The 56994-nt window shown below is 39.1% G+C and carries 73 protein-coding genes and 2 other annotated features (1 of these 75 only partly in view); of the genes, 2 read left to right on the forward strand and 71 right to left on the reverse strand.

Features of this window, described 5'->3' with window-relative positions; translation table 11 throughout:
• Positions 1-223: 223 nt before the first annotated feature.
• Positions 224-442, reverse strand: a complete 219-nt coding sequence (locus BAU28_RS04540; RefSeq protein ID WP_025149617.1) for a hypothetical protein — start codon at positions 440-442, stop codon at positions 224-226.
• A gap of 192 nt (positions 443-634) precedes the next feature.
• On the opposite strand from BAU28_RS04540, the gene pdaB reads away from it, so the two are divergent.
• Positions 635-1399, forward strand: coding sequence for a polysaccharide deacetylase family sporulation protein PdaB (gene pdaB, locus BAU28_RS04545; protein WP_071717879.1), 765 nt, complete (start codon positions 635-637; stop codon positions 1397-1399).
• A 105-nt stretch (positions 1400-1504) separates the two neighbouring features.
• Here the strand turns inward: pdaB and kbaA are convergent, their stop codons facing one another.
• Positions 1505-2116 (reverse strand): KinB signaling pathway activation protein KbaA, encoded by a 612-nt coding sequence (gene kbaA / locus BAU28_RS04550; protein ID WP_071717880.1) that lies wholly within the window; start codon positions 2114-2116, stop codon positions 1505-1507.
• 139 nt (positions 2117-2255) lie between these two features.
• Between kbaA and gerD the strand changes: the two genes are divergently transcribed.
• Complete coding sequence (gene gerD / locus BAU28_RS04555) at positions 2256-2867, forward strand: spore germination lipoprotein GerD (RefSeq protein ID WP_071717881.1); 612 nt, start codon at positions 2256-2258, stop codon at positions 2865-2867.
• A 56-nt stretch (positions 2868-2923) separates the two neighbouring features.
• On the opposite strand, the gene BAU28_RS04560 is transcribed toward gerD, so the two are convergent.
• The 69 genes from BAU28_RS04560 to BAU28_RS04905 all read right to left on the reverse strand — a co-directional run.
• On the reverse strand, positions 2924-3991 hold the full coding sequence (locus BAU28_RS04560; protein ID WP_002175423.1) for an Mrp/NBP35 family ATP-binding protein: 1068 nt from the start codon (positions 3989-3991) through the stop codon (positions 2924-2926).
• Between the two features lie 144 nt (positions 3992-4135).
• A complete protein-coding gene (gene cwlD, locus BAU28_RS04565; protein WP_002175424.1) occupies positions 4136-4849 on the reverse strand; it encodes an N-acetylmuramoyl-L-alanine amidase CwlD in 714 nt (237 codons plus the stop codon).
• A 66-nt stretch (positions 4850-4915) separates the two neighbouring features.
• A complete protein-coding gene (locus tag BAU28_RS04570; RefSeq protein WP_002175425.1) occupies positions 4916-5344 on the reverse strand; it encodes a DUF2521 family protein in 429 nt (142 codons plus the stop codon).
• 160 nt (positions 5345-5504) lie between these two features.
• Positions 5505-5897, reverse strand: a complete 393-nt coding sequence (gene rpsI, locus BAU28_RS04575; RefSeq protein WP_000079986.1) for a 30S ribosomal protein S9 — start codon at positions 5895-5897, stop codon at positions 5505-5507.
• Positions 5898-5918: 21 nt separating this feature from the next.
• Positions 5919-6356, reverse strand: a complete 438-nt coding sequence (gene rplM, locus BAU28_RS04580) for a 50S ribosomal protein L13 (protein WP_001260793.1) — start codon at positions 6354-6356, stop codon at positions 5919-5921.
• 152 nt (positions 6357-6508) lie between these two features.
• On the reverse strand, positions 6509-7252 hold the full coding sequence (gene truA / locus BAU28_RS04585) for a tRNA pseudouridine(38-40) synthase TruA (protein ID WP_071717894.1): 744 nt from the start codon (positions 7250-7252) through the stop codon (positions 6509-6511).
• 14 nt (positions 7253-7266) lie between these two features.
• Positions 7267-8061 carry an energy-coupling factor transporter transmembrane component T family protein gene (locus BAU28_RS04590; RefSeq protein ID WP_071717882.1) on the reverse strand — a complete coding sequence of 265 codons (795 nt, stop codon included), beginning with the start codon at positions 8059-8061 and terminating at the stop codon, positions 7267-7269.
• A complete protein-coding gene (locus tag BAU28_RS04595; protein ID WP_071717883.1) occupies positions 8049-8930 on the reverse strand; it encodes an energy-coupling factor ABC transporter ATP-binding protein in 882 nt (293 codons plus the stop codon). The genes BAU28_RS04590 and BAU28_RS04595 overlap by 13 nt, the downstream gene beginning before the upstream one ends.
• Positions 8906-9748 (reverse strand): energy-coupling factor ABC transporter ATP-binding protein, encoded by an 843-nt coding sequence (locus BAU28_RS04600; protein ID WP_071717884.1) that lies wholly within the window; start codon positions 9746-9748, stop codon positions 8906-8908. The genes BAU28_RS04595 and BAU28_RS04600 overlap by 25 nt, the downstream gene beginning before the upstream one ends.
• A 105-nt stretch (positions 9749-9853) precedes the next feature.
• Positions 9854-10216: a 50S ribosomal protein L17 gene (rplQ, locus tag BAU28_RS04605; RefSeq protein ID WP_000331490.1), complete on the reverse strand. Its 363-nt coding sequence runs from the start codon at positions 10214-10216 to the stop codon at positions 9854-9856.
• Between the two features lie 35 nt (positions 10217-10251).
• Complete coding sequence (locus BAU28_RS04610; RefSeq protein WP_000569644.1) at positions 10252-11196, reverse strand: DNA-directed RNA polymerase subunit alpha; 945 nt, start codon at positions 11194-11196, stop codon at positions 10252-10254.
• A 180-nt stretch (positions 11197-11376) separates the two neighbouring features.
• Positions 11377-11766 carry a 30S ribosomal protein S11 gene (rpsK, locus tag BAU28_RS04615; protein ID WP_000101797.1) on the reverse strand — a complete coding sequence of 130 codons (390 nt, stop codon included), beginning with the start codon at positions 11764-11766 and terminating at the stop codon, positions 11377-11379.
• Positions 11767-11790: 24 nt separating this feature from the next.
• Positions 11791-12156: a 30S ribosomal protein S13 gene (gene rpsM / locus BAU28_RS04620; RefSeq protein ID WP_000090790.1), complete on the reverse strand. Its 366-nt coding sequence runs from the start codon at positions 12154-12156 to the stop codon at positions 11791-11793.
• Between the two features lie 21 nt (positions 12157-12177).
• Positions 12178-12291 carry a 50S ribosomal protein L36 gene (rpmJ, locus tag BAU28_RS04625; RefSeq protein ID WP_000868344.1) on the reverse strand — a complete coding sequence of 38 codons (114 nt, stop codon included), beginning with the start codon at positions 12289-12291 and terminating at the stop codon, positions 12178-12180.
• Positions 12292-12326: 35 nt separating this feature from the next.
• Positions 12327-12545, reverse strand: a complete 219-nt coding sequence (infA, locus tag BAU28_RS04630; protein WP_001029884.1) for a translation initiation factor IF-1 — start codon at positions 12543-12545, stop codon at positions 12327-12329.
• A gap of 68 nt (positions 12546-12613) precedes the next feature.
• On the reverse strand, positions 12614-13360 hold the full coding sequence (gene map, locus BAU28_RS04635; protein WP_071717885.1) for a type I methionyl aminopeptidase: 747 nt from the start codon (positions 13358-13360) through the stop codon (positions 12614-12616).
• Positions 13360-14010 carry an adenylate kinase gene (locus BAU28_RS04640; protein ID WP_025149623.1) on the reverse strand — a complete coding sequence of 217 codons (651 nt, stop codon included), beginning with the start codon at positions 14008-14010 and terminating at the stop codon, positions 13360-13362. The genes map and BAU28_RS04640 overlap by 1 nt, the downstream gene beginning before the upstream one ends.
• A 54-nt stretch (positions 14011-14064) precedes the next feature.
• Positions 14065-15366, reverse strand: coding sequence for a preprotein translocase subunit SecY (secY, locus tag BAU28_RS04645; protein ID WP_000490118.1), 1302 nt, complete (start codon positions 15364-15366; stop codon positions 14065-14067).
• Positions 15366-15806 (reverse strand): 50S ribosomal protein L15, encoded by a 441-nt coding sequence (gene rplO / locus BAU28_RS04650; RefSeq protein WP_000766083.1) that lies wholly within the window; start codon positions 15804-15806, stop codon positions 15366-15368. The genes secY and rplO overlap by 1 nt, the downstream gene beginning before the upstream one ends.
• A gap of 33 nt (positions 15807-15839) precedes the next feature.
• Complete coding sequence (gene rpmD, locus BAU28_RS04655) at positions 15840-16022, reverse strand: 50S ribosomal protein L30 (RefSeq protein WP_001085231.1); 183 nt, start codon at positions 16020-16022, stop codon at positions 15840-15842.
• 13 nt (positions 16023-16035) lie between these two features.
• Entirely contained in the window at positions 16036-16536 is a 501-nt protein-coding gene (rpsE, locus tag BAU28_RS04660) for a 30S ribosomal protein S5 (protein WP_000554646.1), read from the reverse strand.
• Positions 16537-16557: 21 nt separating this feature from the next.
• Positions 16558-16920: a 50S ribosomal protein L18 gene (gene rplR / locus BAU28_RS04665; RefSeq protein WP_000628818.1), complete on the reverse strand. Its 363-nt coding sequence runs from the start codon at positions 16918-16920 to the stop codon at positions 16558-16560.
• Between the two features lie 31 nt (positions 16921-16951).
• Positions 16952-17491: a 50S ribosomal protein L6 gene (gene rplF / locus BAU28_RS04670; RefSeq protein ID WP_002115328.1), complete on the reverse strand. Its 540-nt coding sequence runs from the start codon at positions 17489-17491 to the stop codon at positions 16952-16954.
• Positions 17492-17523: 32 nt separating this feature from the next.
• A complete protein-coding gene (gene rpsH / locus BAU28_RS04675; protein WP_000245511.1) occupies positions 17524-17922 on the reverse strand; it encodes a 30S ribosomal protein S8 in 399 nt (132 codons plus the stop codon).
• A 29-nt stretch (positions 17923-17951) separates the two neighbouring features.
• A complete protein-coding gene (gene rpsN, locus BAU28_RS04680) occupies positions 17952-18137 on the reverse strand; it encodes a 30S ribosomal protein S14 (protein ID WP_001085700.1) in 186 nt (61 codons plus the stop codon).
• 33 nt (positions 18138-18170) lie between these two features.
• On the reverse strand, positions 18171-18710 hold the full coding sequence (gene rplE / locus BAU28_RS04685) for a 50S ribosomal protein L5 (protein WP_002091528.1): 540 nt from the start codon (positions 18708-18710) through the stop codon (positions 18171-18173).
• A gap of 26 nt (positions 18711-18736) precedes the next feature.
• On the reverse strand, positions 18737-19048 hold the full coding sequence (gene rplX, locus BAU28_RS04690) for a 50S ribosomal protein L24 (RefSeq protein ID WP_000558200.1): 312 nt from the start codon (positions 19046-19048) through the stop codon (positions 18737-18739).
• Between the two features lie 38 nt (positions 19049-19086).
• Positions 19087-19455: a 50S ribosomal protein L14 gene (gene rplN, locus BAU28_RS04695; protein WP_000615912.1), complete on the reverse strand. Its 369-nt coding sequence runs from the start codon at positions 19453-19455 to the stop codon at positions 19087-19089.
• Between the two features lie 43 nt (positions 19456-19498).
• On the reverse strand, positions 19499-19762 hold the full coding sequence (rpsQ, locus tag BAU28_RS04700; RefSeq protein WP_000004106.1) for a 30S ribosomal protein S17: 264 nt from the start codon (positions 19760-19762) through the stop codon (positions 19499-19501).
• Between the two features lie 20 nt (positions 19763-19782).
• Positions 19783-19983, reverse strand: a complete 201-nt coding sequence (rpmC, locus tag BAU28_RS04705) for a 50S ribosomal protein L29 (RefSeq protein WP_000855718.1) — start codon at positions 19981-19983, stop codon at positions 19783-19785.
• Positions 19973-20407, reverse strand: coding sequence for a 50S ribosomal protein L16 (rplP, locus tag BAU28_RS04710; RefSeq protein ID WP_000928969.1), 435 nt, complete (start codon positions 20405-20407; stop codon positions 19973-19975). Before rplP ends, rpmC begins: the two co-directional genes overlap by 11 nt.
• A gap of 1 nt (position 20408) precedes the next feature.
• Positions 20409-21068 carry a 30S ribosomal protein S3 gene (rpsC, locus tag BAU28_RS04715; protein WP_000529958.1) on the reverse strand — a complete coding sequence of 220 codons (660 nt, stop codon included), beginning with the start codon at positions 21066-21068 and terminating at the stop codon, positions 20409-20411.
• Between the two features lie 3 nt (positions 21069-21071).
• Positions 21072-21413, reverse strand: coding sequence for a 50S ribosomal protein L22 (rplV, locus tag BAU28_RS04720; RefSeq protein ID WP_001148024.1), 342 nt, complete (start codon positions 21411-21413; stop codon positions 21072-21074).
• Between the two features lie 17 nt (positions 21414-21430).
• Positions 21431-21709, reverse strand: a complete 279-nt coding sequence (gene rpsS, locus BAU28_RS04725; RefSeq protein WP_000124452.1) for a 30S ribosomal protein S19 — start codon at positions 21707-21709, stop codon at positions 21431-21433.
• Positions 21710-21769: 60 nt separating this feature from the next.
• Positions 21770-22600, reverse strand: a complete 831-nt coding sequence (rplB, locus tag BAU28_RS04730) for a 50S ribosomal protein L2 (RefSeq protein ID WP_000511585.1) — start codon at positions 22598-22600, stop codon at positions 21770-21772.
• Positions 22601-22628: 28 nt separating this feature from the next.
• Complete coding sequence (gene rplW, locus BAU28_RS04735) at positions 22629-22919, reverse strand: 50S ribosomal protein L23 (RefSeq protein ID WP_001205559.1); 291 nt, start codon at positions 22917-22919, stop codon at positions 22629-22631.
• Positions 22919-23542, reverse strand: coding sequence for a 50S ribosomal protein L4 (rplD, locus tag BAU28_RS04740; RefSeq protein ID WP_001127261.1), 624 nt, complete (start codon positions 23540-23542; stop codon positions 22919-22921). Before rplD ends, rplW begins: the two co-directional genes overlap by 1 nt.
• Before the next feature lie 25 nt (positions 23543-23567).
• Positions 23568-24200: a 50S ribosomal protein L3 gene (gene rplC, locus BAU28_RS04745; protein ID WP_000160209.1), complete on the reverse strand. Its 633-nt coding sequence runs from the start codon at positions 24198-24200 to the stop codon at positions 23568-23570.
• A 34-nt stretch (positions 24201-24234) separates the two neighbouring features.
• On the reverse strand, positions 24235-24543 hold the full coding sequence (gene rpsJ, locus BAU28_RS04750; protein ID WP_001040595.1) for a 30S ribosomal protein S10: 309 nt from the start codon (positions 24541-24543) through the stop codon (positions 24235-24237).
• Positions 24544-24943: 400 nt separating this feature from the next.
• Positions 24944-26131, reverse strand: coding sequence for an elongation factor Tu (gene tuf, locus BAU28_RS04760; RefSeq protein ID WP_001029617.1), 1188 nt, complete (start codon positions 26129-26131; stop codon positions 24944-24946).
• A 117-nt stretch (positions 26132-26248) separates the two neighbouring features.
• The gene (gene fusA, locus BAU28_RS04765; RefSeq protein ID WP_000196385.1) at positions 26249-28327 is read right to left on the reverse strand and encodes an elongation factor G; all 2079 of its coding nucleotides are present in this window, start codon (positions 28325-28327) and stop codon (positions 26249-26251) included.
• Positions 28328-28533: 206 nt separating this feature from the next.
• A complete protein-coding gene (gene rpsG, locus BAU28_RS04770; protein ID WP_001137492.1) occupies positions 28534-29004 on the reverse strand; it encodes a 30S ribosomal protein S7 in 471 nt (156 codons plus the stop codon).
• 29 nt (positions 29005-29033) lie between these two features.
• On the reverse strand, positions 29034-29456 hold the full coding sequence (gene rpsL / locus BAU28_RS04775; RefSeq protein ID WP_001142341.1) for a 30S ribosomal protein S12: 423 nt from the start codon (positions 29454-29456) through the stop codon (positions 29034-29036).
• Between the two features lie 114 nt (positions 29457-29570).
• Positions 29571-29819, reverse strand: a complete 249-nt coding sequence (locus tag BAU28_RS04780; protein WP_000121833.1) for a 50S ribosomal protein L7ae-like protein — start codon at positions 29817-29819, stop codon at positions 29571-29573.
• 113 nt (positions 29820-29932) lie between these two features.
• The gene (gene rpoC, locus BAU28_RS04785) at positions 29933-33544 is read right to left on the reverse strand and encodes a DNA-directed RNA polymerase subunit beta' (RefSeq protein WP_048374301.1); all 3612 of its coding nucleotides are present in this window, start codon (positions 33542-33544) and stop codon (positions 29933-29935) included.
• Between the two features lie 37 nt (positions 33545-33581).
• A complete protein-coding gene (gene rpoB, locus BAU28_RS04790; protein WP_025149628.1) occupies positions 33582-37115 on the reverse strand; it encodes a DNA-directed RNA polymerase subunit beta in 3534 nt (1177 codons plus the stop codon).
• 289 nt (positions 37116-37404) lie between these two features.
• Positions 37405-38004, reverse strand: coding sequence for a class I SAM-dependent methyltransferase (locus BAU28_RS04795; RefSeq protein ID WP_025149629.1), 600 nt, complete (start codon positions 38002-38004; stop codon positions 37405-37407).
• A gap of 75 nt (positions 38005-38079) precedes the next feature.
• Positions 38080-38439 (reverse strand): 50S ribosomal protein L7/L12, encoded by a 360-nt coding sequence (rplL, locus tag BAU28_RS04800; RefSeq protein WP_000159737.1) that lies wholly within the window; start codon positions 38437-38439, stop codon positions 38080-38082.
• A 67-nt stretch (positions 38440-38506) separates the two neighbouring features.
• Entirely contained in the window at positions 38507-39007 is a 501-nt protein-coding gene (rplJ, locus tag BAU28_RS04805; protein ID WP_048374302.1) for a 50S ribosomal protein L10, read from the reverse strand.
• A gap of 39 nt (positions 39008-39046) precedes the next feature.
• Positions 39047-39192: a sequence feature (ribosomal protein L10 leader region), on the reverse strand.
• Between the two features lie 49 nt (positions 39193-39241).
• The gene (gene rplA, locus BAU28_RS04810; protein WP_002175435.1) at positions 39242-39934 is read right to left on the reverse strand and encodes a 50S ribosomal protein L1; all 693 of its coding nucleotides are present in this window, start codon (positions 39932-39934) and stop codon (positions 39242-39244) included.
• Between the two features lie 179 nt (positions 39935-40113).
• Positions 40114-40539: a 50S ribosomal protein L11 gene (rplK, locus tag BAU28_RS04815; RefSeq protein ID WP_001085872.1), complete on the reverse strand. Its 426-nt coding sequence runs from the start codon at positions 40537-40539 to the stop codon at positions 40114-40116.
• A 167-nt stretch (positions 40540-40706) separates the two neighbouring features.
• Positions 40707-41240: a transcription termination/antitermination protein NusG gene (nusG, locus tag BAU28_RS04820; protein ID WP_000415794.1), complete on the reverse strand. Its 534-nt coding sequence runs from the start codon at positions 41238-41240 to the stop codon at positions 40707-40709.
• A gap of 131 nt (positions 41241-41371) precedes the next feature.
• A complete protein-coding gene (gene secE, locus BAU28_RS04825; RefSeq protein WP_001241321.1) occupies positions 41372-41551 on the reverse strand; it encodes a preprotein translocase subunit SecE in 180 nt (59 codons plus the stop codon).
• Positions 41552-41583: 32 nt separating this feature from the next.
• The gene (rpmG, locus tag BAU28_RS04830) at positions 41584-41730 is read right to left on the reverse strand and encodes a 50S ribosomal protein L33 (RefSeq protein ID WP_012260172.1); all 147 of its coding nucleotides are present in this window, start codon (positions 41728-41730) and stop codon (positions 41584-41586) included.
• A 130-nt stretch (positions 41731-41860) separates the two neighbouring features.
• Positions 41861-42520 (reverse strand): RNA polymerase factor sigma-70, encoded by a 660-nt coding sequence (locus BAU28_RS04835; protein WP_000387198.1) that lies wholly within the window; start codon positions 42518-42520, stop codon positions 41861-41863.
• A gap of 67 nt (positions 42521-42587) precedes the next feature.
• Positions 42588-43100 carry an NYN domain-containing protein gene (locus tag BAU28_RS04840; protein ID WP_071717886.1) on the reverse strand — a complete coding sequence of 171 codons (513 nt, stop codon included), beginning with the start codon at positions 43098-43100 and terminating at the stop codon, positions 42588-42590.
• Between the two features lie 3 nt (positions 43101-43103).
• The gene (gene rlmB, locus BAU28_RS04845; RefSeq protein WP_071717887.1) at positions 43104-43847 is read right to left on the reverse strand and encodes a 23S rRNA (guanosine(2251)-2'-O)-methyltransferase RlmB; all 744 of its coding nucleotides are present in this window, start codon (positions 43845-43847) and stop codon (positions 43104-43106) included.
• Positions 43844-44251, reverse strand: a complete 408-nt coding sequence (locus tag BAU28_RS04850; RefSeq protein ID WP_000564261.1) for a Mini-ribonuclease 3 — start codon at positions 44249-44251, stop codon at positions 43844-43846. The genes rlmB and BAU28_RS04850 overlap by 4 nt, the downstream gene beginning before the upstream one ends.
• 2 nt (positions 44252-44253) lie before the next feature.
• Positions 44254-45651 carry a cysteine--tRNA ligase gene (gene cysS / locus BAU28_RS04855; RefSeq protein WP_002175439.1) on the reverse strand — a complete coding sequence of 466 codons (1398 nt, stop codon included), beginning with the start codon at positions 45649-45651 and terminating at the stop codon, positions 44254-44256.
• Positions 45632-46297 (reverse strand): serine O-acetyltransferase, encoded by a 666-nt coding sequence (gene cysE / locus BAU28_RS04860; protein WP_071717888.1) that lies wholly within the window; start codon positions 46295-46297, stop codon positions 45632-45634. The genes cysS and cysE overlap by 20 nt, the downstream gene beginning before the upstream one ends.
• 149 nt (positions 46298-46446) lie before the next feature.
• Positions 46447-46693: a binding site (T-box leader), on the reverse strand.
• A 47-nt stretch (positions 46694-46740) separates the two neighbouring features.
• Positions 46741-48198, reverse strand: coding sequence for a glutamate--tRNA ligase (gene gltX, locus BAU28_RS04865; protein ID WP_071717889.1), 1458 nt, complete (start codon positions 48196-48198; stop codon positions 46741-46743).
• A gap of 89 nt (positions 48199-48287) precedes the next feature.
• Entirely contained in the window at positions 48288-48764 is a 477-nt protein-coding gene (ispF, locus tag BAU28_RS04870) for a 2-C-methyl-D-erythritol 2,4-cyclodiphosphate synthase (protein ID WP_000488386.1), read from the reverse strand.
• A 117-nt stretch (positions 48765-48881) separates the two neighbouring features.
• On the reverse strand, positions 48882-49562 hold the full coding sequence (ispD, locus tag BAU28_RS04875; RefSeq protein WP_071717890.1) for a 2-C-methyl-D-erythritol 4-phosphate cytidylyltransferase: 681 nt from the start codon (positions 49560-49562) through the stop codon (positions 48882-48884).
• 16 nt (positions 49563-49578) lie between these two features.
• A complete protein-coding gene (locus BAU28_RS04880; protein ID WP_071717891.1) occupies positions 49579-50682 on the reverse strand; it encodes a PIN/TRAM domain-containing protein in 1104 nt (367 codons plus the stop codon).
• Between the two features lie 160 nt (positions 50683-50842).
• Positions 50843-51916 carry a DNA integrity scanning diadenylate cyclase DisA gene (gene disA, locus BAU28_RS04885; protein WP_025149635.1) on the reverse strand — a complete coding sequence of 358 codons (1074 nt, stop codon included), beginning with the start codon at positions 51914-51916 and terminating at the stop codon, positions 50843-50845.
• Between the two features lie 3 nt (positions 51917-51919).
• Positions 51920-53296 (reverse strand): DNA repair protein RadA, encoded by a 1377-nt coding sequence (gene radA, locus BAU28_RS04890; protein ID WP_071717892.1) that lies wholly within the window; start codon positions 53294-53296, stop codon positions 51920-51922.
• Between the two features lie 95 nt (positions 53297-53391).
• Entirely contained in the window at positions 53392-55827 is a 2436-nt protein-coding gene (gene clpC, locus BAU28_RS04895) for an ATP-dependent protease ATP-binding subunit ClpC (protein WP_025149637.1), read from the reverse strand.
• A gap of 22 nt (positions 55828-55849) precedes the next feature.
• Positions 55850-56914 (reverse strand): protein-arginine kinase McsB, encoded by a 1065-nt coding sequence (locus tag BAU28_RS04900; protein WP_048374310.1) that lies wholly within the window; start codon positions 56912-56914, stop codon positions 55850-55852.
• Between the two features lie 4 nt (positions 56915-56918).
• Positions 56919-56994 carry the 3' portion of a protein-arginine kinase activator protein McsA gene (locus tag BAU28_RS04905; protein ID WP_071717893.1) on the reverse strand. 473 nt of this gene lie beyond the right edge of the window, so the window shows 76 of its 549 coding nt (coding positions 474-549); its start codon lies off the right edge, out of view; the stop codon is at positions 56919-56921.

The following is a 56994-nucleotide window of genomic DNA, read 5'->3' on the forward strand; positions in this document are numbered from 1 at the left end:
GTTAGTTTGTCTAGCATCTAAAATAAAAATTGACGTTTCACGTTGTTTGTTTCGTTCAGTTTTCAAAGAACTACTTCGTCGCTCATTTGCGACTTCCTTATGTTAACATCTTCGTTTTTCGATGTCAACTAAGTTTTTCAATTTCTTTTTTGTCGTTTTCTGCGTTTCCGCATCAGCGACGTTTATTAATTTATCATATACTTATCCTTAACGTCAACACTTTTTAATAAAAAATTCTTTTTCTTACATAACGAATACATTCTTCTGTATTAGCAACTCTCCGAAATAAACAAAAAATGATTTTATATCTTTCTTCCATCGCCTTTTTTACAACGCTATGTATATGCTCATCTTCAAAATCAAATAAAAGTTCCTCTAGCTCTCTCTTCAATATGTATTCCATTTCTTTTTTCTCTTCTTTCGTCAACATAAGCCCAAGCAAATCATCACCCCAATAGTTCCTTACGTAATAATAAAAATTCCGCTCGTTTTCACTTATCAATAACACATCACTGAAAAACCAAAATACTATCATTCATTATATCCATCACTTACGATATTAATCCCTTGTTCTCTTTTTTTAATTTAAAGCATATATGTAACTGAAAAGGATTGGACAAAGGGGCGTAATATTATGTTTTTCTTTTTTATTACGAGTAAAAGAACATTTAAACACATTAGCTTAATAGTCGTACTTTCCTTATTTACAGCATGGCTACTCTTTTTAAAAACATATTCACATGAATCTGCTTTTTCAACTGCTACTGGCCCTAAAGTAATTTACAAAGGGGACACCGCTAAAAAACAAGTTGCATTCACGTTCGACATTAGTTGGGGAGACAAAAAAGCTATTCCAATCCTTGATACACTCAAAGAAAGAGAAATTAAGAATGCAACCTTCTTTCTCTCTGCTGCATGGGCTGAAAGACACCCTGATATTGTCGAACGCATCATGAAAGATGGACATGAGATTGGTAGTATGGGCTATAATTACACGTCCTACACTTCACTAGAAGCAACTGAAATACGAAGAGATCTTTTGCGGGCACAAGATGTTTTTACGAAGCTTGGTGTAAAACAAGTCAAGCTATTGCGTCCACCTAGTGGAGACTTTAACAAAACAACCCTTAAAATAGCAGAATCACTCGGATACACTATCGTCCATTGGAGTAACGATTCAAATGACTGGAAAAATCCCGGCGTAAATAACATCGTTTCCACCGTCTCTAGCAATTTGAAGGGCGGAGATATCGTCTTATTACACGCTTCCGATTCTGCCCTTCAAACAAATAAAGCTTTACCACTACTCTTACAAAAATTAAAGAGTGACGGTTATGAACAAACATCTGTATCACAACTTATATCAAACACTAGTACGAAAAGCGAAGATATAAAGTAGTTCACTTCCAAACAGTTCTTCACGCATAAAAAGCTCTACTATCTTACGTTAAGATAGTAGAGCTTTTTTATTCAGCCAATTAAAACTCTTCGTCCGCTCTTTGAATTAAACGGATTTACTCGTCTGTCCTATTAAACGATGTAATACAAGCAACTGATATGCATTACATAATAGAAGTGGTATAACCATTAAATATAACCAATCTGTATCATTAATCCGAAGCGCTGGTACCCACTCAAGAATTGTTACAACAACCATAAAAAACAGAGCGGGCACAAAAGCTTTTTTGTTTGTTTCTTTACTCTTTACGTAAGCAACAATCGCTCCAAATACAAATAACACGCCAGCAACAAGTATGTTATTCCCCAATGAAACTTCTCCATTTGCAATAAGTACTGACCTTAAATAAACAAAATCAAACAATACGAACGCAATAAAGAAAAGCTGTACTGCATTCCATAAAGAAGATGACCGGAACATCCCTAGTCCAAAACGATGGATTGTTAAATACGCAAAGAATCCCATTTGACTTATAACACTAAAAATAAATCCTATGCCCATCAACCAAAAAGAAATCGCTAAAATTTCTTTACCGTCGAAATTTTGAAAAAATTTAGCGTACTTGTCCCACTCCAAAACAAACCCAATAAAGACTGTGCTAATCCCACCAAGAAACAACGTCGTTAAAAATAGTCGTACCCACTTGCGGCTATTCACAACACATCCCCCATTATTCTTATATTTCTAATTAAATTGTATCAATGACAATTTCAAAAAGCTAGCCATGTTCATGTATAAATTCCTTAAAGATATTTATATTAAAAAAAGAGAACTGTGCTGAAAGGAGCTCCAACTTATGAAACGGATGCTGCTCGTTTCGATTTCTTCTCTTTTACTTTTCGCACTAGTAGCATGTGCACAAGGAAAAGACACGAAATCTGAACTAGATTACGATCAAACAAAGAAAATGATTGTTGATATTTTAAAAACCGATCAAGGAAAAAAAGCAATCCAAGATGTATTAAAGGATGAAAAAATGAAACAAGCACTCATACTAGATGAAACGGTAGTAAAGAAAACGATTGAAGATGCGATGGTATCCGACAAAGGACAACAATTCTGGGAAAAACTCTTTAAAGACCCTGAGTTCTCATCGAAATTTGCTAAAAGTATGGGAAAAGAACAAACAAACTTGATGAAAACTTTACTTAAAGATCCTGAATACCAATCAGGTGTTATAGAGATTATGAAGAATCCTGAAGTAGAAAAAATCATGTTACAAACAATGAAGAGTAAAGAATATCGTCAATATTTACAACAAGTACTAACCGAAACCGCCGAAAGTCCACTCTTCCAAGCTAAAATGATCGATATCATTAGTAAAGGTGTGCAAAAAGCCGAAAAAGGCGGATCTGCTAAAAAAGGCGGTGAAGGTGGTTCTCAAAGTGGGAGTAAAGAGCAAAAGTAAAAATAATAATTATAATAATGAGTGGACAATGTATGTATTGCCCACTCATTATTACTTTACTTTTGTGTAACGGCCGTTTTATCAATAACTGTCTCAGCTATCGCACGATAAATGAGACCCGTTGTATGTGTATCTTCATATACTGACGGCGCAAAGTCTTCTTTATTCCAATCAGGTTGCTGAAGTGGAATTCGGCCAAGTACATCCGTTTGGAGTTCCGTAGCTAGTTTGTCTCCTCCGCCTCTTCCAAACACATACTCTTTCTCACCAGTTGCTTTACTTTCAAAGTATGCCATATTTTCAACGACACCAAGAATGCTATGTTCTGTACGTAAAGCCATCGCTCCAGCGCGCGCTGCTACAAACGCTGCTGTTGGATGCGGCGTTGTTACAATAATCTCTTTACAAGACGGCAACATCGAATGCACATCTAACGCAACGTCACCCGTGCCTGGCGGTAGGTCTAATACTAAGTAATCTAAATCACCCCATTCTACTTCTGTGAAGAAGTGATTTAACATTTTTCCAAGCATAGGTCCTCTCCAAATAACAGGCGCATTATCTTCTACAAAGAATCCCATTGAGATTACTTTCACACCTAGACGCTCCACTGGAATTATCTTATCGCCTCTTACGATTGGACGTTTTTCTATACCCATCATATCCGGTACACTAAAACCGTAAATATCTGCATCAATGATACCGACTTTTTTCCCTAAACGAGCTAAAGCAATTGCAAGGTTAACGGAAACAGTCGATTTTCCTACCCCGCCTTTTCCACTTGCCACTGCTAAAAATGTTGTTTTTGAGTTTGGTGATAATAAAGATTCACTTTTCTCTTCTTCTTGCGGTGGTGCAAACTGAGCTAATTCCTCTTCTGTAAATTCTGCGAAACGAAGTCCAACTGTTGCTGCTCCAAGTTCTTTTACTAACTTTACAATTCCAGACTGCAACTGCATTTGTTCCGCTGTACCTGTTTTTACAATTGCAATTTTAACACTTACATGTTCCTTCTCAGGCTTGACTGTTACCTCTTTAATTGCATTTGTTTCTTTTAACGTTTTATGTAAAAACGGATCTACAATCCCCTCCAACGCTTCCACTACTTGCTCTTTTGTTACCATAATTAGCCCAGCCCCCTGTATGAAAAATAACGTAATGTTAATTGAATTTATCTCTCTTTATTTTTGAAATAAATGCGTTTACATTTCCAGTATAACATATTTTCGGAAAACTTCGTTAACGAGAGAAACTCGAAAAAATCCTCCTTATTCTGGAGGATTTCCCTTTTCCGTAAAATAACGTAATATACCACGATATATTGCAGCTGCTACTTTTTGCTGATATTTCTCCGAATTTAACATATATCTTTCATTCACATTCGATAAAAAGCCAGCCTCAATTAAAGCACCCGGTGTTTTAGCATACTTCAATAAGTACACGTGAGGAATTGTTTTAGCGGAACGATTCGTATTTTCTAAGCTTGTTCTCAATTCAGCTTGTATAAATTTCGCAGCCCGTTCATTTTCAATTAAAGAACGGTAATAGAACGTTTGTGCGCCTTTGGATCCACCACTAGTTAGAGCATTTAAATGGATACTTGCAAAAAAGTCTACATCAGGCTTATTAATGATCTCTACACGCCTTTTTAAATCCTCTGCTTTACGTCTACTATATGACTTTGTATCTTTGTTAGCTAAATCATAATCTCCCTCACGTGTTAAAATAACTAAAGCACCTTGTTCTTGTAAATAATCTTGTACCTTTTTTGTAATCTCAAGTGTAATATCTTTTTCTACAATATCCTTTCCACCAACAGCCCCTCCGTCTGGTCCACCATGTCCAGCATCCAATACAATTACTTTCCCTGATAAGGGTAAATTCCAAGCTCGCCACGATTTTGTAATTTGAAATTCTTGTTTGACTAAAAAAAACAAAACAACCGCAGCGAGCGCAAAAGAGATAATTCGAATTCTCTTCATACCTTTCCTCCTCCAGCTAGTCCCTCTAATTACTTATATGGGACAAGAGGAAAGTTTATGCTTGTCTTAGTGTAGCTTTAATCGATATCTTCTTTCACCTTTTTCATATCCTTCCTGCCACCACAAGCCGATAAACTGCTGGCAAGATTCATAAAGTAATTCCTCATCATTTAATTTAATTTCTCGTATAGTCATACTTGTTAAAAATTGAAATAGTGTTTCAGTTAATTGTTGTTCTTCCTCTAATGCTCTATATTTCACATCAAAGAATGATTCACCATAATAACCAAATTTACTGTATCTCGCTCCTAACAAATAAGATTCTATCCCTAATTCAATACAATAATCTTCATACTGACGATGAAGCTCTTGCATATGAAAAGCATCACGAATATTTGAACGTAATGTTTTTAATGATAATTCTCGCAGCATCTTCCGCTCGTATTTTAACTGCTTTTCTTTTTGTTTTTCTTGTAAGTTGACAATGACATTCATAGTACTTATAAACCTCCCTAATACGTATTAGTCTAAACCTCTAAAGAAGAAGCATACGTAGGACGATAGCACTAAAATATTCCAAACTACAAAAATACAGAAGAGGAATTAAACATAAAAAACCCCAACCAAAATGGTTGGGGTTTGAAGTTCGCAAAAATTAACGTTTTGAGAACTGAGGTGCACGACGTGCGCCTTTAAGACCGTATTTTTTACGCTCTTTCATACGTGCGTCACGAGTTAATAGACCTGCACGTTTTAGTGTTAGACGGTATTCTGGATCAGCTTTTAATAAAGCGCGAGAAATACCGTGACGAATAGCACCAGCTTGACCAGTGTATCCACCACCATTTACGTTTACAAGTACATCGTAGTTACCTAAAGTTTCTGTTGCAACTAGAGGTTGTTTCACTACTTCACGTAATGCAGCAAATGGGATATAGTTTTCAAAATCACGACCGTTAATGATAACGCGTCCTTCGCCTGGAACTAGGCGTACGCGCGCTACTGAACTCTTACGACGTCCAGTGCCATAGTATTGAACCTGTGCCAAAGTAAGCCCTCCTTTAATTAATTATCCGCGAAGTTCGTAAACTTCTGGTTTTTGTGCTTGGTGTGGATGCTCTGCTCCAGCATACACGTTTAGTTTCTTAGAAACTTGACGTCCTAAACGTCCTTTTGGAAGCATGCCTTTAATTGCAAGCTCTAACATTTGTACAGGGTAGTTTGTACGCATTTCTAGAGCTGTTCTTTGCTTAAGTCCACCTGGGTGGTTAGTGTGACGGTAGTAAATTTTATCGTTTAATTTATTACCTGTTAAATGAATTTTCTCAGCGTTAATAATAATTACATGATCACCCGTGTCAACGTGTGGTGTAAATGTAGGTTTGTTTTTACCACGTAAAATGGATGCTACTTCACTAGCTAGGCGACCTAAAGTTTGACCTTCAGCGTCAACCACATACCATTTACGCTCAACTTCGTTAGCTTTTGCCATAAAAGTCGTACGCATGTGTTTCCCTCCTCGTTATCTTTTCCATAGAAAAAATCTATTGTTTATCTTAAACACGATTTCCTTCCGGGGCTAATCGTGGTTTTAGAAACAATACCATATGTTATGATATACTTTTGAGTTTCTAATGTCAAGCAAATGTTACACCAGGATTAGTTGTTATAGTTTACCTGCCATAAGTAAAGTCCATGACCTGGAGCCATCTTTCCAGCAAACTGGCGATTTTGTTTCGCTAAAATCTCTGGAATGCTATCAGGATCAAGCTTTCCTTGCCCTACGCTAAGTAACGTACCAACAATAATTCTGACCATATTATATAAAAATCCATTACCTACAAAACGAAAAATTAATTCATCGTCTTGCTCAATTAACTCGATTTCATAAATTGTTCGCACTTTATCTATTTTGTCAGTTTTTGCCGAACAAAAAGAAGTAAAATCATGAGTCCCGATAAAATAAGGAATTGCTTTTCTTATCGATTCTATTTCAAGTGGATATGGATATTGATATACGTAATTTCTACGGAATACATCCGCAGTCTTTGATAATAATACACGATAGCGATATTCTTTTTTCTCGACACCGTAACGTGCATGAAATTCTTCTGTTTTCTTCTCTACCTGCCTGATAACAATATCATCTGGCAACATTGTATTTAAAGCATTACTCCATTGCCACTCTTCAAGAGACAAAGGTGTATCAAAGTGTATAACTTGTCCTTTCGCGTGAACGGTAGAATCCGTTCTGCCTGATGCCTGAACACGAACAAGCTCTCCTTTATGCAACTTCTGCAATGCCTTCTCTATTTCTTGTTGAACAGTACGATGCTGTGGCTGAATTTGGTAACCACAAAAGTGAATGCCATCATATGCAACTGTACATTTTATTCTTTCCATTTCTCTATTCTCCATTACGATCGCACCCATGCCAAAATACAAGCTAAACAAATTAAGCTTATAATCGTTACTGTATCGCTTGTTTTCCAGCGTAGTTGCCTAAATTTAGTGCGTCCTTCGCCATTTTGATATCCACGAGCTTCCATCGCAATCGCTAAGTCCTCAGCACGCTTAAAAGCACTAATAAAAAGTGGAACGAGTAATGAGATAATTGCTTTCATCCTATCTTTTATCGGACCTCCGGCAAAATCAATACCACGTGACGCTTGTGCTTTCATAATTTTACTCGTTTCATCCATTAATGTCGGGATAAAACGAAGAGAAATAGACATCATTAATGCGATTTCATGAACAGGAACCTTTATACGCTTCAATGGTTTTAATAACGTCTCCAAACCATCTGTAATCTCAATTGGTGTCGTTGTTAACGTTAATAATGTCGTCATTAAAATAATAACGAAGAATCGTATAGAAATGTATATCCCTTGCTCTAATCCTTTTTCATGTATTGAAAACCAACCAAGCTGGAATAGTACATCCCCTTCCTTATTTGTAAAAATATGCAGGAAAAATGTAAAAAGAAAAATCCATAAAATTGGTTTTAAGCCCGAAAGTACATAACGAATCGGCACTTTTGCAAAAAATAAAGCAATGAGTGCATATAAAAATAAAAATCCATATGAAATCGCATTATTTGCTAAGAAAACAACAAATACATATAAAAAGACAATCAACAGCTTCGTACGAGGATCAAGTTGATGAATGAGTGACTGACCTGGAATGTATCTCCCAATAATCAACTGCTGCATGATTCATGACCACCTTTTCGTAACACCTGTACAACTTCATGAGTAAGATCCTCTAAAGATAAGGTAGCCTTCGAAATTGAAATACCAAACTTCTCTTCAATTGCACGTTTATACTTTAAAGACATCGGAAGATCCACACCAATTTGTTCTAATTCATCAGCATGTGAAAATACTTCCTCCGCTCTTCCTTGCAAAAAGACCGTTCCTTTATGCATAACCACAATTTGATCTGCATACTTAGCGGCATCCTCCATATTATGGGTAACAAGAATGACTGTAAGCCCTTGTTCCTTATGCAAATTATAAAACATCTCCATAAGCTCGTGCTGTCCTTTCGGATCAAGCCCTGCTGTAGGTTCATCTAATACAAGCACTTCGGGTTCCATTGCAAGTACACCTGCTATTGCAACACGTCTCATTTGCCCACCGCTTAACTCAAATGGAGAACGTGCTAATAACTCTGTGTCCAATCCAACAAGCTGGATTGCATCTTTCGCCTTTTGTTTTGCCATTTCTTCAGACACACCGAAATTAGTGGGTCCAAAACAAATATCCTTCTCAACTGTCTCTTCAAATAGTTGATGTTCTGGGAACTGAAAGACCACCCCTACTTTTTTTCGTAGTGGCTTAAGCTTCTTCTCTTTCTTCCCTGCTGAGATTAAATGTTCACCAATTTGAACCGTACCATTTGTCGGCTGCAATAAACCATTTAAATGTTGAATCATCGTCGACTTACCTGAACCAGTATGACCGATAATGGCATAATAGCCCCCACTTGGAAACGACACGTCTACATCATAAAGTGCGCGTCTTTCAAATGGAGTTTTATATTGATAACGATGTTCTACTTTTTGGAATGTAATCTCCAAAGTTCGTTCACCAAGCTTTCCATTGTAAGATGCGTATTTTGCAAGAGAATTTCATTTCTTTTTAATAATTCTGCTATTTTTACTGAAAACGGTACATCTAATCCAATTTCTTGGAGCATATGAGAGGACCTGAAAATTTGTTCTGGAGTTCCTTCCTCTAATATTTCTCCCTTGTTTAAAATAATGACACGGTCTGACTGTGCCGCTTCTTCTAAATCGTGTGTAATTGATAACACAGTAATACCTTTTTGATTAACAAGTTGTCTAACCGTTTCTACTACTTCACGTCTCCCTTGAGGGTCTAGCATTGACGTTGCTTCATCTAATATTAAAATAGATGGCTGAAGTGCTAAAACGCCTGCTATTGCGACTCGTTGCTTTTGCCCACCAGATAACGAATGAGGTTCATCATTAAGAAAATCTTCCATACGGACAAGTTGCAGAGCCTGTTCTAATCTTTCTACCATCTGCTCTCTTGGCATTCCAATATTCTCTAAGCCAAATACAACATCATCTTGTACTGTCGTTCCAACAAATTGATTATCAGGATTTTGAAATACCATCCCAATTTGTTTTCGAACATCCCATACCGTGTCCTCCGATAAAACCATTGTATCATTTACAGTAATTGTCCCTGATTCCGGCAAAAACAAACCATTCAATAATTTTGCAAGTGTAGACTTCCCTGAACCGTTCTGTCCAATAACAGATACCCATTCTCCTTCATATAAGGAAAATGAAACATCTTTTAATGCATAAGAGGCTGCCCCAGGATATTGAAATGATATATTTTCTGTCCGAAGTTTCTCTTTTTTCAATACAAGGCACCCTTTCCTTCGCCAAGTTAGCCTATTTTTTTTATTTAAAAAAAAAGGGCCATGACCAGTTACTTGAAAAGAACTGTCCTGCCCTTTTAATCATCATTATACTAACTCGATAATTACCATTGGTGCTGCGTCTCCGCGACGTGGACCAATTTTTGCAATACGAGTGTATCCGCCTTGGCGCTCAGCATAGCGTGGAGCTACATCAGCGAATAATTTTTGAAGTGCATCTTGACCAGTCTCAGCGTTAGCAACTTCATTACGGATGAAAGCTGCTGCTTGACGACGAGCATGAAGATCTCCGCGTTTACCTAAAGTGATCATTTTTTCCACTACAGAACGAAGTTCTTTTGCACGAGTTTCTGTCGTTTGGATGCGCTCGTTGATAATTAAATCAGTAGCTAAGTCACGTAACATAGCTTTACGTTGCGCACTTGTACGGCCTAATTTTCTGTATGCCATTCGTAGTTCCCTCCTTTGTTGATGGGTTTAAATCCTCAGTCGTCTTTACGTAAACCTAAACCTAATTCCTCAAGTTTATGTTTAACTTCTTCTAAGGATTTACGTCCTAAGTTACGAACTTTCATCATATCTTCTTCTGTTTTGTTCGCAAGCTCTTGTACAGTATTAATTCCTGCACGTTTTAGGCAATTATAAGAACGAACAGAAAGATCTAGTTCTTCGATAGTCATCTCAAGAACTTTCTCTTTTTGATCTTCTTCCTTCTCGACCATAATCTCAGCATTTTGTGCTTCATCAGTTAAACCAACAAAGATATTTAAATGCTCAGTTAAGATTTTGGCACCTAAAGAGATAGCTTCTTTTGGCCCGATGCTTCCATCCGTCCATACATCAAGCGTAAGCTTATCATAATTAGCCACTTGTCCGACACGTGTCTTTTCCACTTGGTAAGTTACACGTGATACTGGAGTATAAATAGAATCAATAGGAATTACTCCTATTGGTTGATCTTCGCTTTTATTTGCATCAGCTGGCGTATACCCACGGCCACGCTTTGCAGTTAAACGCATGCGGAAATGCGCATTTTTTGCTAACGTCGCAATGTGTAAATCTGGATTTAAGATTTCTACATCACTATCGTGAGTAATATCAGCAGCTGTGACAATACCTTCGCCCTGTACATCGATTTCCAACGTCTTCTCTTCTTCAGAGTAGATTTTAAGAGCTAACTTTTTCAAGTTTAAGATGATCGTCGTAACGTCCTCTACTACGCCCTCAACTGTTGAAAATTCGTGTAAAACGCCATCGATTTGGATGGCAGTTACAGCGGCACCAGGGAGTGAGGATAAAAGAATACGACGTAAGGAGTTACCCAAAGTAGTACCATATCCACGCTCAAGCGGTTCAATCACGAATTTGCCATACTTAGCATCTTCGTTAAGTTCAACCGTTTCGATTTTCGGTTTTTCGATTTCAATCATTAACTAAACCCTCCTTCAAAACGTCGAAACCCCGGTTAAACAAAGGACAAACCCCTGTTTAACCGAAAGTCCCCCTTAGGCAGTTCCCGATTGTGCACAACAAGCGATGTTTCTGTACGAAATTTCTCGATAATGCATCATATCCATTATAGACAAAAGGGAAAATTCTATACAGAAAAATTACACACGACGACGTTTTGGTGGACGACATCCATTATGAGGAACTGGAGTAACATCTCTAATTGCTGTTACTTCTAGACCTGCAGCTTGAAGAGCACGAATTGCAGCTTCACGACCAGCACCAGGACCTTTAACAGTAACCTCTAAAGTTTTTAAACCGTGCTCCATTGCAACTTTAGCAGCAGCTTCAGCAGCCATTTGCGCAGCGAATGGAGTAGATTTACGAGATCCACGGAAACCAAGTGCACCAGCACTAGACCAAGAAAGTGCGTTACCGTGAGTATCTGTAAGTGTTACGATTGTGTTGTTGAAAGTAGAACGAATATGAGCTATACCAGCTTCAATATTCTTTTTCACACGTTTTTTACGAGTGTTTGTTTTACGTGCCATTGTTAGTTCAACCTCCTTTACTTATTATTTCTTTTTATTTGCTACTGTACGACGTGGACCTTTACGTGTACGAGCATTGTTTTTAGAGTTTTGACCACGAACTGGTAAGCCACGACGGTGACGAAGACCACGGTAAGAACCGATCTCCATTAGACGTTTAATGTTAAGAGATACTTCACGACGAAGGTCTCCCTCAACTTTAATACGATCGATGATATCACGGATACGTCCTAATTCGTCTTCCGTTAAGTCACGAACTCGTGTTTCTGAAGAAATACCAGCTTCAGTAAGAATTTTTTCAGCAGTTGTGCGACCAATGCCGAATACGTAAGTTAAAGAAATAACAACGCGCTTGTCACGAGGAATATCTACACCTGCGATACGTGCCATTCCGAATGCACCTCCTTCTGATTAACCTTGTTTTTGTTTATGTTTAGGGTTTTCACAAATAACCATTACTTTTCCACGTCTACGAATAACTTTACATTTTTCGCAGATTGGTTTAACTGACGGTCTTACTTTCATGTCTCGAACCTCCTTAAAGATTACGGAGTGCTATATTATTTAAAACGGTACGTAATACGACCACGATTTAAATCGTACGGAGATAATTCTACCGTAACTTTGTCTCCTGGTAAAATACGAATGAAGTTCATACGGATTTTACCAGAAACGTGAGCCAATACGACATGCCCATTCTCTAATTCTACTTTGAACATAGCATTTGGCAACGTTTCAAGAACGGTACCTTCGACTTCAATTACATCATCTTTAGCCATTCAATAGTTCTCCCTTCTTCAAATCAGTAACATTTTACACTGCTCTGAAATACCGGAGAGCCAGCTACTTATAAAGTGGTAAGGATTTCGTATCCTGCTTCTGTAAGAGCAATCGTGTGCTCAAAGTGGGCACACCATTTACCATCTACCGTTACCACTGTCCAGTCATCAGATAGTGTTTTTACATATCGTCTTCCTTGATTCACCATCGGCTCGACACAGATGACCATTCCCGGCTTTAATCTAGGGCCTCTATTTGGTGGACCATAGTGCGGGATTTGAGGGGCCTCATGTAAGTCTTGCCCGATTCCGTGACCAACATACTCCCTAACGATCGAGAATCCATTCTCTTCAGCATGGGTTTGAACCGCATGTGAGATATTTGATAATCTTTCGCCTGGTTTTACTTGTTCTAGACCAAGATACAACGATTTTTCTGTGACATCAAGTAGCTTTTGAACAGATTCAGAAATGTTTCCAACTGGATACGTCCATGCAGAATCTCCATGGTACCCATTGTATTTTGCACCAATATCGATACTGATGATATCGCCCTCTTCGAGCTTACGCTTCCCTGGAATTCCGTGTACAAGCTCTTCATTTACAGAAGCACATATGCTCCCCGGAAATCCGTTGTATCCTTTAAAAGATGGCGTAGCACCATATTTTCGAATCGTCTTTTCCGCTATTTGATCGAGCTCTTTCGTTGTAATTCCTGGAGTAATATGCTGTTTCAACTCTTGATGAGTTAAAGCAACGATCCTGCCAGCTTCTCGCATGATTTCTATCTCGCGAGGAGTTTTGCAGATGATCATTACGCTAAGCCTCCGATGAGAACATCGATATCAGCAAATACTTTATTGATATCTTGCTCACCATTAATGCTTTGTAAGTAACCAAGCTCCTCGTAGAAATCAAGCAAAGGTTTTGTTTGCTTAATATTTACATCTAGACGATTTGCTACAGTTTCTTCATTGTCATCAGAGCGTTGATATAATTCGCCACCACATTTATCGCACACGTCAGCTTTTGCTGGCGGATTGAATTCTAAGTGGTAAGTCGCACCGCACTCTTTACAAATGCGACGGCCTGTAAGGCGTTTTAATAACAACCCTGAATCCACATTAATGTTTAAAACATAGTCGATTTTTTTGCCAAGATCTTTCATAATCTCTTCAAGAGCTGATGCTTGTGCAACAGTTCGTGGGAAACCATCTAGTAAGAATCCTTTAATACAGTCTTCTTGACTTAAACGTTCACGAACAATTCCGATTGTAACTTCATCTGGAACAAGCGCACCTTTATCAATAAAAGATTTCGCTTGTAAACCAAGTTCAGTTTCAGCCTTCATAGCTGCACGGAACATATCTCCTGTTGAGATGTGAGGGATGTTATACTTGGCAACAATCTGTTCGGCTTGTGTACCTTTACCAGCACCAGGAAGCCCCATTAAAATTAAGTTCATCCTTGTTCCCCCTCAGTACATGAGCATGTAGGGAAGATAATTCTTCCCACTTACTCACTGCTTGATAAACCCTTTGTAATGGCGTTTTACTAATTGGCTTTCTAGCTGCTTCATTGTTTCTAAAGCAACGCCGACAACGATTAACATACTCGTTCCGCCAATCTGTGCAGATGGAGGAAGATTTCCCAATTTCGTAAAGATAACTGGTAGAATTGCAATCGCTGCTAGGAAAATTGATCCTACAAAGGTCAAACGATACAAGATTTTTGTTAGATATTGTTCCGTATTCTTACCCGGACGAATACCTGGAACATATCCACCTTGCTTATTTAGATTCTCTGACATTTGCTCTGGATTAACCTGAACAAATGCATAGAAATATGTGAAGGCTACAATGAGCGCAACATATATGATCATTCCCACTGGGTGAGAATAGTTAAAGTTTGCAATAATCCACTGCGATACATCATGTTTCGGGAAGAACTGTGCAATAGTTGGAGGCGTAATTAAGAATGAAACAGCAAAAATGACTGGAATAACACCCGCACTATTTACCTTAAGCGGTAAATGTGTGTTTTGTGCTCCAGCATGATTCCCATTCCCTCCTGTTACACGCTTCGCATATTGAATTGGGATCTTTCTAACAGCCTGTTGAATGAAAATAACACCAACAATAACCGCTAGCACAGCTAGTAAAATCAATGCAACTTTAACGATACTCATGAACAATTGATCTCCGATATTTTGAAACTGTTGTTGATACACTTGAGATATAACACTTGGGATCGCTGCGGCAATACCACCAAAGATAAGGATGGAAATACCATTACCTACACCTTTAGCTGTAATCTGTTCACCTAACCACATTAAAAATGCAGTACCAGCAGTCAGTACCGTAGCAATGTATAAATAAGTGCTCCAACCTGGATTCAAAATTAATTGTCCACCTACCATACCGTTAAAACCGATTGACATACCAAACCCCTGAATAAACGCAAGAACAATTGTAAAGTAACGCGTGAATTGCGTTAGTTTACGACGGCCCATTTCACCTTGCTTCGACCATTCCGAAAATTTAGGAACAACATCCATCTGCAATAATTGCACGATGATGGATGCTGTAATATACGGCATGATTCCCATCGCGAAGATGGAGAAGTTTTTCAAGGCGCCACCGCCAAATGTATTTAGGATACCTAAAGCATTTAATTGGTCTTGTGCTTTCAGTACGTCTCCATTTGTAAATGGCACTGGGATAAACGTGCCAATCCTGAATACGATTAACATCGCTAAAGTGAATAATATTTTACGTCTTATCTCAGCAACGCGCATAAAGTTGGAGATTGTACGAAACATTAGATCACCTCAACTGATCCGCCAGCTGCTTCAATTGCTTCTTTAGCACTTGAAGAGAACTTGTGCGCTTTAACAGTTAATTTTTTCTCTACTGCTCCGCTTGCAAGAATTTTAACACCGTCGTTTAACTTGCTGATAACGCCAGTTTCCAGCAATAATTCAGGTGTTACTTCTGTACCATCTTCAAAACGATTTAACGTTGATAAGTTTACAATAGTAAACTCTTTACGGTTAATGTTTGTGAAGCCGCGTTTTGGTAAACGACGGAATAATGGAGTTTGACCACCTTCGAAGCCAAGACGAACACCGCCGCCAGAACGTGCGTTTTGTCCTTTATGACCTTTACCAGCAGTTTTACCGTTACCAGAACCGATACCACGACCGACACGGTTACGTACTTTACGAGAACCTTCTGCAGGTTTTAATTCATGAAGTTTCATTCCCAGGCACCTCCTTATATTAATGAGTTATCCTTAAGCTTCTTTTACAGTTATAAGGTGAGAAACTTTGTTGATCATACCAAGAATAGCAGGAGTTTCTTCCTTAACTACAGTTGAATTCAACTTTTTAAGACCTAAAGCTTCTACCGTCGCACGTTGATCTTGTGGACGACCAATTACACTACGAGTGAGGGTAATTTCTAACTTTTTCGCCATTTGTTTTCCCTCCTTAACCTAGTAGCTCTTCTACAGATTTACCGCGTAATTTTGCAACATCTTCAGCGCGCTTAAGTTCGCTTAATCCGTTCACAGTAGCGCGAATCATGTTGATTGGTGTGTTAGAACCAAGAGATTTCGAAAGAATATCTTGTACACCAGCTAATTCAAGTACCGCACGAACAGGTCCACCAGCAATAACACCAGTACCTTCAGCAGCAGGTTTTAAGAATACTTCACCAGCTCCAAAATGACCGTTGATTGTGTGTGGAATTGTTGTACCAACTAATGGTACAGCGATTAAGTTTTTCTTAGCGTCTTCGATAGCTTTGCGAATTGCGTCTGGTACCTCTTGTGCTTTACCAGTACCGAATCCAACATGACCGTTTTTATCGCCAACTACAACTAGTGCAGCAAAGCGGAAACGACGACCACCCTTAACAACTTTCGCGACACGATTTATCGTAACTACACGTTCTTCAAGTTCTAATTTACTTGGGTCAATGCGATGCATCAATTTTCCCTCCTTTGACCATTAAAATTGTAATCCAGCCTCACGAGCAGCTTCAGCTAGAGCTTTAACACGGCCATGGTATAAGTAACCACCGCGATCAAATACTACTTCTTTAACGCCTTTCTCTACAGCACGCTTAGCAACTGATTCTCCAACTTTCGTAGCAGCTTCAGTATTGCTAGTACCGTTAAGAGCAAGGTCTTTATCAAGAGTAGATGCACTTACTAACGTTACACCATTTACATCATCAATAACTTGAGCGTAAATATGTTGGTTAGAACGGAACACGTTTAAACGTGGACGTTCTGCAGTACCAGTAAGTTTAGCACGTACACGCGCATGTCTTTTCTTACGAGTCGCATTTTTATCAGCTTTAGTGATCATTCTTGTCACTCCTTTCTCTCACCTAACGGGTTTACTTAGCAGTTTTACCTTCTTTACGACGAACAACTTCGCCTTCGTAACGAATACCTTTACCTTTATATGGCTCAGGGGCACGTACAGCACGGATGTTAGCAGCAAATTCGCCAACACGTTGCTTGTCGATACCTTTAATTACGATTTTAGTTGGTGCAGGTACTTCAACTTCAAGACCTGCTTCCGGAGTCATTTCTACTGGATGAGAATAACCTACGCTTAATACAAGTTTATCTCCTTGTTTTTGAGCACGGTAACCAACACCGACTAATTCAAGTCCGCGTGCGAAACCTGCAGTTACACCTTCAACCATGTTTCCGATTAAAGCACGAGTTGTACCGTGTAATGCACGGTGTTCCTTCTGTTCAGATGGACGCTCAACTGTTAGTGTATTTTCTTCAATTTTGATAGACATATCAGCATTGAATGTACGAGTTAATTCACCTTTAGGGCCTTTTACTGTTACAGTATTGTCTTCTGCAATTGTAATAGTAACACCTGCAGGGATTTCAAGAATCTTTTTACCAATACGAGACATGTGGTCACACCTCCGTTCGTTTTAAATATATATTACCAAACGTATGCTACTACTTCTCCACCAGTTTGTAATTGACGAGCGTCTTTGTCTGTCATTACTCCCTTAGATGTAGAAACAAGAGCGATACCTAATCCGTTAAGTACACGTGGTACTTCATCAGCTTTAGCGTAAACGCGTAAGCCAGGTTTACTGATACGTTTTAATCCAGTGATTACACGTTCATTGTTTGCACCATATTTCAGGAAAATACGAAGGATACCTTGTTTGTTATCCTCGATGTATTCTACATCACGAATGAAACCTTCACGTTTTAAAAGTTCAGCGATCTCTTTTTTGATTTTAGAAGCAGGAACCTCTAATTTCTCATGACGTACCATGTTCGCATTACGGATGCGAGTAAGCATGTCTGCAATTGGATCTGTCATCACCATGTGTTTTACCTCCTTCCCATTTGTGGGTTTTACCAACTAGCTTTTTTAACACCAGGAATTTGACCTTTATATGCAAGTTCACGGAAACAAATACGGCAAAGTTTAAATTTGCGGTATACAGAATGCGGACGACCGCAGCGTTCGCAACGTGTATACTCTTGTACTTTAAACTTAGGAGTACGCTTTTGTTTCGCTATCATAGATTTTTTAGCCACGTTTTCGCCTCCTCTACTTAGCGTTGGCTTCCATTATTTTTGGAATGGCATACCGAATTGTGTTAAAAGTTCACGAGCTTCTTCATCAGTTTTCGCTGTAGTAACGATTACGATGTCCATACCGCGGACTTTGCTTACTTTATCATAATCGATCTCAGGGAAAATAAGTTGCTCTTTAACACCTAATGTGTAGTTCCCACGACCATCGAATGATTTCTTAGAAACACCACGGAAATCACGTACACGTGGTAAAGAAACTGATACTAATTTGTCGAAGAACTCATACATTTGTTGTCCGCGTAAAGTTACTTTCGCACCGATTGGCATACCTTCACGAAGACGGAAACCAGCGATTGATTTTTTAGCGCGAGTTACAACAGGTTTTTGACCTGCGATTTGAGTTAATTCTTCTACTGCATTGTCTAAAGCTTTTGAGTTAGATACCGCGTCACCAACACCAGTGTTGATTACGATCTTTTCGATTTTCGGTACTTCCATCACAGATTTATAGTTAAACTTGCTCATTAGAGCAGGAGTAATTTCCTTTTGGAACTTCTCTTTAAGGCGATTCAATGAAGTGACCTCCTTTCTTAAGAAAATTATTTATCTAATAATTCACCAGATTTTTTTGCAATACGAACTTTTTTACCATCTTCTACTTTGAAGCCTACGCGAGTAGGTTCGCCTGTTTTCGGATCTAATATCATAACATTAGAAACGTGAATAGGTGCTTCTTTCGTAATAATTCCACCTTGTGGATTTAATTGAGATGGCTTAGAGTGTTTTTTAACGATGTTAACACCCTCAACGATAACACGGTTTTGCTTTGGGAAAGCCACAAGGATAACACCTTGTTTTCCTTTGTCTTTACCAGTGATTACCTGTACTTTATCACCTTTTTTTACATGCATCTTAATTCTGCACCTCCTTAGCAAGGCAATACCTTAAATTATAGAACTTCTGGAGCTAAAGAAACGATCTTCATGAAGTTGCTATCACGTAATTCACGAGCTACTGGTCCGAAGATACGAGTACCACGTGGGCTCTTATCGTCTTTAATGATAACCGCTGCGTTTTCATCAAATTTGATATAAGAACCGTCCGGACGACGAGCTCCGCTCTTCGTACGTACCACTACTGCCTTAACAACGTCACCTTTTTTAACAACGCCACCTGGTGTTGCTTGTTTTACCGTAGCAACGATAATATCACCAATGTTAGCATATTTACGACCAGAGCCGCCTAATACTTTAATTGTTAAAAGTTCACGTGCACCAGAGTTGTCAGCAACTTTCAAACGAGATTCTTGTTGGATCATGTTATGAAACCTCCCTTCGGACTAAAAATTCCGATTCGTCTATTTAGATAATAACCGCTTCTTCAACGATTTCAACTAAACGGAAACGCTTAGTAGCAGAAAGCGGGCGAGTTTCCATGATTTTAACGATATCGCCAAGTTTCGCTTGGTTTTGCTCATCATGGGCTTTGTACTTTTTAGAATACTTAACACGTTTTCCGTACAAGGAATGAGTTTTGTAAGTTTCAACTAAAACTGTAATCGTTTTGTCCATTTTATCAGACACAACACGACCAGTATAAACTTTGCGTTGGTTACGTTCGCTCACTATGCAAACCTCCCCTCAATTTATCGATTAATTCCGATCTCTCTTTCACGAACTACAGTTTTCATGCGAGCAATCGCTTTACGCACTTCACGGATGCGAGTTGGATTCTCTAATTGTCCTGTAGCAAGTTGGAAGCGAAGATTGAACAATTCTTCCTTTAAAGCTTTAACTTTTGTTTCGATTTCGGCAGTGGTTAATTCACGAATATCATTAGTTTTCATTAGATTCACCACCATTTTCTTCACGTTTTACGAATTTACATTTCACAGGTAACTTGTGAGCTGCAAGACGTAATGCTTCGCGTGCTACCTCTTCAGATACACCCGCGATTTCGAACATAATTTTCCCAGGTTTTACTACTGCTACCCAGCCTTCTGGTGCCCCTTTACCGGAACCCATACGTACTTCTAGAGGTTTTGCAGTGTAAGGCTTAGAAGGGAAAATTTTAATCCATACTTTACCGCCACGTTTCATGTAACGAGTCATTGCACGACGAGCAGCTTCGATTTGACGGTTTGTAATCCATGAAGCAGCTTGTGCTTGTAAACCGAATTCACCGAAAGCAATTTCAGTTCCACCTTTTGCACGACCACGCATTTTACCACGATGCTCTCTACGATATTTTACGCGTTTTGGCATTAACATATTATTTTCCTCCTTCCTCAGAAGCTTTCTTTTTTGTAGGAAGGACTTCTCCACGGTAGATCCATACTTTTACGCCTAATTTACCGTATGTTGTATCAGCTTCAACTGCTGCATAGTCAATATCAGCGCGAAGTGTATGAAGTGGAACAGTTCCTTCACTGTAAGATTCTGCACGAGCGATATCAGCTCCGCCAAGACGACCAGAAACCTGTGTTTTAATACCTTTAGCACCTGCACGCATAGCACGTTGAATAACTTGCTTTTGTGCACGACGGAATGATACACGGTTTTCTAATTGACGAGCGATGTTTTCGCCTACTAATTTAGCGTTAAGATCAGCTCTCTTAACTTCTAAAATGTTGATGTGTACACGCTTGCCTGTTAATTGGTTAAGAGCTTTACGAAGTGCTTCAACTTCAGTACCACCTTTACCAATTACCATACCAGGTTTTGCAGTGTGAATTGTAACATTTACACGATTTGCTGCACGTTCGATTTCTACTTTAGCAACAGCAGAATCTTTTAAGCGTACAGTAATGTACTCACGGATTTTGATGTCTTCATGTAATAATGTAGCGTAATCTTTCTCAGCGAACCAACGAGATTCCCAGTCACGGATAACGCCGACACGAAGACCAATTGGATTAACCTTTTGACCCATCGATTATCCCTCCTTCTTTTCTGATACCACAACTGTGATGTGGCTTGTGCGTTTGTTAATTTGGCTTGCACGACCCATTGCACGTGGACGGAAACGTTTCAACGTTGGACCTTCGTCAACGAAAACTTTTTCAACAACTAGGTTGTTAATGTCCATCTCATAATTGTGCTCTGCATTTGCGATTGCAGATTTTAAAACTTTTTCTACAACTGGAGAAGCAGTTTTTGGTGTGTGGTTAAGGATAGCAATCGCTTCACCCACTTGCTTACCTCGGATTAAGTCTACTACTAAACGAACTTTACGAGGAGCAATACGAACTGTTCTCGCTACTGCTTTAGCTTGCATTGAAGTGCCTCCTCTCATTATCTTCTAGTTTTCTTATCGTCAGCAAGGTGACCTTTATACGTACGAGTTGGTGCAAATTCACCTAACTTATGGCCAACCATATCCTCAGTGATGTACACAGGTACGTGTTTACGACCATCATATACAGCGATTGTGTGCCCGATGAACTGAGGGAAGATTGTTGAACGGCGAGACCAAGTTTTAACAACTTGTTTTTGCTCAGATGCAACTAATTTTTCCATTTTGTTCATTAAGTGATCATCGACAAATGGTCCTTTTTTTAAGCTACGAGCCATTTTGGTGCCTCCCTTCGTGATTGGCGTACGGTTCTAGAAATGAACCGTACTACAATCCCATTATTTTTTACGACGACGAACGATAAATTTATCAGACGCTTTGTTTTTCTTACGAGTCTTGAATCCAAGAGTTGGTTTACCCCATGGAGACATTGGAGACTTACGTCCGATTGGAGAACGTCCTTCACCACCACCGTGTGGGTGATCAACCGGGTTCATTACAGAACCACGAACTGTTGGGCGTTTACCTAACCAGCGAGAGCGACCAGCTTTACCGATTTTGATAAGCTCGTGTTGTTCGTTACCTACTTGACCGATTGAAGCGCGACAAGCAGATAATACAAGACGTACTTCACCAGAAGTTAAACGTACAAGTACGTATTTACCTTCTTTACCAAGTACTTGAGCAGATGTACCAGCAGAACGAACTAATTGTCCGCCACGACCAGGCTTAAGCTCGATGTTATGAACAACAGTACCTACTGGAATGTTGATTAATGGTAATGCGTTACCGACTTTGATGTCAGCCTCTGGGCCAGACATAACTTCCATACCTACTTCTAAAGTTTTAGGAGCAAGAATGTAACGTTTTTCACCGTCAACGTAGTTAATTAATGCGATATTCGCAGAGCGGTTTGGATCGTATTCGATCGTAGCAACGCGTCCTGGAATTCCATCTTTGTTACGCTTAAAGTCGATGATACGGTATTGACGCTTATGTCCGCCACCTTGATGACGTACAGTAATTTTACCTTGGTTATTACGACCAGCCTTTTTGCTTAAAGGAGCAAGTAAAGACTTTTCCGGTCTGTCAGTCGTGATTTCAGCGAAATCATTCGTAGTCATGTTACGACGACCGTTAGTAGTTGGATTATACTTTTTAATTCCCATCTCAATTTCCCTCCTTCTTTAGTAAGAATTAAACGCCTTGGAAGATTTCGATTTCTTTGCTGTCAGCAGTTAGCTTAACGATTGCTTTACGACGACGGCTAGTAAAACCAGCGTGACGACCAACGCGTTTTGCTTTCGGCTTGTAGTTCATGATGTTTACTTTGTCTACATTAACACCAAAGATCGCTTCTACAGCGTCTTTAACTTCTGTTTTATTAGATTTAACGTCCACGTCGAACGTGTATTTTTTTTCAGCCATCATTTCCATAGAACGTTCAGTGATAACTGGGCGCTTAATGATATCACGAGGATCTCTCATTATGCAAGCACCTCCTCTACTTTTTCCACTGCCGCTTTTGTCATGATTAGCTTATCATGATGAAGCACATCTAGCACGTTTACGCCATCAGCAGTGATTACTGTTACTCCAGGGATATTGCGAGCAGATAACTCTACAGATTCGTTTGCATCAGCAGTTACGATAAGAGCTTTCTTCTCAACAGTTAATCCTTTAAGTACTGCTACCATGTCTTTTGTTTTTGGTGCATTTAACACTAGGTCTTCAAGAACTACAATGTTGTTCTCAACTACTTTAGTAGCTAATGCAGATTTGATTGCTAAACGACGAACTTTCTTAGGAAGTTTGTACGCATAGCTTCTTGGTGTAGGTCCGAATACCGTACCACCACCACGCCATTGAGGAGAGCGGATAGAACCTTGACGAGCACGTCCAGTTCCTTTTTGACGCCATGGTTTACGACCACCACCGCGAACTTCAGAGCGAGTTTTTACTTTGTGTGTACCTTGACGTAAAGACGCACGTTGCATCATTACAGCTTCGAAAAGTACAGCTTCATTTGGTTCGATACCGAAAATAGCTTCAGCTAATTCGATTTCACCAACCTGTGAACCAGTTTGGTTATATACAGTAACTTTTGGCATTGGAATTCCTCCTTCCTATTGTGAATTATTTGCTAACCTTCACAGCGCCTTGAACAACTACAAGAGATTTCTTAGCACCTGGAACGTTACCTTTTACTAGTAATAAGTTGCGCTCAGTGTCAACTTGAACGATTTCTAAGTTTTGGATAGTAACTTGGTCTCCACCCATACGTCCAGCAAGTTTTTTGCCTTTGAATACACGGTTCGGAGCAACTGGGCCCATTGAACCTGGACGACGGTGATAGCGAGAACCATGAGACATAGGTCCGCGAGATTGTCCGTGGCGTTTAATTACACCTTGGAAACCTTTACCTTTAGAAATTCCTGTTACGTCAACGATTTCACCTGCAGCGAAAACTTCAACTTTTACCTCTTGACCAACCTCTAATCCGTCCACGTCTGCATCGCGGATTTCGCGAATGAAGCGCTTAGGAGTTGTAGATGCTTTAGCAGTGTGGCCTTGTTCAGGTTTGTTAGTTAACTTTTCACGTTTGTCTTCAAATCCTAACTGGATTGCATTGTAGCCATCAGTTTCAGTTGTTTTCTTTTGAAGAACAACGTTTGGATTAGCAGCGATTACCGTTACTGGGATTAACTCACCGTTCTCAGCAAATACTTGAGTCATACCGATCTTTCTTCCTAAGATTCCTTTGGTCATGAGTTACACCTCCTACATTTTTAAGTTATATAAATTATAGTTTGATTTCGATATCTACACCAGATGGTAAGTCTAAACGCATTAATGAATCTACTGTTTGTGGAGTAGGACTCACGATATCGATTAAACGTTTGTGTGTGCGCATTTCGAATTGCTCACGAGAATCTTTGTACTTATGAACAGCACGAAGAATTGTGTAAATAGTCTTCTCAGTTGGTAATGGGATCGGACCAGAAACTGTTGCCCCAGAACGCTTAGCTGTTTCTACAATTTTCTCAGCTGATTGATCAAGAATACGGTGATCATAAGCTTTTAAACGGATACGAATTTTTTCTTTTGCCATTATTTTCCCTCCTTCGTTCGCCTATTTCTAAAATAGACCTTCTCCATGGAAATTTCCCCACACCATGCCATGGCAAAGCGGCCGGGTGTGTCAGCAACCTTCCACTTCATCGCAGTCAAAGACCAACATTGTCTATTATACAATGTTATTCGTCTAGATGCAAGCATCTTTTTGTTTGCATCTGCTTTTCTCTACTTTTGCTATTATACATGGCACTTTAAAGAATATCAAGTTTTCATCTAACAGAATTCATTTTACAGTTTTTGGGTTTTGAGTTTGTTGAATTTATATTATTATAGAAGAAACTCGTCAAAACATAAATAAAATGATCTCATTCATTATATAAACACAAACAAAAAACCCAAGGGAAGATCCCTTGGGTTTTATATATCAGTTAAGATTACTCAACGATAGTTGCAACTACACCGTAACCTACTGTACGTCCACCTTCACGAATAGAGAATTTAGTTCCCTCTTCGATAGCGATTGGAGCGATAAGTTCGATAGTCATTTCGATGTTGTCACCAGGCATTACCATTTCAGTACCTTCTGGTAATTGGATGATACCAGTTACGTCAGTTGTACGGAAGTAGAACTGAGGACGGTAGTTAGCGAAGAATGGAGTGTGACGTCCACCTTCTTCTTTAGATAATACGAAAACTTCAGCTTTGAATTTAGCGTGTGCTTTTACAGAGCCAGTTTTAGCAAGAACTTGTCCACGTTGGATGTCTTCACGAGCAACCCCACGAAGAAGAGCACCGATGTTGTCTCCAGCTTGAGCTTGGTCAAGAAGTTTACGGAACATTTCTACACCAGTTACAGTTGTAGAAGCATTCTCTTCAGCAAGACCGATGATTTCTACTACGTCACCAACTTTAACGATTCCGCGCTCTACACGACCAGTTGCAACTGTACCACGACCTGTGATAGAGAATACATCCTCGATAGGCATTAAGAATGGTTTGTCAGTTTCACGTTCTGGAGTTGGGATGTAAGCATCAACTTCAGTCATTAATTCAATGATTTTTGCTTCCCAATCAGCTTCTCCTTGAAGAGCTTTAAGAGCAGAACCTTTGATTACAGGAATGTCGTCGCCTGGGAATCCGTATTCAGATAATAGGTCACGAACTTCCATTTCTACTAATTCTAATAATTCTTCGTCATCTACCATGTCGCATTTGTTTAAGAATACAACGATGTAAGGAACACCTACTTGACGAGAAAGAAGGATGTGCTCACGTGTTTGAGGCATTGGGCCATCAGCAGCAGATACTACTAAGATACCGCCGTCCATTTGAGCAGCACCAGTGATCATGTTTTTAACATAGTCAGCGTGACCTGGGCAGTCAACGTGTGCATAGTGACGAGTTTCAGTTTCGTACTCAACGTGTGCAGTTGAGATTGTGATTCCGCGCTCTCTTTCTTCTGGAGCAGCGTCGATTTGATCGTATCCGCGTGCTTCAGCACCACCAGCTTTTGCAAGAACTGTAGTGATCGCAGCAGTTAATGTAGTTTTACCATGGTCAACGTGGCCGATTGTACCGATGTTAACATGGGGTTTAGAACGTTCGAATTTAGCTTTAGCCATTCTAAATTCCTCCTTAGTTTATATAGGTTATTTTATATTTAGACTAGAAAGCGAAACTTACGTCCCACTTTCTAAGCTTACATAAGTAGTTATACTCGAACAATTGATAAAAATCAATTATTCGCCTTTATTTTTTTTAATAATTTCTTCTGAAACAGACTTCGGTACTTCTTCATAATGATCGAATGTCATTGAGAATGTTCCGCGTCCTTGAGTGTTAGAACGTAATGCTGTCGCATAACCGAACATTTCAGAAAGTGGAACCATAGCGCGAACAACTTGTGCGTTACCGCGAGCTTCCATACCTTCTACACGTCCACGACGAGATGTTACGTCACCCATGATGTCTCCCATGTATTCTTCAGGAATTACAACTTCAACTTTCATCATTGGCTCAAGAATTACTGGGTTACATTTAGAAACCGCAGCTTTAAGTGCCATAGATGCAGCGATTTTGAACGCCATCTCAGATGAATCGACATCATGGTAAGAACCGTCAACTAATGCTGCTTTAATGTCAACTAGTGGGTAACCAGCTAGTACACCATTTTTAAGTGAGTCTTCAAGACCCGCTCCAACAGCTGGGATGTATTCACGTGGAACTACACCGCCGACGATTTTGTTTTCGAATTCAAATCCTTTACCTTCTTCGTTAGGTGCAAACTCAATCCAAACGTGACCGAATTGTCCACGTCCACCAGATTGACGAGCGAACTTACCTTCAACTTTCGCAGCAGCGCGGAAAGTTTCACGGTATGCTACCTGAGGAGCACCAACGTTTGCTTCGACTTTGAATTCACGGCGCATACGGTCAACGATGATATCAAGGTGAAGTTCACCCATACCAGCGATGATAGTTTGGCCAGTTTCTTGGTCAGTGTGAGCACGGAATGTTGGATCTTCTTCAGAAAGCTTAGATAATGCTGTACCCATTTTATCTTGGTCAGCTTTAGATTTTGGTTCGATAGCTACAGAGATAACTGGCTCTGGGAATTCCATAGACTCAAGGATAACAAGGCTCTTCTCGTCACAAAGAGTATCACCAGTAGTAGTATCTTTTAAACCTACAGCAGCAGCGATATCACCAGCGTAAACTGTTGAAATCTCTTCACGGCTGTTAGCGTGCATTTGTAGGATACGTCCTACACGCTCACGCTTACCTTTAGTTGAGTTTTTCACGTATGATCCAGAGTTTAATACACCAGAGTACACACGGAAGAACGTTAACTTACCAACATAAGGGTCAGTCATGATTTTGAATGCTAAAGCTGCGAATGGTTCTTCATCGCTAGACTTACGTTCTACTTCTTCCTCTGTATCCGGAAGAGTACCTTTAATAGCAGGTACATCTAATGGAGACGGTAGGTAGTCGATAACTGCGTCTAACAGAATTTGAACACCTTTGTTTTTGAATGCAGAACCACAGATTACTGGGAAGAATTCAACAGAAGTTGTAGCCTTACGGATACCAGCTTTAAGCTCTTCTACAGTGATTTCTTCACCTTCTAGGTACTTCATCATCATTTCTTCATCAAGCTCAGCTACCGCTTCAATAAGTTTTCCACGGTATTCTTCAGCTAATTCTTTGTGCTCTTCAGGAATTTCGACACGCTCGATGTCTGTTCCTAAATCGTTACCGTACATGTAAGCACACTCTTCAACAAGGTCAATGATACCATTGAACTCGTCTTCAGCACCGATTGGTAACTGAATTGGATGCGCGTTTGCTTGTAAACGATCGTGGATTGTTCCTACAGAGTATAAGAAATCTGCACCGATCTTATCCATTTTGTTAACGAATACGATACGAGGTACGCCATAAGTAGTAGCCTGACGCCAAACAGTTTCTGTTTGTGGTTCTACACCAGATTGTGCATCAAGTACTGCTACCGCACCATCAAGTACGCGTAAAGAACGTTCTACTTCTACTGTGAAGTCTACGTGTCCTGGAGTGTCAATGATGTTTACACGGTGACCTTTCCATTGAGCTGTAGTTGCAGCAGAAGTAATTGTGATACCACGCTCTTGCTCTTGCTCCATCCAGTCCATCTGAGATGCACCTTCATGAGTTTCACCGATTTTATGAATACGTCCTGTGTAATACAGAATACGCTCAGTTGCTGTTGTTTTACCAGCATCGATGTGAGCCATGATACCAATATTACGAGTGTTTTCTAAAGAGAACTCTCTTGTCATTTGGTGTCTTGCTCCTTCCATATATGGATTGGATTATTTTATTTTAAGTAGCAAAAAAGCCACTTTATATTGTTACATATGCCAGTGTCCAGTACCCTCATTATGTAAAACGAGCGCCCAACGAAAGGGAGAGGCATTCTCCCTCTCCACACTTCCATAAGCGACAAATAAAGCGGTTTATGCTTACATTTATTTTACGTTGAATCCTACCAACGGTAATGAGCAAATGCTTTGTTAGCTTCTGCCATTTTATGAGTATCTTCACGTTTCTTAACAGATGCACCAGCGTTGTTAGCTGCATCTAAGATTTCGTAAGCTAGACGCTCTTCCATAGTTTTTTCACCACGAAGACGAGCATAGTTTACTAACCAGCGAAGACCTAAAGTTGTACGGCGTTCTGGACGAACCTCAACTGGAACTTGGTAGTTAGCACCACCAACACGACGAGCGCGTACTTCAAGAACAGGCATGATGTTCTTAAGAGCTTGCTCGAATACTTCCATAGGTTCTTTATCTGAACGTTCACGAACGATATCGAAAGCGTTATAAAGAATTGTTTGAGATTTACCTTTTTTACCGTCAACCATCATTTTGTTGATTAGGCGTGTTACAAGTTTAGAATTGTACATTGGATCTGGTAACACGTCACGTTTCGCAACAGGTCCTTTACGAGGCATATTGAGTTCCTCCTTTCATTATAAGTTTATTATTTTTTAGCAGGTTTTGGTCGCTTAGTACCATATTTAGAACGTCCTTGCATACGTTTGTCAACACCAGCTGTATCAAGCGCACCACGAACGATGTGGTAACGTACCCCCGGTAAATCCTTTACTCGACCACCGCGAATTAATACTACGCTATGCTCTTGTAGGTTATGACCGATACCTGGGATGTAAGCTGTAACTTCAATACCATTTGTTAAACGTACACGAGCGTATTTACGTAACGCTGAGTTCGGTTTCTTTGGAGTCATTGTACCAACACGAGTACATACACCACGTTTTTGAGGTGCAGAGATATCAGTTGATTTTTTCTTTAAAGAGTTAAAACCTTTGTTTAACGCAGGTGATTTAGATTTCCATACTTTATCAGTACGACCATTTCTCACTAATTGGTTAATAGTAGGCATTTGATTATCCTCCCTTCGCATGTTTGTATGACCACATATCCAGGTGGTTCATTATTAGTTGAAAACAAAGTTTTTGCAAGGGAGAGCAAATGCTCTCTCCTCACAAAAACAGTTTTAACTTATTATTCCTATTGCTGAAGCTCCCACTTGAATCCCCGAAACTTTTCCAAGTTTACGAACTGATTCAACTTTGGTTATGGGTATGTTATGTTGCAAAGCAGTACGAATGATAACATGAGTTAACCTCACATCAGCATCTTCCGCAATGACAACTTCTTTAACTATACCATTTTTAATTGCTTCCAATGTTCGCTTATGACCAACGACCACATTTTCAGCATTTGACACTTTTTGATAAGACATATAAATATCCTCCAAAGCATCGTTCAGGAGCAACCTTGATTATAGTAACATTTTGACTCATACAATGTCAACTAAGATTAGCTGTTTTTATACAAAATTTACGACGGAAAATTTTACTGTTCCACATAAACTTCATCGTTTTCTACATTCATGTTATCTTGTGTTGTTTTTACAAGATCCACTTTGCGATAACGATTCATACCTGTTCCAGCAGGAACAAGCTTACCGATAATAACATTCTCTTTCAATCCTAGAAGCTCATCGCGTTTACCCTTAATTGCTGCATCTGTTAGAACACGAGTTGTTTCTTGGAACGATGCTGCAGATAAGAACGAATCAGTTTCAAGTGAAGCTTTTGTAATACCAAGTAGAACAGGTCTAGCTGTTGCTGGTTGTTTACCTTTCAGTAACACCTTCGCATTCGCATCAGTAAACTGATGGATATCTAGTAATGTTCCTGGTAATACATCTGTTTCACCCGCATCGCTTACACGAACTTTACGTAGCATTTGACGTACCATTACTTCTACGTGTTTGTCACCAATTTCTACCCCTTGCATACGGTATACTTTTTGAACTTCACGTAATAAGTATTCTTGTACTGCTGTAATGTCCGTTACTTTTAGTAATTCTTTCGGATCAATAGAACCTTCTGTTAACTCTTTACCATGGCTAATTGGCTGTCCTGGAGTTACTTTCAGACGAGCACCGTAAGGAATAGCATACGTACGAGCTTCAACTTCACCCTGCACAACTACTTCTTGGCGATCTTTAACATCGTTGATCGCTGCGATAACACCGTCGATTTCACTGATAACTGCCTGACCTTTCGGATTACGAGCTTCGAAGATCTCTTGGATACGAGGTAAACCTTGTGTGATATCATCTCCGGCAACCCCACCTGTATGGAACGTACGCATCGTTAACTGTGTACCTGGCTCACCGATAGATTGAGCTGCGATAATACCTACCGCCTCTCCTACTTCTACATCTGTACCAGTTGCTAAGTTACGACCGTAACACTTCTTACATACACCGTGGCGAGTATTACACGTAAATGCTGAACGAATGTTTACAGTTTCAACACCCGAATTTTCAACGATATGAGCGATATCTTCAGTAATTAATTGGTTTTCACTAACTAATACTTCACCTGTTTCAGGATGTTTTACAGTTTTTCTTGCAAAACGTCCAACAAGACGATCATATAGTGACTCAATAACTTCATTACCCTCTTTAATCGCACCAATTAGTAAACCGCGATCTGTTCCACAATCATCTTGACGAACAATTACATCTTGTGCAACGTCTACAAGACGACGTGTTAAGTAACCAGAATCGGCAGTTTTAAGTGCTGTATCGGCAAGACCTTTACGTGCACCATGCGTAGAGATGAAGTACTCAAGTACTGTTAAACCTTCACGGAAACTTGATTTGATCGGAAGCTCAATGATACGACCAGATGGATTGGCCATCAGACCACGCATACCAGCAAGCTGAGTAAAGTTCGATGCGTTACCACGGGCACCGGAATCACTCATCATGAAGATTGGGTTGCGTTTATTCAAGGATTTCATCAGCTTTCCTTGGATAACATCTTTTGCATTACTCCAAATAGAGATAACACGATCGTAACGTTCTTCTTCCGTGATTAAACCGCGACGGAATTGTTTAATTACATTATCTACTTTTGCTTGTGCTTCATGGAGAATTTCATCTTTTTCGCCTAATACAAGAATGTCTGATACCCCAACTGTAATACCAGCTTTTGTAGAGTATTTAAATCCTAAGTTTTTCATACGGTCAAGCATGCGAGATGTTTCCGTAATTTGGAAACGCTTGAATACTTCCGCAATAATGTTACCAAGGATCTTCTTGCTAAATGGCGCCACTTCTTCGCGACTAGCAATAATTTCTTTAATGTTCGCACCTTTTTCAACGAAATATTCCGCTGGTGTTTCTTTTTCAAGGTTTGAGTTTGTCGGTTCATTAATATAAGGGAACGACTCTGGTAAGATTTCGTTAAATATTAATTTACCAACTGTTGTTAATAGAAGCTTACCTTTTTGCTCTTCAGTAAATGTTACGTTATTTACTGAACTTGCAGCAACTGCAACACGTGTGTGCAGATGTACATATCCATTTTGGTATGCAAGTATTGCTTCGTTTGCATCTTTGAAGACCATACCTTCACCGATTGCACCCTCGCGCTCAAGTGTTAAGTAATAGTTACCTAATACCATATCCTGAGATGGAGTAACAACTGGTTTTCCGTCTTTTGGATTCAAGATGTTTTGTGCCGCTAACATAAGAATACGAGCTTCCGCTTGTGCCTCTGATGATAACGGAACGTGAACCGCCATTTGGTCACCGTCAAAGTCCGCGTTGTATGCAGTACATACAAGTGGGTGAAGACGGATTGCGCGACCTTCCACTAATGTAGGTTCAAACGCCTGGATACCAAGACGGTGAAGTGTTGGTGCGCGGTTTAGAAGTACTGGATGCTCTTTGATCACAGATTCTAAAACGTCCCAAACTTCAGGTTGTACACGCTCGATTTTACGTTTAGCACTCTTAATGTTGTGTGCTAATCCTTTTCCAACTAACTCTTTCATAACGAAAGGCTTAAACAATTCAAGCGCCATTTCTTTCGGTAATCCACATTGGTACATCTTTAAGTTCGGTCCTACAACGATTACAGAACGGCCAGAGTAGTCAACACGTTTACCTAATAAGTTTTGACGGAAACGTCCTTGTTTACCTTTAAGCATGTGAGATAGTGATTTTAATGGACGGTTACCTGGTCCAGTAACTGGACGGCCACGACGACCATTATCGATTAATGCGTCTACAGCTTCTTGTAGCATACGTTTTTCGTTTTGAACGATGATGCTTGGTGCACCTAAGTCCAATAGACGTTTTAAACGATTGTTACGGTTAATTACACGACGATATAAGTCGTTTAAGTCAGAAGTAGCAAAACGTCCACCATCTAACTGTACCATCGGGCGTAGTTCTGGTGGGATAACTGGAAGAACATCTAAGATCATCCAAGATGGGTGATTTCCAGAGTTACGGAATGCTTCTAATACTTCTAGACGTTTAATAGCACGAGTACGGCGTTGTCCTTGTGCTGTTTTTAATTCTTCTTTTAAGAAGTCTACTTCTTTATCTAAATCGATATCTTGCAGTAGCTTTTTAATCGCTTCTGCACCCATAGCAGCTTGGAATGTGCTGCCATATCGATCACGATATGCACGGTATTCTTTTTCAGAAAGTAATTGCTTCTTATCAAGTGGTGTATCTCCACTTTCTGTTACAACATAAGAAGCGAAATAAATTACTTCTTCAAGCGCGCGAGGGGACATGTCTAAGACAAGTCCCATGCGGCTCGGGATACCTTTGAAATACCAAATATGAGATACAGGAGCAGCTAATTCGATATGGCCCATACGTTCACGACGAACTTTTGCACGCGTTACTTCAACGCCACATCGATCACAAACTACACCTTTATAACGTACACGTTTATATTTTCCGCAATGACATTCCCAGTCCTTTTGTGGTCCGAAAATACGCTCACAGAACAAGCCATCTTTTTCAGGCTTTAACGTACGATAGTTAATTGTTTCTGGTTTCTTAACTTCACCGTATGACCAAGAACGAATCTTGTCAGGTGAAGCAAGTCCAATCTTCATATATTCAAAGTTATTTACATCTATCAAGGGGCCTACCTCCCTTTTAGTCTACAGGTTATCCCAATTATTCCTTAGTTGTCTCAACTTCAACATTCAATTTATCTGCTGATTGATGATCGTCGTCATCTTCCGTATCACGCATTTCAATTTCTGTATCGTCGCTAGACATCATTTTAACGTCCATACCTAAACTTTGCAGTTCTTTAATCAATACTTTGAATGATTCAGGAACGCCTGGTTCTGGAACATTTTCGCCTTTAACAATTGCTTCATACGTCTTAACACGTCCAACAACATCATCAGACTTCACTGTTAAGATTTCTTGAAGAGTATAAGCAGCACCGTAAGCTTCAAGTGCCCAAACCTCCATCTCACCGAAACGCTGTCCACCGAACTGAGCTTTACCTCCAAGAGGTTGCTGCGTTACAAGTGAGTATGGTCCAGTAGAACGAGCATGAAGTTTATCGTCAACCATGTGCGCAAGTTTGATCATATACATGACACCAACAGATACGCGGTTATCGAATGGCTCACCAGTACGTCCGTCATACAGGATTGTTTTCGCGTCATTTGCCATACCAGCTTCTTCGATTGTGCCCCATACATCTTCCTCACGAGCACCATCAAATACTGGTGTTGCAATGTGAATGCCAAGGTATCTTGCCGCCATACCAAGATGAAGCTCTAATACCTGACCGATATTCATACGAGATGGTACCCCTAATGGGTTTAACATGATATCGATTGGCGTACCGTCTGGTAAGTAAGGCATATCTTCTTCTGGTAAAATACGAGAGATAACACCTTTGTTACCGTGACGTCCGGCCATCTTGTCACCTTCAGAAATTTTACGTTTTTGAACGATATATGCACGTACAAGTTGATTCACGCCTGGTGGCAATTCATCGCCATCTTCACGGTTGAACACTTTTACGTCTAAGATAATACCGCCACCACCGTGTGGTACACGTAGTGATGTATCACGTACTTCACGTGCTTTTTCTCCAAAGATAGCGTGTAATAGACGTTCTTCAGCTGTTAATTCTGTTACACCTTTAGGTGTTACTTTACCAACAAGTAGATCTCCATCTTTTACTTCCGCACCAACGCGAATGATACCGCGCTCGTCAAGGTTGCGTAGTGCATCTTCCCCAACATTCGGGATATCACGTGTAATTTCTTCTGGTCCAAGCTTCGTATCACGAGCTTCTGACTCATATTCTTCAATATGAATAGAAGTGTACACATCATCTTTTACAAGGCGCTCACTCATAATGATCGCATCCTCGTAGTTATAACCGTCCCATGTCATGAAGCCAACAAGCACGTTACGTCCAAGTGCTAGTTCACCTAATTCCATAGAAGGACCATCCGCAAGAATTTCACCTTTCACAACTTGATTTCCAACACTTACGATTGGACGTTGGTTGTAGCAAGTTCCTTGGTTAGAACGAATGAATTTCTGCATTTTGTAGCGATCTAAGTCGCCTTTTACTGTTTGACCGTCAACTTCTACATAGCGACGTACCCAAACTTCACGTGCTTCTACGCGTTCAACAACACCAGGGTGTTTACAGATTACTGCAGCACCTGAGTCTTTTGCTGATACGTACTCCATACCAGTACCTACAATCGGAGATTCCGGATTCATTAACGGAACCGCCTGACGTTGCATGTTCGCTCCCATAAGTGCGCGGTTAGAGTCATCGTTTTCTAAGAACGGAATACAAGCTGTCGCTGCCGACACTACTTGTTTTGGAGATACATCCATGTAGTCGATGCGTTCTTTATTTGTGACAATGTTTTCACCACGGAAACGAGCTACGATATCTTCATCAAGGAATTCCCCTTCTGCAGATAATTTCATATTCGCTTGGGCTACAACATAATTATCTTCTTCATCTGCTGTTAAATAATCAACATGCCCTGTTACAAGACCAGTTTCTGGGTCAACACGACGGTATGGTGTTTCAATGAAACCAAACTCATTTACTTTCGCGAACGAAGATAATGAGTTAATCAAACCGATGTTTGGTCCCTCTGGTGTTTCAATTGGACACATACGACCGTAGTGAGAGTAGTGAACGTCACGCACTTCAAAGCCTGCGCGCTCACGCGTTAAACCACCAGGTCCTAATGCAGATAGTCTTCGTTTGTGAGTTAACTCTGCTAATGGGTTTGTTTGATCCATGAACTGAGATAACTGAGAACTTCCGAAGAACTCTTTAATAGATGCAATAACAGGACGAATATTGATTAATGCCTGTGGTGTAATTGCATTTGTATCTTGAATCGACATTCTCTCACGAACAACACGTTCCATACGAGAAAGACCGATACGGAATTGGTTTTGTAATAGTTCTCCTACAGAACGCAGACGACGATTTCCTAAATGGTCGATATCATCTGTATCCCCTACTTTGTATAGTAAGTTGAAGAAGTAACTAATAGAAGCAAGAATATCACCTGGTGTGATGTGTTTTACATCACGAGTAATATTTGCATTCCCAATTACGTTAATAGTACGTTCGCCTTCTGATTCTGGAGCATAAATCTTAATAGATTGCAGCTCAACATCGCCTTCTACCACTCCACCCATTGGTTTCGCTGTTTTGAATCCAATGTTTTTCTCTAAGTAAGGTAAAATGCGATCCAGTGTACGACGATCTAAGACTGTTCCTTCCGCCGCTAAAATTTCACCAGTTTCTGGATCCACTAATGTTTCAGCTAAACGTTGGTTAAACAATCTGTTTTTCATGTGTAACTTTTTGTTGATCTTATAGCGACCTACATTTGCTAAATCGTAGCGCTTTGGATCGAAGAAACGAGACACAAGTAAGCTCTTTGCATTTTCTACTGTTGGTGGTTCACCAGGACGTAGACGCTCATAAATTTCAAGCAATGCTTTTTCTGTGCTATCTGTATTGTCTTTTTCTAATGTGTTGCTTAAGTATTCGTTATCACCTAAAAGCTCGGTGATTTCTTGATCAGAGCCAAACCCTAATGCGCGTAACAAAACAGTTACAGGAAGTTTACGCGTACGGTCAATACGCACATATACAACATCCTTAGCATCTGTTTCATACTCTAACCAAGCTCCGCGGTTTGGAATTACAGTAGCAGTAAAACCACGTTTTCCGTTTTTATCCACTTTGCCACTATAGTATACGCTTGGAGAGCGAACTAACTGGGAAACGATAACACGTTCTGCACCGTTAATTACGAATGTTCCAGTCTCTGTCATGAGTGGGAAATCTCCCATGAACACATCTTGTTCTTTTACTTCACCAGTTTCCTTGTTGATTAGACGCACTTTTACACGAAGTGGTGCTGCATACGTCACATCACGCTCTTTGCATTCGTCTACAGAGTATTTAGGTTCACCTAAGCTGTAGTCGATAAATTCAAGCGATAGATTTCCCGTAAAGTCTTCAATCGGAGAAATGTCTTGGAACATTTCTCGCAAACCCTCATCAAGAAACCACTGATAAGAAGAGGTTTGAATTTCGATAAGATTTGGTAACTCTAATACTTCACTAATACGGGCATAACTTCTTCGTTGGCGGTGGCGTCCGTATTGAACTAGTTGACCTGTCAACTGCTTCACCCCTCAAATCATGAGTATTATAAATGCACAAAAAATTTGTGCAAAATCACAAATAAATACAACTACTGCTAATAGCGTAGTCTTTTTCTCTTAAAGATAGATACGTTGAGTCTTTCTACCTGCTCAAAAAGAAAAATGGCTTCTATAAGAAAACCATCATTCTGTTTCATAATCTGCTGATTTTACTATCTTTTCCAAGAGAAACAAAAATATACATCTTTCTCAACGCAGAAAATCATATATTGGCATTGTATAATGTTAACATAGCCAAAAATAACCGTCAACGTTTTTTTGATTTTATGATATAATATCCTTTTTTCTTTTCTACAACTTCAACTTCAGAAAATACTTCCTCTAGTTTTTTCAGTGCAGATGGTGCACCTTGCTTCTTTTGAATAACAATCCACAGCTCTCCACCTGGAACTAAATACTCCACAGCCTTTTCTAAAATCTCATGCACGGTATCTTTACCCGCACGAATTGGAGGATTAGATAGAATAGCAGCATACTTGCCATCTACATTTTCATAGACGCTACTTTGAAAAATACGTACATTCTCGATTCTGTTATTAGCGGCATTTTCTTTTGCAAGCCCAAGTGCTCTTTCGTTTACATCCACCATGTGAACGTCACAACCTTGAAACTCTTTCGCTAACGACAAACCAATCGGACCGTATCCACAACCTACATCTAATATATCACCTTTAATATCTGGCATTTGAAACGCTTCAATTAAAAGACGGGAACCAAAGTCCACCTCGTTTTTCGAGAACACCCCATGGTCAGATACAAAAGTGAATTGAGATCCACGAAGTGTAAATTCCCATCGTTTACGATCACTTTTACTCGTAGGGTCGTTAGAAAAATAATGGTCTGCCATATGGCCACCTCTTTTCTTTACAGTTAAAAAAAAAGCTCGCATGAGAGCGAGCTTTTTTAGAGCATCAAAAGTTAATTACTTAACTTCTACAGCAGCGCCAACTTCTTCAAGTTTAGCTTTCATTTCTTCAGCTTCCTCTTTAGAAACGCCTTCTTTGATTGCTTTTGGAGTGTTGTCAACTAATTCTTTAGCTTCTTTTAAGCCAAGACCAGTGATTTCACGTACAGCTTTGATAACTTTGATTTTTTGAGCGCCAGCACTTGCAAGTACTACGTCAAACTCAGTTTTCTCAGCAGCAGCTTCACCAGCGCCACCAGCTACAGCTACAGGAGCAGCAGCAGTTACGCCGAATTCTTCCTCGATAGCTTTTACTAAGTCGTTAAGTTCTAATACAGTCATAGATTTAACTGCTTCAATGATTTGTTCTTTAGTCATTGTAAATATCCTCCCTTAAATAGGTTTGTATTGTTTTATAGATAACAAGTAATTATCTTTTAAAAAATTAAGCGCCTTGCTCTTCCTTTTGATCTGCAACTGCTTTAGTAGCAAGTGCAAGGTTACGGATTGGAGCTTGAAGAACGCTAAGAAGCATAGAAAGTAAGCCTTCACGTGATGGAAGAGTAGCAATAGCTTTAACCTCATCAAGTGTTACAAGTTTACCTTCGATTACACCAGCTTTAATTTCTAAAGCTTCATGTTTTGTAGCGAAGTCGTTTAATACTTTCGCAGGAGCAACTACATCCTCGTTACTGAACGCGATTGCGTTTGGTCCTGTTAAGAATTCGTTTAACTCAGCCATTTCAGCAGACTCTGCAGCACGACGAGTTAAAGAGTTTTTGTAAACTTTGAACTCAACGCCAGCTTCACGTAAGTTTTTACGTAATTCTGTTGCTTCAGAAACTGTTAAACCACGGTAGTCAACAACGATTGTAGATTTACTCGCGCGAAGTTTTTCAGCGATTTCAGTTACAACTTGTTGTTTAGTTTCGATTACTTTGCTCATGTTATTACACCTCCTGTAGATTATATAGAAGATGTACCGAAAGTGCACTAAAAACCTCCATGCCCAACTTGTAGACATGGAGGCATATAGTCACAGAAAAAAGATTCCGCTTCGTATATTAACACCTAGGTAGGAAATTAAGTCGAATCGACACCTACTGTCTACGGTACACTATTTAAATTCACAACATAAATGATTATATTAAAACTTCTTTATGAAGTCAACTTCCAATTTTTACGCAAGTGTAGAAACATCTACGCGTACGCCAGGTCCCATTGTAGAAGCAACAGTTGCGTTCTTCATGTAAGTACCTTTTGCAGCAGCTGGCTTAGCTTTTTGTAGCGTGTCAGCAATTGTTTTGAAGTTTTCTACTAGTTTAGCATCTTCGAAAGATACTTTACCGATTGGAACGTGGATGTTACCAGCTTTATCAACGCGGTATTCAACTTTACCAGCTTTGATTTCGTTAACAGCCTTAGTTACATCGAAAGTAACCGTTCCAGTTTTAGGGTTTGGCATTAAACCTTTAGGTCCTAATACGCGACCAAGTTTACCAACTTCACCCATCATGTCAGGAGTTGCTACTACTACATCGAAATCGAACCAACCTTGTTGGATTTTACCGATGTAATCAGTATCGCCTACGAATTCAGCGCCAGCAGCTTCAGCTTCTTTTGCTTTTTCGCCTTTAGCGAATACTAATACACGTTGCACTTTACCAGTACCGTGCGGAAGAACAACTGCACCACGAATTTGTTGGTCAGCTTTCTTAGGGTCAACACCTAAACGGAATGCAGCTTCTACAGTTGCATCAAATTTAGCTGTGTTTGTTTTCTTTACTAATTCTACTGCTTCTGTTGCAGAGTAAGCAGCTGCACGATCAACAAGCTTCGCAGCTTCTACGTACTTTTTACCTCTTTTAGCCATTTTTATTTCCTCCTCGAATGTGGTTTTAGCGGAATAACCTCCCACGTTTACGCCTTTTTTCCAGGGATAACCTGAGGATGCGCGCCATCCTTTTATTTAAAAAACGATAATCATTTACGATAATAAAGGTTGCGAATTGGAATTCCAGACCCGCAACCTTTTTTTAAAAACAAATCGAATTAGTCTTCGATAACGATGCCCATACTGCGTGCAGTACCTTCAACCATACGCATTGCAGCTTCTACGCTAGCAGCGTTTAGGTCAGGCATTTTAGTTTCAGCGATTTCGCGTACTTTATCACGCTTAACAGTTGCCACTTTATTACGGTTTGGTTCACCAGAACCAGACTCGATACCAGCTACTTTCTTAAGAAGAACAGCAGCAGGAGGAGTTTTAGTAATGAAAGTGAATGAACGGTCCTCAAATACCGTAATTTCAACAGGGATGATAAGACCAGCTTGATCAGCTGTACGAGCGTTGAACTCTTTACAGAAGCCCATGATGTTAACACCTGCTTGTCCTAATGCTGGACCAACTGGTGGAGCTGGGTTAGCTTTACCTGCAGGAATTTGAAGTTTTACCATTTTAATTACCTTTTTAGCCACGAGACACACCTCCTTAAGTCCGTGATGTGGTCAATTGGACAGTGATTTGCCCTCCCACGTCATATTTTATCTGTAACGATAAAATCTTTCAAAAAACGTCTCCGATAACGAAGACGTACTGACTTAAAAGATATTATCACTTTTTACAATTCATTTCAAGTTTCATTTTATAATTTTTCAATTTGATGGAAGTCAAGTTCAACTGGAGTCTCGCGACCAAACATGTCTACAAGCACACTAACTTTCTTCTTCTCCACATCAATTTCTTCAATAGCACCTGTATAATCTGCGAATGGTCCTTCATTTACACGTACTGTCTCATGAAGTTCAAAGTCGAAATCAACCACTTCGTTGTCCATTCCCATATGCTTCATGATGGTAACAACTTCCTCTTCTAATAGAGGAGATGGTTTAGATCCAGAACCCGAAGAACCGACAAAACCTGTTACACCCGGTGTATTACGAACAACATACCAAGAGTCATCAGTCATGATTAGTTCTACTAATACGTAACCTGGGAACACTTTTCTTTTCATTAATTTTTCTTTACCGTTTTTCATTTCTACTTCTACTTCTTCCGGGACAACAACACGGAAAATTTTATCTTGCATACCCATTGATTCTACACGTTTCTCTAGGTTTGCTTTTACTTTATTTTCATATCCAGAATAAGTATGGACAACATACCAACTTTTTTCCATTCATTTAGGACGAGCGTCCTTCCCTCCCTGACGTACATTTTTTTGCGCAAATGAAAAAACCCGTTCACCGGGCTTTTACACAGTTCTTATAAATAACATTATATCATGGATAAGTGCTTCTTATTCAAGAATTAACCAAGAATTAACCGAATTAAAGAAGAAATGCCCATATCAACTACTGCGAAGAAAATCGCAAAGAAGACAACTGTAGCGATAACAGTCGCTGTTGAGCGGAGTAATTCATCTTTTTTAGGCCAACTTACTTTTTTCATTTCGCGACCTACATCGCCGAAAAAGTTCGTTAAACGCATCTGCGGGACCTCCAGTGTATTATTTCAATTATTTATTTTGTTTCCTTGTGAACTGTATGCTTATTGCATGTTTTACAAAACTTCTTTATCTCAAGTCGCTCTACTGAGCTCGTATCTTTCATCGTAGAGTAGTTTCGATTTTTACACTCTTCACATGAGAGTACAACTTTTTTCCTCATTAGTTACACCAACCTTGTAACATTATGTCCCTAAAAATGTATCATACAACAAAAGATAATGTCAATGTCATGACTTCCACTCTCTCTACAAAAAGAAAACAGGTGAATTATTTTACACCTGCGGTATTTACTACGAATTTAAAGTTGTACTCTCTCTCATCTCCATATATCTTTCCAATTTCCTTTTCACACGCTGTAATGCGTTATCAATAGATTTCACATGTCTGTTTAACTGTTCTGAAATCTCTTGATAGGAACGGCCATCTAAGTATAAAGAAAGTACTTTCCTTTCTAAATCGCTTAATAATTCAGATATTTTAGATTCTATGTCTGTATATTCTTCCTGACTAATAATCATTTCTTCAGGATCAGTCACCTTTGCTTCCGAAATAACATCTAATAGCGTTCGATCAGATTCCTCATCGTAAATCGGTTTATCTAATGACACATACGAATTTAATGGAATATGTTTTTGCCTTGTTGCTGTTTTAATAGCGGTAATAATTTGTCGAGTGATACACAGTTCAGCAAATGCTTTGAACGAAGACAGCTTGTCCTCTTTATAATCACGAATCGCCTTAAACAATCCAATCATACCTTCTTGAACAATATCTTCTCGATCGGCACCCACTAAGAAATAAGATCTTGATTTCGCACGAACAAAGTTCTTATATTTGTGAATTAAATATTCTAGAGCGTCAGTATTACCCTTTCGAACTAACTCAACGATTGCCTCATCCTCTAAATCACGAAATGTAACGTCGCCTACACTTACGAAGCCTGCTTCCACCTTGATCCCTCCGACCGCTATATATTTAGCAATATTATACAGTAAAAAGATAAAGAGCGTCAATGCTTCAACGCTCTCCTCTTCTTAATTTTTCTAATTTTTCTGTAATATCTTTACTAAATATCTTTCTCATGGCGGGTTGCTTGTCTTTCGTGTCTTTTGTACGCCTTCTTACTTGCTGCTCCATCGCTTGCACTTCTAACTCTAATTCACGCGCAGATTTCCGAAGTGCACCTTGCGCAAATACAACCCATTGCTCCGTATAATCTGAAGTTGCAACGTATATTTGTGTATTTATACTTCTAAGTTCAATCGTAAGTTGTTCTATCTTTTCATCTGCAGTTTGATTTTTTCTCGTGAATATTACTTCCACCCGCGATTGTTTCATCTTCTTTTCAATACCATGGACTGTATAGGCATCAAAGACAATCATTACTTTTGTGCCTGTATAACCTTGATAATCCGCCATCTTATCAATAAGCGCGTCTCTTGATGATTGTAAATCTACATCCCGCAGTTTTTTCAAGTCTCCCCAAGCTCCGATAATGTTGTAACCGTCAACGATTAAAATATCGTTCATTTTTTATTTACCAATTTCGTGACGTTTACGATATACCTCATACATTAACAAACTTGCGGCTACTGAAGCATTTAAGGATGTAACTTTACCAACCATCGGTAAAGTAATTAAGAAATCACACTTTTCACCAATAATACGACTCATACCTTTTCCTTCACTACCGATTACTAATCCGATTGGCATTTTACCATCTAAATGACGGTAATCCGTTTTCCCTTTAGCATCTGTACCAGCAATCCAAAGTCCACGCTCTTTTAACTCATCAATTGTACGAGATAAATTTGTTACGCGCGCAACAGGAATATATTCAATTGCTCCAGTCGATGCTTTCGCAACTGATGCTGTAAGTCCCACCGCTCTTCTTTTCGGAATAATAATTCCATGAGCTCCTGTTGCATCAGCGGTACGCATAATAGAACCTAGGTTATGTGGATCTTCAATTTCATCTAAAATTAAGAAGAACGGATCTTCATTACGCTTTTCTGCTACTTTGAATAAATCTTCTAACTCAGCATATTGATATGCAGCCACTTGAGCAATTACGCCTTGATGATTACCCTCAACTAATTGATCTAACTTCTTCTTCGGTGCATGTTGTAAAATAATTTTATTTTCTTTCGCTAATGCTAGTACAATCTGTATTTGCCCTTTGGCAGCACCTTCTGCGATCCAAATTTTATTAATATCTCTCCCTGATCGTAACGCTTCAATTACAGGGTTACGTCCGATAATATATTCACTACTCATGATGATGTGCCCCCTTCCTTTTCTTCTAAAACAGCAATTGCCTTATATACAATTTCGTCTAATCTTTCACGATTATTTAATAAGTGATGATAACCGATTAGTGCTTCAAAGGCTGTACTATGTCGATATGTTTGTACATCCGTATTTTTTGGAACGGTACCTGAATTTGCATTACGCCCTCTTCTTAATACCGCCTCTTCTTCCTCTGTCAAAAATGCCGTCTCTAATAAATGATAAACAACTTTTGCCTGTGCTTTTGCCGAAACAAAGCTCGTCCCTAAGCGATGTAATTGATTAGGGCGAACTTTTCCCTTTTGAAGGAGGTGATAGCGGATATATTGTTCATATACCGCATCACCCATATATGCTAACGCTAAGCTGTTTAATTGCTTTGCATCAATCATTTTTATCCTCTTTTCCATCTTGTACCTTGAGCGGTATCTTCTAAAATAATATTACGTTCTTTTAAATCATCGCGAATTTGATCGGATAATGCGAAATCGCGATTTTTACGAGCTTCAATACGCTTTTGGATAAGTGCTTCAATTTCTTCATCAAGCAACTCTTCTTGCGCTAATTCTAATCCTAAAATATCAAATAATATTTCAAGTTGTTTTACGTATGCTTCAATTACAACTTTAGAAGTATGTTCTTCTAACAAATATTGATTTGCATGATTTGCTACATTATATAATTCAGTAATCGCATTAGCTGTATTGAAATCATCGTCCATTGCTTCTTCAAATGCAACCTGGAATTTTTCCATTTCAGCTAACCATTTCTCATTATGATCTGTTAAATCTGTACTACTTTCCATACGATGCTTTAAATTACCGTAAGCTGTTTTAATTCTTTCTAGCCCATTATTCGTACTTTGTAATAACTCTTCACTAAAGTTAATTGGGTGACGGTAATGTACCGATAACATAAAGAATCTAATTAACTGTGGATCATATTGCTTAATGATGTCGTGCACTAAAATGAAGTTTCCAAGTGACTTAGACATCTTCTCGTTATTAATATTAATATATCCATTATGCATCCAATATCGTGCAAATGTTTTTCCAGTCAACGCCTCGGACTGCGCAATTTCATTTTCATGATGAGGAAACGCTAAATCTTGACCACCAGCATGAATGTCAATTGTATCCCCTAAATATTTACGCGCCATTGCTGAGCATTCAATATGCCATCCTGGGCGTCCTTTCCCCCAAGGGCTTTCCCAGAAGATTTCCCCTTCTTTCGCAGCTTTCCATAAAGCAAAGTCAAGAATGTCTTGTTTCTTTTCTCCTACTTCAATACGTGCACCGTGACGTAAATCTGCGATTGGTTGATGCGATAGTTTACCGTAACCTTCGAACTCTTTCGTTCTAAAGTACACATCACCTTCTGATTCATATGCGTATCCCTTATTCACAAGTTCTTGAATAAATTCAATAATAATATCCATATTTTCCGTTACACGCGGATGAACCGTTGCATGTTTGCAACCTAGCGCCGTTACATCTTCAAAGTACGCTTCAACGAAACGGTCTGCAATCGTCGGTACATCTTCACCCAATTCATTTGCCGCCTTAATTAACTTATCATCCACATCAGTAAAGTTAGATACATACTGCACGTCATATCCCTTATATTCTAAGTAACGGCGTACTGTATCAAATACCATAGGTGGTCTTGCATTCCCAATATGAATATAGTTATAAACTGTAGGTCCGCACACATACATCTTTACCTTATTTTCTTCTAATGGAATAAACTCTTCTTTTTGACGTGTTAACGTATTATAAATGTGAATAGTCATTTTTATCCTTCCTTTCTACCTTTACTTCCAGTTGTTTCTTTAATTTATCAAGCTCCACTTCCATAGCCTTTAATTTATCAAAAATTGGATCCGGAAGATCGGAATGATTTAACTCTTGACCAATCTTTACTCCATTTTGAATTACGACTCGGCCTGGTATACCTACAACTGTAGAATGTGCAGGAACTTCTTTTAATACGACCGATCCTGCTCCGATTTTAGAATTCTCTCCCACAGTAATAGAACCAAGGACTTTAGCACCCGTTGCAATTAATACATTATCCTGAATTGTAGGGTGCCTCTTTCCTTTTTCTTTTCCTGTACCACCTAATGTAACTCCTTGATAAATCGTTACATTATCACCAATTTCACACGTTTCTCCAATTACAACTCCCATTCCATGATCGATGAAAAAGTGCCGACCAATAGTTGCTCCTGGATGAATCTCAATGCCCGTAAAAAAGCGACTCACTTGTGAAACAAAGCGTGCAAGAAAGAAAAAATTCCTTTTGTAAAAAGCATGTGCAATTCGATGGGCCCAAACTGCATGTAATCCAGAGTAAGTTAAAATGACTTCGAAATAACTTCGTGCCGCTGGATCCTGTTCAAAAACGACTTCAATATCTTCCCGAAGCCTCTTAAACATCGATGTTCCCTCCCCTTTATGGGCTGCTTTTTTCGAGTAAACTAACTTCCCTTAACTCCCCACTTATCCCCCTAAATCTTTATACAAGAAGATAAAACTTATACTCCTACCCATTTACATGGTATAAAAAAAGACGCCTCTGTCATATTGACAGAGACGCCTTATAAGCGCGGTTCCACTCTGTTTAGGCTAAAGAAAGCCTCAAACTCATCCATGATAACGGTTTACACCGCTTCTGTTTACTTTGCGCCCTAAGACGTTCCACGAAATACTTCGCCGTTCAACAGAAGACTCGAAGGGGCATTTCAAAAATCCGCTTATAAACCACTTCCAGCCTAAAGGTGGTTCTCTCTGTAAAAAGCCTGATTTTCTACTTCTCCTTCTCGTCGCTTTTCCTTATTAGGTTTTAGGTATACTTATTATATTTCTAAACCTAGAAAATGTTAACCAATTACTTTTTGAATACGATTTAAAACTTTTTCTTTTCCAAGAAGAGCAATAGCGTTAGGAAGCTCTGGACCATGTGTTTGTCCAGTAGTAGCAACACGGATTGGCATAAATAGATTTTTACCTTTATGTCCTGTTTCCTTTTGAACTGCTTTAATAGCCGCCTTAACTGCTGCTGGCTCCATTGCTTCTAGAGCTTCTAATTGATCGGCAAATGTACGAAGTACTTCAGGTACTTGTTCACCTTTCAATACTTCTTGTCCCTCTTCTTCATGATCAACATGATCTTTAAAGAACATTTCAGAAAGCTCTACAATTTCAGCTCCAAAGCTCATTTGGTCATGATATAAAGCAATTACATCACGAACCCAAGCTTGTTCTTGCTCACTTAAGTTTTCACCTACGCGACCCGCTTTCACTAAATGCGGTAAGCTTAGTTCAACAACCGTATCTAAATCTTGTTTTTTCATATATTGGTTGTTCATCCATTTTAGTTTTTGAGAATCAAATAATGCAGGTGATTTTGATAAACGAGCTGCATCAAACATTTTGATAAACTCATCTTGAGAGAAGATTTCTTCTTCACCTACTGGTGACCAACCTAGTAATGCAATAAAGTTAAAGATTGCTTCTGGAAGATATCCAAGCTCTTTATATTGCTCAATAAATTGAATAATAGATTCGTCACGCTTACTTAGCTTTTTACGACTTTCGTTTACAATTAAAGTCATATGACCGAATTGCGGGATATCCCAACCGAAAGCTTCATAAATCATCATTTGTTTTGGCGTATTTGAAATATGATCATCACCACGAAGTACGTGTGTAATTTCCATCAAGTGATCATCTACTGCTACCGCAAAGTTATAAGTTGGAATTCCATCTTTTTTCACGATAACGAAATCGCCAAAATCATTTGAATGGAATGCAACTTCGTCTTTTACGATATCTTTAAACGTGTAGTCGCGATCAGCCGGTACACGGAAGCGAATACTTGGAATGCGGCCTTCAGCCTCAAAACCTTTCATTTTCTCCTCAGTTAAATCACGGTGATTTCCTGCATAACGCGGTGTTTCACCACGAGCGATTTGACCTTCACGCTCTGCTTCTAGCTCTTCTTCTGTCATATAACATTTGTAAGCTAAACCACGCTCTAATAAATCTTCATATAGTTTTTTATAAATATCTAAACGCTCTGTTTGACGATATGGTCCAAATTCACCACCAACATCAACACCTTCATCCCAGTCCATACCGAGCCATTTCAAGTATTTTAATTGGCTTTCTTCTCCACCAGCAACATTACGTTTTACATCAGTATCTTCAATACGAATAATAAACTTACCATCTTGATGACGAGCAAATAAATAATTAAATAATGCCGTACGCGCATTTCCGATATGTAAGTGTCCTGTTGGACTTGGCGCATAGCGCACTCTCACTTGCTTTTCCATAATTGGTACACCTTCCAATCTTAATGTCAACACATTCTATAATTGTACACCAAAAAAACGTGATTATCCATCTTACGAATTAAAAACCATTATTTTTTCTGTAATAAAACAACCGCTTGAGAAGCAATTCCTTCTTCTCTACCTGTAAATCCTAATTTTTCTGTTGTTGTTGCCTTTACATTAATATTATCAATAGACGTTTCTAATAGTTCACTAATACGTTTACGCATGCTTTCAATATGCGGTGCCATTTTTGGTTTTTGTGCAATAATTGTACAATCAAGGTTCCCTAGCTCGTAACCTTGTTCACGCACAAATTCCCAAACTTTTTGTAACAATACAGCTGAATCTGCATCTTTAAAGGCAGGATCGGTATCAGGAAAATGCTTGCCAATATCCCCTGCTGCAATTGCTCCTAAACATGCGTCAGCAATCGTATGTAACAATACGTCAGCATCCGAGTGACCAATTAATCCTTTCTCATGAGGAATTGTAATTCCACCGATAATTAACGGTCTACCTTCCGCAAATTCATGTACATCAAAACCTTGTCCAATTCGAAACATTCTTTACATCCTCCTCAAGCTAAACTACTGAGCTTTATGCCTCTATATTATATCGCTATCCCTATAAAGAAAAGCCCGGCCGTTGCCGAGCTTTTCTTTACTATGATACCATCACTTCTATTTCTTCTGAACATGAAGGAAACTTTCAGCAATTAATAAATCCTCTGGGGTTGTCACTTTAATATTATAGTAACTCCCATCTACTACACCTACTTGCTTTCCGATACGTTCTACGAGACTTGCATCATCTGTACCAAGGAAACAACTCTGTTTTGCACTTCTATGAGCTTCTAATAAAAGAGGAACAGAGAATCCTTGCGGTGTTTGAACAGCTTTAAGCAGAGAACGTTCTATCGTTTCAACAACAACATTCTGTTCTACTTTCTTAACTGTATCCTTCACTGGTACCGCACAAATGGAAGCACCATGTTTTTCTGCCGAAGTTAATACATCTTGAACCATTTTATTCGTTACGAACGGGCGCGCACCATCGTGTACAAGAACATATCCAACTCCGCTCACATGATGAAGCGCATTATATACGCTATCTTGTCTTTCAGCTCCGCCCTGAATAAATTGCACCTGTTTTTCAACCGGGTACTTCTGCATTAACTCCTCAAAATATGGACGTTCCTCTTCGTTAATTGCCATAATAATACTTTTACACGCTTTATCTTTTTCAAAAGCACGTAATGTATGTACAATGATCGGTACTTCATTTATAAGTAAGAACAACTTATTTTTGCCAGCACCCATTCGTTTTCCTTGACCCGCTGCTGGAATAATTAATGTATACATATTAATAATCCTCTACTTATAATGCTTTTTCTAATAATTTACGTTTTGCGAAAATCATACGACCAGCTGATGTTTGCAACACACTCGTAACAAGTACATTGAGTTGCGAACCAACATATTCTCTACCATCTTCTACTACAATCATCGTGCCATCATCTAAGTATGCAACACCTTGATTTTGCTCTTTACCATCTTTCACAACATAAACACTTAGTTCTTCGCCAGGGAGTACAACTGGTTTAATTGCATTTGCTAAATCGTTAATGTTTAACACTGTTACTCCTTGTAATTCAGAAACTTTGTTTAAGTTGAAATCATTTGTTACAACAGTTCCACCAGTGACTTTCGCTAACTTTACAAGCTTGCTATCCACTTCTTGGATATCCTCAAAATCGCCTTCATAAATCTCTACCGGAATTGGCATCTCTTTTTGAATACGATTTAAAATGTCTAATCCTCTTCGGCCACGATTACGCTTTAACGCATCAGAAGAATCGGCAATATGCTGTAGCTCTTCTAATACGAATTGTGGAATCACAATTGTTCCTTCTAAAAACTTCGTTTGGCAAATATCAGCAATACGTCCATCAATAATTACACTCGTATCGAGAATTTTCCAATGAACTGTAGATTTTTCTACCTCTGCCTCTTCGTTCTCACTATTGTTTTTCTTCTTACCTCCGCGTTGGGGTAATGTAAATAATCCTAACAATTCATTTCTCTTTTTAAACCCTACTTGGAATCCTAAATAACCAAGTAAAAGGGTAAAGAACACTTGTAATACTGTACTAATGACTGGAATCGTGAATTCACGAATTGGTATTAAAATTAAATATGCAACAATAAGACCAGAGATCAATCCTAATGTACCAAATAAAACATCTGCTACAGGTGCCTTTACAAGGGCTTCTTCGATATGCTTAATAAGTTGGACAATATAATCTACAAGCCAAAATGTTGTTAAAAATAAAATAATTGCACCAATAATCGCACGAACATACGATCCCTCGAGCCATGGAACAGCACCGATGTCCAATACATTAATAACTTTTGGGATAAAGAAAATCCCTAATGCTCCCCCGATTACTAAAAAGAAGAGCTGTACGATCCGTTTTAACATCCAACCACCTCCTACTCATTATTAACCATTGTTTCGCTAATCAAAACGCCGAATGCAAAAGCGGATGTGTTTTTTTGTAAATAGTTTTATTTACCAATATACCATATCATATACCAAAAGTGTTCTAGTGTCGTTATATTATGGAATCAATGTAATATTCTTAATTGTGTCTACTCATGTAGAGATGCTCTTGAATTCTTTTTAAACCTTCTCGTATTTTCTTCGCCCTGACTTCTCCAATTCCTTCCACATCGTCCAATTCATTAATAGTTGCACGACAGACACCTTGTAACGTTTTAAATCGATTAATTAAATTTTCAATGATAAGTGGCGGAACACGAGAAATTTTACTTGTGATTCGGTATCCTCTTGGTGTCACGCTTGCTTCTAAGCTTGTTTGTCCTGGATAGCCAAGCAATTTAACTAAATCGCTATCCTCTAGAAGTTGTGTATTTGCAAGATCTTGTAACTTTTTCAAAATTTGATGGTGATCTTGCGTTTTTTCTTGATAATAGTCTTTAATTAATAACGCTGCCTCTGCTTCTAAGTCGGCTAGTAATTCTGTAAGCTGTAAACGAATTAACCTTCCTTCTGTTCCTAACTCATGAATATAGCTCAATATTTCATTTTTAATACGCAGTACCATTTCAACACTATGTAAAACATGAACGACCTCGGACATTGTAACGACCTCTTCAAATTCTAGAATGCCCAAATTCGTAATACCATCATTCCATACAGCTTTATATTTTTCTAACGTTTGAATAGCTTGATTTGCCTTCGTTAAAATAACACCTATATCCTTTAGTGTATAACGTAAGCTCCCTTGATATAGTGTAATTACGTTACGTCTTTGTGAAATAGCCACAACAAGGCTGCCCGTCTGCTTGGCTACACGCTCTGCCGTTCGGTGGCGCATACCCGTTTCAATAGAATCAATGGCTGACTCTGGAACTAATTGTGCATTTGCAATTAAAATTTTACTCCCAGTTTCATTTAAAATAAGTGCCCCATCCATTTTTGCTAATTCATATAAACTAGCAGGTGAGAATGCACAATTAATGTGAAACCCTCCATCAACAATACTTTTAATCTGCTCATTATACCCAAGAACAATTAGTCCCCCTGTTTGCGCACGAAGTACGTTATCTATCCCTTCGCGCAGTGGTGTTCCTGGGGCAACGAGCTGTAGAATGTTAATCATACTTTTGACACGTTGCTTGTTTTCCTCCATAGCCTAGCCTCCTAATGTCAAACGAAGCGCTTCTCCTAAATTAGAAACACCCACTACCTCAATCCCATCCGGAATTGTCCATCCCCCTAAATTTTTTCTAGGAATAATAGCACGTTGAAATCCTAATTTCGCTGCTTCTTGTACACGTTGTTCAATTCTTGATACTCTTCTTATTTCTCCAGTTAGTCCTACTTCTCCTATTACCGCATCAGTTGGTGCAGTAGATTTATCCTTGAAACTTGAAGCGATACTTAATGCGACAGCTAAATCAATTGCTGGTTCATCTAATTTCAAACCACCTGCGACTTTTAAATACGCATCTTGATTTTGCAACAATAAACCTGTTCTTTTTTCTAGTACTGCCATAATAAGTGAAACGCGGTTATGATCAATTCCCGTCGCCATTCTTCGAGGATTTCCAAAACTAGTAGGGGAGATTAATGCTTGTATTTCTACTAAAACCGGTCTTGTTCCTTCCATTGAAGCAACCACTGTGGATCCTGCGACTCCAACCGGCCTTTCCTCAAGGAAAATTTCAGAAGGGTTTAAGACTTCCGCAAGACCAAGTTCCTTCATTTCAAAGATACCCATTTCATTCGTGGAACCAAAACGGTTCTTAACAGCCCGCAAAATACGATATGTATGGTGGCGATCTCCTTCAAAGTAAAGAACTGCATCAACCATATGTTCTAACATACGCGGCCCTGCAATTGCACCCTCTTTTGTCACATGCCCGACGATAAAAATAGGGATCCCCTTTGTCTTTGCAAGTTTCATTAGTTCTGCTGTACATTCACGTACTTGTGCCACACTTCCAGGAGCTGACGTCACTTCGGGTAAATGTATCGTTTGAATAGAGTCAATAACAACAAAGGCTGGATTCATCTCTTCAATATGTGCTGCAATTCGTTGTAAGTCAGTCTCTGATACAACGAATAAATTACTACCCTTTACATGCAAACGATCTGCACGAAGTTTTATCTGCTTTGCCGACTCCTCACCCGATATATATAATACATCATATGAAGAATCTGCTAATTGCGATGAAATCTGTAATAGCAATGTCGATTTCCCAATCCCAGGGTCTCCACCAATGAGTACTAAAGATCCATCTACAATGCCTCCACCAAGTACACGGTTAAACTCCTGAAATTTCGTTTCAATACGCGCCTCAGACTTTGTTTCTACTTCTGTTAGGCGTCTTGGTTTTGTTACTTCTGATTGAATTGCATTTGCATAATTAAGGCGCCTTGATGATACAACTGGTTCCATCTCTTCAACAAGCGTATTCCATTGACCACATCCAGGACATTTTCCCATATATTTTGGTGACTGATAACCACATTCTTGACATGTAAATTTTGTTTTCTTTTTAGCCATATCTTTTTATAGTTCACTTCACTTTCATCTATAAACGTTTATCCTTCTCGTACAAGAAAGAGGGCTATCACGTAGCCCTCTTTGTTTGTCTATACTTATTTTACCTTTTCCGCACTATGAATGACAAATGATTCTCCTTCTACATCAAAGATAACTTTTTGTCCTTTCTCAATAGCACCTTTTAAAAGCTCTTCTGATAGTCTATCTTCTACATGTTTCTGAATTGCTCTACGAAGCGGACGAGCACCGTACTCACGATCAAATCCTTTATCAGCAATTGCTGAAATTGCTCCTTCTGTTAAGTGCAATTCAATTTCTTGTTCTTTTAAGCGATTCACTAACTGATTTACCATAAGTGTTACAATTTCTTGAATATGTTTTTTCTCAAGCATATGGAACACGATAATTTCATCGATACGGTTTAAGAATTCTGGACGAAATGCTTTTTTCAATTCATCCATTACTTTACCTTTCATATCCGAATAATCACGGCTCTCATCTTGTACGTTAAATCCAAGATGTTTATTACGTTTTAATGCCTCTGCACCAACATTAGACGTCATAATAACAATTGTATTACGGAAATCAACTGTACGCCCTTTAGAATCTGTTAAACGGCCGTCTTCTAATACTTGTAATAAAATATTAAACACATCAGGATGAGCTTTCTCTACTTCATCTAATAAGACAACTGAATATGGCTTACGACGAACTTTCTCTGTTAATTGTCCACCTTCTTCATATCCAACATATCCTGGAGGAGATCCAACTAAACGAGAAGTAGAATGCTTTTCCATGTACTCAGACATATCGATGCGGATCATTGCATCCTCATCACCGAACATAGATTCCGCTAATGCCCTTGCTAGTTCCGTTTTACCTACACCAGTCGGCCCTAAGAAAATAAATGAGCCAATCGGGCGTTTCGGATCTTTTAATCCCGCTCTCGCACGACGAACAGCTTTTGCTACAGCTACGACTGCTTCTTCCTGCCCAATTAAACGATCGTGTAAAATTGATTCTAAGTTTAATAATTTATCCGTCTCTGTTTGTGCAAGTTTAGAAACCGGAATACGTGTCCATGTGGAAACGACATTTGCAATATCTTCTACTGTTACTTCTGAATTTTCTTTTCCTTGTTGCTCTTTCCACTGACGCTTTGTATCTTCTAACTTTTCACGTAAACGTTGTTCCATATCACGTAAGGAAGCAGCTTTTTCAAATTCTTGGCTTTGTACAGCTGCATCTTTTTCTTTTCGAATTTCCTCAAGCTTCACTTCAAGCTCTTTTAAGTTTGGCGGTGTTGTATAAGAACGTAAGCGCACTTTTGATGCAGCCTCATCAATTAAATCGATTGCTTTATCAGGTAAGAAACGATCTGTAATGTAACGATCTGAAAGTTTTACAGCCGCATCGATTGCATCGTCTGTAATAGATACGCGGTGATGCGCCTCATAACGGTCACGCAAACCTTTTAAAATTTGAATTGATTCTTCTAAGTTTGGTTCATCAACATGAATTGGTTGGAAACGTCTTTCTAATGCCGCATCTTTTTCAATATATTTGCGATACTCATCTAAAGTTGTTGCACCAATACATTGTAATTCACCACGTGCTAAAGATGGTTTTAAAATATTCGATGCATCAATTGCACCTTCCGCCCCTCCTGCACCAATTAACGTATGAAGCTCATCAATAAATAGAATAATATTACCAGCTTGGCGAATCTCATCCATCACTTTCTTTAAACGATCCTCAAATTCACCACGATATTTTGTACCAGCAACAACTGTACCCATATCTAATGTCATAACACGCTTATCTCTTAACGTTTCAGGAACTTCATTATTTACAATTTGTTGCGCTAACCCTTCTGCAATTGCCGTTTTACCTACACCAGGCTCTCCAATTAATACTGGATTGTTTTTTGTTCTACGACTTAACACTTCAATTACGCGTTGAATTTCTTTACTACGTCCAATAACAGGATCTAGTCTGCTTTCACGTGCAACAACTGTTAAATCACGTGCTAAACTGTCAAGTGTAGGTGTATTCGCATTTGTTGATGAACCACCTTGATGACCTGAACTAGCTTCATTACTTCCAAGGAGTTGTAACACTTGTTGTCTTGCTTTATTTAGGCTTACACCTAAATTATTTAAAACACGTGCTGCTACACCTTCACCTTCACGGATTAAACCAAGTAAAATATGTTCTGTTCCAACGTAGGAATGGCCCAATTTACGAGCTTCGTCCATAGACAACTCAATAACTTTTTTAGCACGAGGTGTGTAATGCACTGTTTGAGAAGCTTCCGTTCCACGTCCAATTAATGCTTCTACCTCTTTTTGAACTTTCTCTGGACTTAATCCAAGAGCAATTAACGCTTTTGCTGCAATTCCTTCACCTTCGCGTACAAGCCCAAGTAAAATATGTTCTGTTCCAATATTATTATGCCCAATGCGAATTGCTTCCTCTTGAGATAAAGCTAATACTTTCTGTGCTCGTTCTGTAAATCTTCCAAACATCATAGAAATCGCCTCCTACTTGCGCTTAATTTTGTTCAATTCGTAATCGCTCACGGATTAAGGTTGCTCTTCGATAATCTCTTTCTTCTGGTCCTAAAGGTCCTCCTGCATATTGTTGCAAAATGCCTGGCTGAGTAAGAACCATTAATTCAGTCAAAATATTTCTCGATATACCTTGTATATATCCTAGGTCAATACCAAGTCGTACATCTGATAAGCAAGTGGCTGCTTCCGCAGATTGAATTAAACGACTGTTAGCTAGTATGCCGTAAGAACGATATACTTTATCTTCAAGCTCAATACTTGAATTTTGTACAATTAATTCTCTAGCCATTTTTTCTTGTTGTATGATTTGTTGGATGACACTCTTTAAATCTGCAATAATATCTTCTTCTGATTTTCCTAGTGTCATTTGATTTGACACTTGAAATATATTACCTAACGCTTCGCTACCTTCACCGTATATTCCTCTTACTACTAGCCCTAATTTTTGAATTACTTGTATAATACGGTTAATTCTTTTCGTTAAAACCAGTCCCGGTAAATGAATCATTACCGAAGCCCTTAATCCTGTACCGACGTTAGTCGGACAACTCGTAATATATCCAAGCGATTCATCAAAAGCATATTCAACCTCTTCCTCGATCCAATTATCTATTTGATTGGCACTTTGAAGCGCCTCTGATAACTGCAGACCTGAAAATAGGCACTGAATCCTAACATGATCTTCTTCATTAAGCATGATACTTATATGTTCACTTTCTGATAGTAGGCATGCTCCGTATTCTGTTCCTGCAAGATTTGGACTAATTAAATGCTTCTCAACTAAAACTCTCCTTTGAAGAGGATTTAATTCATTCATTTTTAATAGTTCAAACTCTCCAAAAGGTTCTACCGGTTTATTTATAAACTTCTTCTTAAATAATTCATGAATCTGTTTAGCTTCTTCCTCGTTTTGCATAGTAGAGAATTGATATTTTTTTAAATTACGAGCCAAACGAATTCGACTACTTAAAACAATATCAGAATCAGGGCCATCCCCCTTCATCCATGGACTAATCGCTTCATTCATAATTCTGTCCAGTGACATAGAACTATTCCCCCTCTCTATGCTCACTAAGCTGATTTTCAAGAGCTCGAATTTTATCTCGTATTTCAGCTGCTTTCTCA

The sequence above is a fragment of the Bacillus paramycoides genome (assembly GCF_001884235.1).
GTDB lineage: Bacteria > Bacillota > Bacilli > Bacillales > Bacillaceae_G > Bacillus_A > Bacillus_A paramycoides.

Coding starts and splice junctions, on each gene's coding strand:
- pdaB (WP_071717879.1), top strand. CDS start 635: ATGTTTTTCTTTTTTATTACGAGTAAAAGAACATTTAAACACATTAGC.
- gerD (WP_071717881.1), top strand. CDS start 2,256: ATGAAACGGATGCTGCTCGTTTCGATTTCTTCTCTTTTACTTTTCGCA.
- BAU28_RS04560 (WP_002175423.1), bottom strand. CDS start 3,991: ATGGTAACAAAAGAGCAAGTAGTGGAAGCGTTGGAGGGGATTGTAGAT.
- cwlD (WP_002175424.1), bottom strand. CDS start 4,849: ATGAAGAGAATTCGAATTATCTCTTTTGCGCTCGCTGCGGTTGTTTTG.
- BAU28_RS04570 (WP_002175425.1), bottom strand. CDS start 5,344: ATGAATGTCATTGTCAACTTACAAGAAAAACAAAAAGAAAAGCAGTTA.
- rplM (WP_001260793.1), bottom strand. CDS start 6,356: ATGCGTACGACTTTTATGGCAAAAGCTAACGAAGTTGAGCGTAAATGG.
- truA (WP_071717894.1), bottom strand. CDS start 7,252: ATGGAAAGAATAAAATGTACAGTTGCATATGATGGCATTCACTTTTGT.
- BAU28_RS04590 (WP_071717882.1), bottom strand. CDS start 8,061: ATGCAGCAGTTGATTATTGGGAGATACATTCCAGGTCAGTCACTCATT.
- rplQ (WP_000331490.1), bottom strand. CDS start 10,216: ATGGCATACAGAAAATTAGGCCGTACAAGTGCGCAACGTAAAGCTATG.
- BAU28_RS04610 (WP_000569644.1), bottom strand. CDS start 11,196: ATGATTGAAATCGAAAAACCGAAAATCGAAACGGTTGAACTTAACGAA.
- rpsK (WP_000101797.1), bottom strand. CDS start 11,766: ATGGCACGTAAAACAAACACTCGTAAAAAACGTGTGAAAAAGAATATT.
- rpsM (WP_000090790.1), bottom strand. CDS start 12,156: ATGGCACGTATCGCAGGTGTAGATATTCCTCGTGACAAGCGCGTTGTT.
- rpmJ (WP_000868344.1), bottom strand. CDS start 12,291: ATGAAAGTAAGACCGTCAGTTAAACCAATCTGCGAAAAATGTAAAGTT.
- infA (WP_001029884.1), bottom strand. CDS start 12,545: ATGGCTAAAGATGATGTAATTGAAGTCGAAGGTACCGTTCTTGAAACG.
- map (WP_071717885.1), bottom strand. CDS start 13,360: ATGATCATCTGCAAAACTCCTCGCGAGATAGAAATCATGCGAGAAGCT.
- BAU28_RS04640 (WP_025149623.1), bottom strand. CDS start 14,010: ATGAACTTAATTTTAATGGGGCTTCCTGGTGCTGGTAAAGGTACACAA.
- secY (WP_000490118.1), bottom strand. CDS start 15,366: ATGTTTCGTACAATCTCCAACTTTATGCGCGTTGCTGAGATAAGACGT.
- rplO (WP_000766083.1), bottom strand. CDS start 15,806: ATGAAACTTCATGAATTAAAACCTGCAGAAGGTTCTCGTAAAGTACGT.
- rpmD (WP_001085231.1), bottom strand. CDS start 16,022: ATGGCGAAAAAGTTAGAAATTACCCTCACTCGTAGTGTAATTGGTCGT.
- rpsE (WP_000554646.1), bottom strand. CDS start 16,536: ATGCATCGCATTGACCCAAGTAAATTAGAACTTGAAGAACGTGTAGTT.
- rplR (WP_000628818.1), bottom strand. CDS start 16,920: ATGATCACTAAAGCTGATAAAAATGCGACTCGTAAGAAAAGACATGCG.
- rplF (WP_002115328.1), bottom strand. CDS start 17,491: ATGTCTCGTATTGGTAAAAAGATTCTTGAAATCCCTGCAGGTGTTACT.
- rpsH (WP_000245511.1), bottom strand. CDS start 17,922: ATGGTGATGACAGATCCAATTGCAGACATGCTTACTCGCATCCGTAAT.
- rplX (WP_000558200.1), bottom strand. CDS start 19,048: ATGCATGTAAAAAAAGGTGATAAAGTACAGGTAATCACTGGTAAAGAC.
- rplN (WP_000615912.1), bottom strand. CDS start 19,455: ATGATCCAACAAGAATCTCGTTTGAAAGTTGCTGACAACTCTGGTGCA.
- rpmC (WP_000855718.1), bottom strand. CDS start 19,983: ATGAAAACTAATGATATTCGTGAATTAACCACTGCCGAAATCGAAACA.
- rplP (WP_000928969.1), bottom strand. CDS start 20,407: ATGTTAATGCCAAAACGCGTAAAATATCGTAGAGAGCATCGTGGTAAA.
- rpsC (WP_000529958.1), bottom strand. CDS start 21,068: ATGGGTCAAAAGGTTAATCCAATTGGTCTTCGTGTCGGCGTTATCCGT.
- rplV (WP_001148024.1), bottom strand. CDS start 21,413: ATGCAAGCTAAAGCAGTAGCGAGAACAGTTCGTATTGCTCCTCGTAAA.
- rpsS (WP_000124452.1), bottom strand. CDS start 21,709: ATGGCTCGTAGCTTAAAAAAAGGACCATTTGTCGATGATCACTTAATG.
- rplB (WP_000511585.1), bottom strand. CDS start 22,600: ATGGGAATTAAAAAGTATAATCCAACTACTAACGGTCGTCGTAACATG.
- rplW (WP_001205559.1), bottom strand. CDS start 22,919: ATGAGAGATCCTCGTGATATCATTAAGCGCCCAGTTATCACTGAACGT.
- rplD (WP_001127261.1), bottom strand. CDS start 23,542: ATGCCAAAAGTTACTGTATATAACCAAACTGGTTCACAGGTTGGTGAA.
- rplC (WP_000160209.1), bottom strand. CDS start 24,200: ATGACCAAAGGAATCTTAGGAAGAAAGATCGGTATGACTCAAGTATTT.
- rpsJ (WP_001040595.1), bottom strand. CDS start 24,543: ATGGCAAAAGAAAAAATTCGTATCCGTTTAAAAGCTTATGATCACCGT.
- tuf (WP_001029617.1), bottom strand. CDS start 26,131: ATGGCTAAAGCTAAATTCGAACGTTCTAAACCCCATGTTAACATCGGT.
- fusA (WP_000196385.1), bottom strand. CDS start 28,327: ATGACAAGAGAGTTCTCTTTAGAAAACACTCGTAATATTGGTATCATG.
- rpsG (WP_001137492.1), bottom strand. CDS start 29,004: ATGCCTCGTAAAGGACCTGTTGCGAAACGTGACGTGTTACCAGATCCA.
- rpsL (WP_001142341.1), bottom strand. CDS start 29,456: ATGCCTACTATTAACCAATTAGTGAGAAATGGTCGTACTGATAAAGTA.
- BAU28_RS04780 (WP_000121833.1), bottom strand. CDS start 29,819: ATGTCTTATCAAAAAGTGTCAAATGCTGAAAATGTGGTCGTTGGTCAT.
- BAU28_RS04795 (WP_025149629.1), bottom strand. CDS start 38,004: ATGGCAGACCATTATTTTTCTAACGACCCTACGAGTAAAAGTGATCGT.
- rplL (WP_000159737.1), bottom strand. CDS start 38,439: ATGACTAAAGAACAAATCATTGAAGCAGTTAAATCTATGACTGTATTA.
- rplJ (WP_048374302.1), bottom strand. CDS start 39,007: ATGAGCAAAGTAATCGAAACTAAACAACAAGTTGTAACTGAAATCGCT.
- rplA (WP_002175435.1), bottom strand. CDS start 39,934: ATGGCTAAAAGAGGTAAAAAGTACGTAGAAGCTGCGAAGCTTGTTGAT.
- nusG (WP_000415794.1), bottom strand. CDS start 41,240: ATGGAAAAAAGTTGGTATGTTGTCCATACTTATTCTGGATATGAAAAT.
- secE (WP_001241321.1), bottom strand. CDS start 41,551: ATGCGTTTAACGAACTTTTTCGGCGATGTAGGTCGCGAAATGAAAAAA.
- rpmG (WP_012260172.1), bottom strand. CDS start 41,730: ATGAGGAAAAAAGTTGTACTCTCATGTGAAGAGTGTAAAAATCGAAAC.
- BAU28_RS04840 (WP_071717886.1), bottom strand. CDS start 43,100: ATGAACGATATTTTAATCGTTGACGGTTACAACATTATCGGAGCTTGG.
- rlmB (WP_071717887.1), bottom strand. CDS start 43,847: ATGAGTAGTGAATATATTATCGGACGTAACCCTGTAATTGAAGCGTTA.
- BAU28_RS04850 (WP_000564261.1), bottom strand. CDS start 44,251: ATGATTGATGCAAAGCAATTAAACAGCTTAGCGTTAGCATATATGGGT.
- cysS (WP_002175439.1), bottom strand. CDS start 45,651: ATGACTATTCACATTTATAATACGTTAACACGTCAAAAAGAAGAGTTT.
- cysE (WP_071717888.1), bottom strand. CDS start 46,297: ATGTTTAAGAGGCTTCGGGAAGATATTGAAGTCGTTTTTGAACAGGAT.
- gltX (WP_071717889.1), bottom strand. CDS start 48,198: ATGGAAAAGCAAGTGAGAGTGCGCTATGCGCCAAGTCCAACAGGACAC.
- ispF (WP_000488386.1), bottom strand. CDS start 48,764: ATGTTTCGAATTGGACAAGGTTTTGATGTACATGAATTTGCGGAAGGT.
- ispD (WP_071717890.1), bottom strand. CDS start 49,562: ATGTATACATTAATTATTCCAGCAGCGGGTCAAGGAAAACGAATGGGT.
- BAU28_RS04880 (WP_071717891.1), bottom strand. CDS start 50,682: ATGTTAAAACGGATCGTACAGCTCTTCTTTTTAGTAATCGGGGGAGCA.
- disA (WP_025149635.1), bottom strand. CDS start 51,916: ATGGAGGAAAACAAGCAACGTGTCAAAAGTATGATTAACATTCTACAG.
- radA (WP_071717892.1), bottom strand. CDS start 53,296: ATGGCTAAAAAGAAAACAAAATTTACATGTCAAGAATGTGGTTATCAG.
- clpC (WP_025149637.1), bottom strand. CDS start 55,827: ATGATGTTTGGAAGATTTACAGAACGAGCACAGAAAGTATTAGCTTTA.
- BAU28_RS04900 (WP_048374310.1), bottom strand. CDS start 56,914: ATGTCACTGGACAGAATTATGAATGAAGCGATTAGTCCATGGATGAAG.